The sequence below is a fragment of the Cyanobium sp. ATX 6F1 genome (genome assembly GCF_024346315.1).
Classification (GTDB): domain Bacteria; phylum Cyanobacteriota; class Cyanobacteriia; order PCC-6307; family Cyanobiaceae; genus ATX-6F1.
Map to the genome: position 1 here is coordinate 219555 of NZ_JAGQCS010000003.1, position 55499 is coordinate 275053.

At 65.7% G+C, this 55499-nt stretch carries 56 protein-coding genes, 1 tRNA gene and 1 riboswitch (1 of these 58 only partly in view); of the genes, 29 read left to right on the top strand and 28 right to left on the bottom strand.

Features of this window, described 5'->3' with window-relative positions; translation table 11 throughout:
- Nucleotides 1–53: 53 nt before the first annotated feature.
- The 5 genes from KBZ13_RS06250 to KBZ13_RS06270 all read left to right on the top strand — a co-directional run bounded on the left by KBZ13_RS06250 (nt 54) and on the right by KBZ13_RS06270 (nt 4177).
- Nucleotides 54–440, top strand: coding sequence for a DUF2237 family protein (locus tag KBZ13_RS06250; RefSeq protein ID WP_255007476.1), 387 nt, complete (start codon nt 54–56; stop codon nt 438–440).
- Between the two features lie 18 nt (nt 441–458).
- A complete protein-coding gene (locus tag KBZ13_RS06255; protein WP_255007478.1) occupies nt 459–1370 on the top strand; it encodes an NAD(P)H-dependent glycerol-3-phosphate dehydrogenase in 912 nt (303 codons plus the stop codon).
- 59 nt (nt 1371–1429) lie between these two features.
- Nucleotides 1430–2494: a SpoIID/LytB domain-containing protein gene (locus KBZ13_RS06260; protein WP_255007480.1), complete on the top strand. Its 1065-nt coding sequence runs from the start codon at nt 1430–1432 to the stop codon at nt 2492–2494.
- A complete protein-coding gene (locus KBZ13_RS06265; protein ID WP_255007481.1) occupies nt 2484–3314 on the top strand; it encodes an ATP adenylyltransferase in 831 nt (276 codons plus the stop codon). The genes KBZ13_RS06260 and KBZ13_RS06265 overlap by 11 nt, the downstream gene beginning before the upstream one ends.
- A 167-nt stretch (nt 3315–3481) precedes the next feature.
- Entirely contained in the window at nt 3482–4177 is a 696-nt protein-coding gene (locus KBZ13_RS06270) for a sigma-70 family RNA polymerase sigma factor (RefSeq protein ID WP_255007483.1), read from the top strand.
- Here KBZ13_RS06270 and KBZ13_RS06275 read toward each other — a convergent pair.
- Nucleotides 4143–4316 carry a sigma factor SigF gene (locus tag KBZ13_RS06275; RefSeq protein ID WP_255007484.1) on the bottom strand — a complete coding sequence of 58 codons (174 nt, stop codon included), beginning with the start codon at nt 4314–4316 and terminating at the stop codon, nt 4143–4145. The two genes, KBZ13_RS06270 and KBZ13_RS06275, sit on opposite strands and share 35 nt — an antisense overlap.
- A gap of 260 nt (nt 4317–4576) precedes the next feature.
- Here KBZ13_RS06275 and KBZ13_RS06280 point away from each other — a divergent pair, with 260 nt between their 5' ends.
- Together KBZ13_RS06280 and KBZ13_RS06285 are read left to right on the top strand one after the other, a co-directional pair.
- On the top strand, nt 4577–6157 hold the full coding sequence (locus tag KBZ13_RS06280; RefSeq protein WP_255007486.1) for a DUF3370 family protein: 1581 nt from the start codon (nt 4577–4579) through the stop codon (nt 6155–6157).
- Between the two features lie 78 nt (nt 6158–6235).
- Nucleotides 6236–7198, top strand: a complete 963-nt coding sequence (locus KBZ13_RS06285) for a J domain-containing protein (protein ID WP_255007488.1) — start codon at nt 6236–6238, stop codon at nt 7196–7198.
- A 2081-nt stretch (nt 7199–9279) separates the two neighbouring features.
- On the opposite strand, the gene KBZ13_RS06290 is transcribed toward KBZ13_RS06285, so the two are convergent.
- Complete coding sequence (locus tag KBZ13_RS06290; RefSeq protein ID WP_255007491.1) at nt 9280–9774, bottom strand: allophycocyanin subunit alpha-B; 495 nt, start codon at nt 9772–9774, stop codon at nt 9280–9282.
- A 154-nt stretch (nt 9775–9928) separates the two neighbouring features.
- Here KBZ13_RS06290 and rlmD point away from each other — a divergent pair, with 154 nt between their 5' ends.
- On the top strand, nt 9929–11290 hold the full coding sequence (rlmD, locus tag KBZ13_RS06295; protein WP_255007493.1) for a 23S rRNA (uracil(1939)-C(5))-methyltransferase RlmD: 1362 nt from the start codon (nt 9929–9931) through the stop codon (nt 11288–11290).
- On the opposite strand, the gene pheT is transcribed toward rlmD, so the two are convergent.
- Entirely contained in the window at nt 11278–13725 is a 2448-nt protein-coding gene (gene pheT, locus KBZ13_RS06300) for a phenylalanine--tRNA ligase subunit beta (RefSeq protein WP_255007495.1), read from the bottom strand. The genes rlmD and pheT overlap by 13 nt on opposite strands.
- A 115-nt stretch (nt 13726–13840) precedes the next feature.
- On the opposite strand from pheT, the gene rpmG reads away from it, so the two are divergent.
- From rpmG to KBZ13_RS06315, 3 genes are read left to right on the top strand one after another with little or no spacing between them, the layout of a single operon-like run.
- Nucleotides 13841–14035: a 50S ribosomal protein L33 gene (gene rpmG / locus KBZ13_RS06305; protein ID WP_255007498.1), complete on the top strand. Its 195-nt coding sequence runs from the start codon at nt 13841–13843 to the stop codon at nt 14033–14035.
- 43 nt (nt 14036–14078) lie between these two features.
- Complete coding sequence (rpsR, locus tag KBZ13_RS06310) at nt 14079–14300, top strand: 30S ribosomal protein S18 (protein WP_255007500.1); 222 nt, start codon at nt 14079–14081, stop codon at nt 14298–14300.
- A 50-nt stretch (nt 14301–14350) separates the two neighbouring features.
- Nucleotides 14351–16387 carry an RNB domain-containing ribonuclease gene (locus KBZ13_RS06315; protein ID WP_255007502.1) on the top strand — a complete coding sequence of 679 codons (2037 nt, stop codon included), beginning with the start codon at nt 14351–14353 and terminating at the stop codon, nt 16385–16387.
- On the opposite strand, the gene KBZ13_RS06320 is transcribed toward KBZ13_RS06315, so the two are convergent.
- Nucleotides 16370–18175 (bottom strand): FAD-dependent oxidoreductase, encoded by a 1806-nt coding sequence (locus KBZ13_RS06320; RefSeq protein WP_255007504.1) that lies wholly within the window; start codon nt 18173–18175, stop codon nt 16370–16372. The genes KBZ13_RS06315 and KBZ13_RS06320 overlap by 18 nt on opposite strands.
- A 131-nt stretch (nt 18176–18306) precedes the next feature.
- On the opposite strand from KBZ13_RS06320, the gene KBZ13_RS06325 reads away from it, so the two are divergent.
- On the top strand, nt 18307–19926 hold the full coding sequence (locus tag KBZ13_RS06325; RefSeq protein ID WP_255007506.1) for a methionine--tRNA ligase: 1620 nt from the start codon (nt 18307–18309) through the stop codon (nt 19924–19926).
- The gene (lptC, locus tag KBZ13_RS06330) at nt 19923–21086 is read left to right on the top strand and encodes an LPS export ABC transporter periplasmic protein LptC (protein WP_255007508.1); all 1164 of its coding nucleotides are present in this window, start codon (nt 19923–19925) and stop codon (nt 21084–21086) included. Before KBZ13_RS06325 ends, lptC begins: the two co-directional genes overlap by 4 nt.
- On the opposite strand, the gene KBZ13_RS06335 is transcribed toward lptC, so the two are convergent.
- Nucleotides 21019–21723, bottom strand: coding sequence for a cofactor assembly of complex C subunit B (locus KBZ13_RS06335; protein ID WP_315859604.1), 705 nt, complete (start codon nt 21721–21723; stop codon nt 21019–21021). The two genes, lptC and KBZ13_RS06335, sit on opposite strands and share 68 nt — an antisense overlap.
- 59 nt (nt 21724–21782) lie before the next feature.
- On the opposite strand from KBZ13_RS06335, the gene psb32 reads away from it, so the two are divergent.
- The 6 genes from psb32 (at nt 21783) to KBZ13_RS06365 (ending at nt 25987) form a co-directional block, all read left to right on the top strand.
- Nucleotides 21783–22490, top strand: coding sequence for a photosystem II repair protein Psb32 (gene psb32 / locus KBZ13_RS06340; protein ID WP_255007510.1), 708 nt, complete (start codon nt 21783–21785; stop codon nt 22488–22490).
- 7 nt (nt 22491–22497) lie between these two features.
- Nucleotides 22498–23640: a proton extrusion protein PcxA gene (gene pxcA / locus KBZ13_RS06345; protein WP_255007512.1), complete on the top strand. Its 1143-nt coding sequence runs from the start codon at nt 22498–22500 to the stop codon at nt 23638–23640.
- Complete coding sequence (locus KBZ13_RS06350) at nt 23630–24175, top strand: bifunctional adenosylcobinamide kinase/adenosylcobinamide-phosphate guanylyltransferase (protein WP_255007514.1); 546 nt, start codon at nt 23630–23632, stop codon at nt 24173–24175. The genes pxcA and KBZ13_RS06350 overlap by 11 nt, the downstream gene beginning before the upstream one ends.
- Before the next feature lie 3 nt (nt 24176–24178).
- Complete coding sequence (locus KBZ13_RS06355) at nt 24179–24655, top strand: tRNA (cytidine(34)-2'-O)-methyltransferase (RefSeq protein WP_255007516.1); 477 nt, start codon at nt 24179–24181, stop codon at nt 24653–24655.
- 178 nt (nt 24656–24833) lie between these two features.
- On the top strand, nt 24834–25856 hold the full coding sequence (locus KBZ13_RS06360) for a peptidoglycan DD-metalloendopeptidase family protein (RefSeq protein WP_255007517.1): 1023 nt from the start codon (nt 24834–24836) through the stop codon (nt 25854–25856).
- Between the two features lie 57 nt (nt 25857–25913).
- Nucleotides 25914–25987 (top strand) — tRNA-Met (locus tag KBZ13_RS06365).
- A 79-nt stretch (nt 25988–26066) separates the two neighbouring features.
- Here KBZ13_RS06365 and KBZ13_RS06370 read toward each other — a convergent pair.
- Nucleotides 26067–26396 carry a hypothetical protein gene (locus KBZ13_RS06370; protein WP_255007518.1) on the bottom strand — a complete coding sequence of 110 codons (330 nt, stop codon included), beginning with the start codon at nt 26394–26396 and terminating at the stop codon, nt 26067–26069.
- Between the two features lie 174 nt (nt 26397–26570).
- On the opposite strand from KBZ13_RS06370, the gene KBZ13_RS06375 reads away from it, so the two are divergent.
- The gene (locus KBZ13_RS06375; protein WP_255007519.1) at nt 26571–27173 is read left to right on the top strand and encodes a peroxiredoxin; all 603 of its coding nucleotides are present in this window, start codon (nt 26571–26573) and stop codon (nt 27171–27173) included.
- 53 nt (nt 27174–27226) lie between these two features.
- Here the strand turns inward: KBZ13_RS06375 and KBZ13_RS06380 are convergent, their stop codons facing one another.
- Genes KBZ13_RS06380 through purS form a run of 3 tightly spaced genes read right to left on the bottom strand, consistent with a single transcriptional unit; the run spans nt 27227 to nt 29129 of the window.
- Nucleotides 27227–28204: an LD-carboxypeptidase gene (locus KBZ13_RS06380; protein WP_255007520.1), complete on the bottom strand. Its 978-nt coding sequence runs from the start codon at nt 28202–28204 to the stop codon at nt 27227–27229.
- Nucleotides 28204–28857 (bottom strand): phosphoribosylformylglycinamidine synthase subunit PurQ, encoded by a 654-nt coding sequence (purQ, locus tag KBZ13_RS06385; protein ID WP_255007521.1) that lies wholly within the window; start codon nt 28855–28857, stop codon nt 28204–28206. Before purQ ends, KBZ13_RS06380 begins: the two co-directional genes overlap by 1 nt.
- Before the next feature lie 14 nt (nt 28858–28871).
- Nucleotides 28872–29129 (bottom strand): phosphoribosylformylglycinamidine synthase subunit PurS, encoded by a 258-nt coding sequence (gene purS, locus KBZ13_RS06390; protein WP_255007522.1) that lies wholly within the window; start codon nt 29127–29129, stop codon nt 28872–28874.
- Nucleotides 29130–29227: 98 nt separating this feature from the next.
- Between purS and KBZ13_RS06395 the strand changes: the two genes are divergently transcribed.
- Nucleotides 29228–29581, top strand: a complete 354-nt coding sequence (locus KBZ13_RS06395) for a hypothetical protein (protein ID WP_255007523.1) — start codon at nt 29228–29230, stop codon at nt 29579–29581.
- Here KBZ13_RS06395 and cobW read toward each other — a convergent pair.
- From cobW to KBZ13_RS06410, 3 genes are all read right to left on the bottom strand, one after another.
- Nucleotides 29527–30636 carry a cobalamin biosynthesis protein CobW gene (cobW, locus tag KBZ13_RS06400; RefSeq protein WP_255007524.1) on the bottom strand — a complete coding sequence of 370 codons (1110 nt, stop codon included), beginning with the start codon at nt 30634–30636 and terminating at the stop codon, nt 29527–29529. The genes KBZ13_RS06395 and cobW overlap by 55 nt on opposite strands.
- A 1-nt stretch (nt 30637) precedes the next feature.
- Entirely contained in the window at nt 30638–31210 is a 573-nt protein-coding gene (locus KBZ13_RS06405) for a HupE/UreJ family protein (RefSeq protein ID WP_255007525.1), read from the bottom strand.
- Nucleotides 31211–31295: 85 nt separating this feature from the next.
- Nucleotides 31296–31468: riboswitch (cobalamin riboswitch) on the bottom strand.
- Nucleotides 31462–31977: a pentapeptide repeat-containing protein gene (locus KBZ13_RS06410; RefSeq protein ID WP_255007527.1), complete on the bottom strand. Its 516-nt coding sequence runs from the start codon at nt 31975–31977 to the stop codon at nt 31462–31464. (Overlaps the previous riboswitch by 7 nt.)
- A 62-nt stretch (nt 31978–32039) precedes the next feature.
- On the opposite strand from KBZ13_RS06410, the gene upp reads away from it, so the two are divergent.
- The 3 genes from upp to ilvD all read left to right on the top strand — a co-directional run bounded on the left by upp (nt 32040) and on the right by ilvD (nt 34816).
- The gene (gene upp, locus KBZ13_RS06415; RefSeq protein WP_255007528.1) at nt 32040–32711 is read left to right on the top strand and encodes a uracil phosphoribosyltransferase; all 672 of its coding nucleotides are present in this window, start codon (nt 32040–32042) and stop codon (nt 32709–32711) included.
- 36 nt (nt 32712–32747) lie between these two features.
- Nucleotides 32748–33050 (top strand): hypothetical protein, encoded by a 303-nt coding sequence (locus KBZ13_RS06420; protein ID WP_255007536.1) that lies wholly within the window; start codon nt 32748–32750, stop codon nt 33048–33050.
- 92 nt (nt 33051–33142) lie between these two features.
- Nucleotides 33143–34816 (top strand): dihydroxy-acid dehydratase, encoded by a 1674-nt coding sequence (gene ilvD / locus KBZ13_RS06425; RefSeq protein ID WP_255007537.1) that lies wholly within the window; start codon nt 33143–33145, stop codon nt 34814–34816.
- A 17-nt stretch (nt 34817–34833) separates the two neighbouring features.
- Here the strand turns inward: ilvD and KBZ13_RS06430 are convergent, their stop codons facing one another.
- The 7 genes from KBZ13_RS06430 to glpX all read right to left on the bottom strand — a co-directional run bounded on the left by KBZ13_RS06430 (nt 34834) and on the right by glpX (nt 41818).
- Complete coding sequence (locus KBZ13_RS06430; protein ID WP_255007538.1) at nt 34834–35214, bottom strand: hypothetical protein; 381 nt, start codon at nt 35212–35214, stop codon at nt 34834–34836.
- The gene (locus tag KBZ13_RS06435) at nt 35211–35786 is read right to left on the bottom strand and encodes a CIA30 family protein (protein ID WP_255007747.1); all 576 of its coding nucleotides are present in this window, start codon (nt 35784–35786) and stop codon (nt 35211–35213) included. Before KBZ13_RS06435 ends, KBZ13_RS06430 begins: the two co-directional genes overlap by 4 nt.
- Nucleotides 35787–35841: 55 nt before the next feature.
- Nucleotides 35842–36585, bottom strand: coding sequence for a 6-phosphogluconolactonase (gene pgl, locus KBZ13_RS06440; protein WP_255007749.1), 744 nt, complete (start codon nt 36583–36585; stop codon nt 35842–35844).
- A complete protein-coding gene (gene gndA, locus KBZ13_RS06445) occupies nt 36582–38000 on the bottom strand; it encodes an NADP-dependent phosphogluconate dehydrogenase (RefSeq protein ID WP_255007549.1) in 1419 nt (472 codons plus the stop codon). Before gndA ends, pgl begins: the two co-directional genes overlap by 4 nt.
- A gap of 114 nt (nt 38001–38114) precedes the next feature.
- Nucleotides 38115–39410, bottom strand: coding sequence for a glucose-1-phosphate adenylyltransferase (locus tag KBZ13_RS06450; RefSeq protein ID WP_255007551.1), 1296 nt, complete (start codon nt 39408–39410; stop codon nt 38115–38117).
- Nucleotides 39411–39468: 58 nt separating this feature from the next.
- On the bottom strand, nt 39469–40779 hold the full coding sequence (locus tag KBZ13_RS06455; RefSeq protein WP_255007553.1) for a glutamyl-tRNA reductase: 1311 nt from the start codon (nt 40777–40779) through the stop codon (nt 39469–39471).
- A 34-nt stretch (nt 40780–40813) separates the two neighbouring features.
- A complete protein-coding gene (gene glpX / locus KBZ13_RS06460; RefSeq protein WP_255007554.1) occupies nt 40814–41818 on the bottom strand; it encodes a class II fructose-bisphosphatase in 1005 nt (334 codons plus the stop codon).
- A 198-nt stretch (nt 41819–42016) separates the two neighbouring features.
- Here glpX and rpe point away from each other — a divergent pair, with 198 nt between their 5' ends.
- The gene (rpe, locus tag KBZ13_RS06465; RefSeq protein ID WP_255007556.1) at nt 42017–42700 is read left to right on the top strand and encodes a ribulose-phosphate 3-epimerase; all 684 of its coding nucleotides are present in this window, start codon (nt 42017–42019) and stop codon (nt 42698–42700) included.
- A gap of 231 nt (nt 42701–42931) precedes the next feature.
- On the opposite strand, the gene ccsB is transcribed toward rpe, so the two are convergent.
- From ccsB to KBZ13_RS06500, 7 genes are all read right to left on the bottom strand, one after another.
- Nucleotides 42932–43843: a c-type cytochrome biogenesis protein CcsB gene (gene ccsB, locus KBZ13_RS06470; protein WP_255007558.1), complete on the bottom strand. Its 912-nt coding sequence runs from the start codon at nt 43841–43843 to the stop codon at nt 42932–42934.
- A gap of 44 nt (nt 43844–43887) precedes the next feature.
- Nucleotides 43888–45009, bottom strand: a complete 1122-nt coding sequence (locus tag KBZ13_RS06475; protein WP_255007750.1) for an LptF/LptG family permease — start codon at nt 45007–45009, stop codon at nt 43888–43890.
- 59 nt (nt 45010–45068) lie between these two features.
- Complete coding sequence (lptB, locus tag KBZ13_RS06480; RefSeq protein WP_255007559.1) at nt 45069–45797, bottom strand: LPS export ABC transporter ATP-binding protein; 729 nt, start codon at nt 45795–45797, stop codon at nt 45069–45071.
- A complete protein-coding gene (locus tag KBZ13_RS06485; RefSeq protein ID WP_255007561.1) occupies nt 45794–46360 on the bottom strand; it encodes an LptA/OstA family protein in 567 nt (188 codons plus the stop codon). Before KBZ13_RS06485 ends, lptB begins: the two co-directional genes overlap by 4 nt.
- Nucleotides 46361–46552: 192 nt before the next feature.
- Nucleotides 46553–46927: a DUF309 domain-containing protein gene (locus KBZ13_RS06490; protein ID WP_255007562.1), complete on the bottom strand. Its 375-nt coding sequence runs from the start codon at nt 46925–46927 to the stop codon at nt 46553–46555.
- Nucleotides 46924–48732, bottom strand: coding sequence for a translational GTPase TypA (gene typA, locus KBZ13_RS06495; protein ID WP_255007564.1), 1809 nt, complete (start codon nt 48730–48732; stop codon nt 46924–46926). Before typA ends, KBZ13_RS06490 begins: the two co-directional genes overlap by 4 nt.
- A 244-nt stretch (nt 48733–48976) precedes the next feature.
- Entirely contained in the window at nt 48977–49699 is a 723-nt protein-coding gene (locus KBZ13_RS06500) for a D-alanyl-D-alanine carboxypeptidase family protein (RefSeq protein WP_255007566.1), read from the bottom strand.
- A 116-nt stretch (nt 49700–49815) separates the two neighbouring features.
- Here KBZ13_RS06500 and chlP point away from each other — a divergent pair, with 116 nt between their 5' ends.
- Complete coding sequence (chlP, locus tag KBZ13_RS06505; RefSeq protein ID WP_255007567.1) at nt 49816–51201, top strand: geranylgeranyl reductase; 1386 nt, start codon at nt 49816–49818, stop codon at nt 51199–51201.
- A 94-nt stretch (nt 51202–51295) separates the two neighbouring features.
- On the opposite strand, the gene KBZ13_RS06510 is transcribed toward chlP, so the two are convergent.
- Entirely contained in the window at nt 51296–51544 is a 249-nt protein-coding gene (locus KBZ13_RS06510) for a hypothetical protein (protein ID WP_255007569.1), read from the bottom strand.
- A gap of 113 nt (nt 51545–51657) precedes the next feature.
- On the opposite strand from KBZ13_RS06510, the gene KBZ13_RS06515 reads away from it, so the two are divergent.
- Genes KBZ13_RS06515 through KBZ13_RS06525 form a run of 3 tightly spaced genes read left to right on the top strand, consistent with a single transcriptional unit; the run spans nt 51658 to nt 54627 of the window.
- Nucleotides 51658–52395 carry a methyltransferase domain-containing protein gene (locus KBZ13_RS06515; protein ID WP_255007570.1) on the top strand — a complete coding sequence of 246 codons (738 nt, stop codon included), beginning with the start codon at nt 51658–51660 and terminating at the stop codon, nt 52393–52395.
- On the top strand, nt 52392–53534 hold the full coding sequence (locus KBZ13_RS06520) for an NAD(P)/FAD-dependent oxidoreductase (protein ID WP_255007572.1): 1143 nt from the start codon (nt 52392–52394) through the stop codon (nt 53532–53534). Before KBZ13_RS06515 ends, KBZ13_RS06520 begins: the two co-directional genes overlap by 4 nt.
- A 4-nt stretch (nt 53535–53538) precedes the next feature.
- Nucleotides 53539–54627: a type III polyketide synthase gene (locus tag KBZ13_RS06525; protein WP_255007574.1), complete on the top strand. Its 1089-nt coding sequence runs from the start codon at nt 53539–53541 to the stop codon at nt 54625–54627.
- A 31-nt stretch (nt 54628–54658) separates the two neighbouring features.
- Here KBZ13_RS06525 and glyS read toward each other — a convergent pair whose 3' ends face one another.
- A protein-coding gene (glyS, locus tag KBZ13_RS06530) for a glycine--tRNA ligase subunit beta (RefSeq protein WP_255007582.1) crosses the window boundary here: on the bottom strand, nt 54659–55499 show its 3' portion. Its footprint extends 1337 nt past the window's final position; the window shows 841 of its 2178 coding nt (coding positions 1338–2178); the start codon falls outside the window, past its right edge; it ends in the stop codon at nt 54659–54661.

Here is a 55499-nt window from a genome sequence, read left to right on the forward strand (position 1 = left end):
TGCCAGTCCTTCGCCAGACTCCTGCCGGCCTCGCCGTCGCACCCCCCCGATCCATGGGCTCTTCCACTCCCCAAACCCAGGCCCTGAACGTGCTCGGCCAGCCCCTGGAGCTCTGCAGTTGTGAGCCTCTGACCGGGTGGACCCGGGACGGCAGTTGCAGCACCGGTCCGGGGGACCACGGCCTGCATACGGTCTGCTGTGTGATCACCGAATCGTTCCTGAGCTACAGCAAGGCCCAGGGCAACGATCTCTCCACCCCGATGCCCGCCTACCGCTTTCCGGGGCTCCAGCCTGGAGATCATTGGTGTGTCTGCGCCGCCCGCTGGCTGGAAGCCCATGAAGACGGCATGGCTCCACCGGTGCTGCTCAAGGCCAGCGAGGCCTCGACCCTGGGTCTGATTCCCCTGAAGCTGCTGGAGGAGAATGCCGCCGACGTGTGAGCGGCACCGACCGCGGCCATGAGTATGCGCGTCTTGGTGCTGGGCAAGGGGGCTTGGGGACGAACCTTGGTGACGCTGCTGGAGCGCCAGGGCCATCGGGTGCAGGCCTGGTCACGCAGCGGTGGTGGGGATCCAGGCCTGCTGTTGGCCCAGCAGGAGCTGGTGCTGGCGGCGGTGGCGATGGCGGGGGTGGGCGATCTGGCCCTGCGGCTGGCCCCCCAATGGCCCCAGGGACTGCCTCTGTTGAGCTGCAGCAAAGGATTGGACCCGGAGCGCCTCAGCACCCCTTCCCAGCTCTGGGAGGACGCGATTGCCGGACTGCCGCTGGTGGTGCTCAGCGGTCCGAATCTGGCCACTGAGCTGGATCAAGGCTTGCCCGCCGCCAGCGTGCTGGCCTCCCGCCATCGGGACCTTGCCACGGCCCTGCAACGGCAATTGAGCGGCGATGGCCTGCGGCTCTACACCAACAACGATCCTCTTGGGACGGAGGTGGCGGGTGCGCTCAAGAACGTGATGGCGGTCGCTGCCGGGGTCTGTGATGGCCTGGGGCTCGGGGCCAATGCCAAGGCCTCCCTGCTGACCCGGGGGCTGGCGGAGATGGGGGTGGTGATCGAAGGCCTGGGGGGACAGATCAGCACCCTCTACGGCCTGGCGGGCCTGGGTGATCTGCTCGCGACGGCCAACAGTCCGCTCAGTCGCAACTACCGCTACGGAGCGCTGCGGGCGGATGGGCTTGCCCACCAGCAGGCCCTGGCCAAGGTGGGAGCCACGGTGGAAGGCGCCGCCACGGCGCTGGCGGTGACCCGCCTGGCCGACCAGCGGCTCTGGCACCTTCCGATTTGTGAGCAGGTGGCGGACCTGGTCCAGGAGCGGGCCAGACCCGAGGAGAGTGTGCGGTCACTGATGGATCGCGCCCTCAAAGGTGAATGAACCCTGATCGGCCAAGGGCCCCGTTTTCCGGCATGATCCGCCTGTTACCAAAGGAACCGTTGGTCTTGCTCAGGAGCCGTCGTCACTGGCTTGCCCTCGGGCGTCGATGGCGCTCCGGTTTTTCGCGCCAGGCGCGGCTGAAAACCATTCTGCTGACGGCACCGGTTGGATTCGGGGCCCTGGGGATCGGCTTCATGGCCCAGGGGCTGGTGCCCAGCACCCCCATGGTCGATGCTCCGTTGATCGACGCCATGCTTCAGGCACCGCCGCCGTCGCCGCCCCGCGCTTCCCCTTCCACTCCCGTCGCCGGGGGCGACCAGCCTGATCCCCTGCGCGGGGTGCAGTCACGCAAAGCCACCGCTGCCGCCGGCGGTTCAGGCCAGCTCAGCCTGGCGGAACCCGAGGCCGGCTCACCACTCGATCTGGAGATCCGGGTGGCGCTGTTGAATCAGCCCGCCAGTTTGCAGCTTGGGGCCCAGGGCCCTTGGCTGCTGCGCGACCGCTCTGGCCAGGTGCTACGTCAGGGAGGGGCCGGCAGTGGCCTGGAGGTGTCTGGGTGGTCTGATCTGCCTGCTGAACTCTGGTTCGAGACCCCTGGCGGCGAACCGGTGAGCGTGCAGGGTCGCCTCTACGACGGTCGCCTGCGCGTGGTTCGTCAAGGTGGGAGCTACACCGTGGTCAATCACCTGTCGCTGGAGCGCTACATCGCCTCGGTGGTGGGCTCGGAAATGCCCAGCTCCTGGAACATCGAGGCGCTTCGGGCCCAGGCGGTCGCCGCCCGTTCCTATGCCCTGGCGCACATGGCCCGCCCCGCCAGTGCCCATTGGCACCTGGGCAACACCACCCGCTGGCAGGCCTACCGCGGTCTGGAATCGGTCAATCAACGCACCCTGCGGGCCGCCGCCAGCACCGCCGGCGTGATCCTGAGTTATCAGGGCGGCATCGTGGAAAGCCTCTATGCGGCCAACCAGCAGATCGTTCTGGAGGCCCACGGGCATCTGGGGGCCAGCATGAGCCAGGAGGGGGCCCAGCAACTCGCCTCCCAGGGCCTTCGCTACAACGCCATCCTCGGCCGTTACTACCAGGGGGCCTCCCTGGCCCGGCTCAGGGCGGGTGCGGGCTGAACGGTTCTGGCGGGCGGCGCTGGAGGTCAGCCGCACGGCCGCCAGCAGCGGTGCCCTGATCCCCCTGAGCACCGAACGGTTGGAGCTTCCCAACTGTGCCCCGTTCATCCTCAGGCGCCTGCAGGGGGCGCCACCGCGCCATCTGCGTGAACCGGGGCCCCGTCCCAATCCCTTCCTCCCCTGGGATCGGCCCCTGGAAGTGGGCCCCCTGGGGCCCGACCACCTGCTGCTGCTCAATAAATATCCTGTCCAGGATGGCCACCTTCTGCTGATCACCCAGCGCTGGCTACCCCAGAGCGGCTGGCTGAGCGTCAGTGACTGGCAGGCGGTGGCTGAGGTGGGGGCCGACACGGGCGGCCTGTGGTTCTTCAACAACTCCCCGACCGCCGGCGCCAGTCAGCCCCATCGCCATCTGCAGTTGCTGCCCCGGGCCAGCGGCGAGCCCAGCTGCCCGCTGGCCGCCGATCTGCTCGCCCAGCTCGACGGGCGAGCCGCGCTCTGGCCATGGGCGTACCGGTTGGATCGGCGCGGCCCCGGCGATGGCAACGATCTGGCGGATCTGTACGCGCACCATTGCGCCAGTCTTGGTCTCGGCCGTCCTGCCCGTGATCCCCAGCCCCTGCACCCCTACAACCTGCTGTTTGACGATGACTGGTTCCTGACGATCCGGCGCAGCCGGGAGCATGGGGCCGGCTTCAGTGTCAATGCTCTGGGATTCGCCGGGTACCTGCTGCTGACCGGTCACTCCGATCTCGACTGGCTGCAGCGCCACGGCCCCCTGCGCCTGCTGCAGGAGGTGGCGGCCCCAGCGGCTGGATGAAGATTCCGTGATTTCACGGTTGTCGGATCAGGGGGAGCCGGGCCTCTGTTGAAAGAAGGGCGCCATCACCAGCCCTGCCTTCGACCAAAGCGACTCGCTCTATGACTTCGATCCGACCCCTTCCCCCCTCACGTTCCCCTGGCAGCGTTCGATCGCTGCCCAAGGCGGTGCGAGAGCGCAACCGCCGCGTGGAGCAGTACCGCGCCGTCGTTCGCCCGATTGCCTTTCACTACGCCGGGATCTGCCGTGAGCAGGCGGAGGATCTGCAACAGGTGGGGCTGCTGGGGCTGATCCGGGCGGCGGAGCTGTACCAGAACGCCCGGGAGATCCCCTTCGAGGCCTTTGCCCGCCACCACATCCGTGGAGCGATCCTTCATTACCTCCGTGATTGCGCCCCCACCGTGCGCTTGCCCCGCCGTCAGCAGGAACTGGCGGACAGGGTGCGGGCCACCAGCCGGCAGCTGAGCCAGGATCTGGGCCGGGCTCCCGCTGATCGCGAGCTGCGCGCTGCCCTTGGCCTCAGCCCTCTGCAATGGCAGCGCTTCGAGCAGGCCAGTCGCTTCAGGCGGATCGAGGCGCTTGAGCACGATCCGGCCATTGCGGTCGAGCCGGAGGCTCCCATCGAGCTGGAGCCGCCGATCGCGGCGTTGGCGGCGATGGCGCAGCTGGAATCCCGCCAGGGTCAGGTGGTGAAGAGGGTGGTGCTCGGTGGCGCCAGCCTGCGTCAGGTGGCCCGGGAGCTCGAGGTGAGCCCGATGACCGCCCACCGCTTGCTGCGCAGGGGTCTAGACAGGATGCGGCAGCTGTTGGGGGCGGAAGCTGCCCCCATCAATCACGGGCGATTTGTTGCTCCAGCGTGCTGATGGCCGCCTGGAGCGCCGCCAGCTGCCGCTCCACCCCATCCCGCCAGAAGCTCAGGGCCTGGAGCTTGCGCTGCAGATGGCGCCGCCGCGCCTCCCGTGCCTCTTCTGGGGTGGAATGACAAGGGAAAGGGGGGAACATGGGAAAATGATGCAACTCAGAACGCTTCTAACGGTTTTCCAACCGAGGATGCGTTCCGATTCCATCGCTGGTGAGATCGGCCCGAGCCGGCCCCAACAGCCATTCCTCCCCTGCCGAGTGACGCCATGGTCAGGGCGATGACTGCGGGCCTCACCAGTAGTTTTTCTTAGATCAGACAAGTTTTGAGAATTGTTGGTCCCACGGGTCTCAGGCGCTGCTTTTTCGTGGTCTTCATCGGCGGGGCCCTTCTGCACGCGCCCATGGCCTGGGCCTATGTGCCCCTGATGGCCGGGCAGTCGGCTCGGCCCTTGCAGGGCAACTTCAACAACGTGCCGGTGTTGCACTCCAATCAGCCCGAGGAGGTCCTCGGAGCTGGAATCCTGGTCAACACGGCCCCAGGCTCGGCGCTGACCGCTGAAACCGGTCAGCCCCTCGCCAATGCCGCCTTCACCTTCAACGGTGATTTCGGGTTGCATGTGCACCACAAATACACCCCCCAGGAGGGAGCCCAGGCCAGTGCCGGGCGTTACCGCGCCGAGCTCACCCTGGCCACGATTCTGATCAACTCCGGCTACGCGCCGGTACGCATCCGCTTTGATCGTGGCGCCGTCAGCAACAGCTTTGAGGCTCCCTACCGCCCCAGCTACCTGATGGGGGTCAAGCCCCTGGGTCCCCGTCCCTGGAACACCGGGCCAGGAGATGCCACGGCGGTGATGATGTTGCGCGGAAAGCTCGACGCCCGTGTTCCGACCGAAGTGGTGGTGCCTGCACGCAGCCGCATGGTGCTGTTCCGCACCCAGTTGCCCGCCCAGGGCATCGCCAACGGTCTGCTCAAGGGCCGCAGCGATGGCCCCTTCCAGATGGCCGTGGTCGCCGCGGAGAATCCCCAGAACGACTACGACATCGTGGCCGTGTTGGACCAGGGGGTGCTGGCACCCGGGCGGATCTACCTGAACCGGCTGGCCGACATCGAAAGCGGGCGGGTCTTCTCCCGGGTTGCCGGCGTGGCCTACGGCGATGCCTACCAGGCTTCGCTGAATTACGACCTGCGCCAGGCCCCCCTGCATGTGCCCTTGACCAGCACCAACCGTCACAACTTCGGCACTGGCGAAGTTCAGGTGAATCCCTTGGCCAGCCGCATGCTGGATTCCTCCCTCGACAACGTCGGCACCTACGGGGTGCGCTACGACGTCCAGCTGAATCTGGTGGGCAATGGCCCCTACGTGCTGGCCTTGAGCCATCCAACCCCTAATGGCCGGAACTTCACGGCCTTTCGAGGCTCGATCGGCATCGAGACCGCAGAGGGCTACCGGGAGGTCCACGTGGGCATGCGTTCCGGCGAAAGCCTTGCCCTGACGACCTTGAACCTGCGACCCGGTGTCATCAACACGGTCAAGGTCAGCCTTGTTTATCCCGCCGACTGCACACCAGGACACCTGCTCAGCGTGGTGCCCGAACTGCAGTTGGCCCAATTGTTCGAGCGGGAGCGCCAGGTGCAACTCGCCCGGGCGGCAGCGGCCCGCCCGGCGGCAGCGGCGCCTGCACCGCCGGAGGTGGCGGCCAATGGCAACCCCGCAGCCAAGACCACCCCCGGCGCCAAGCCCCGAACCCCATCGGCGTCGGCCAATCGACGGCGCACCAACCCGGCGGCCCCATGGAGCAGGCCTGTAGCGCCTCCGCCCTTGATCAACAATTCCCTGATCGGCAACCCCTCCGCCGGTGTGAACCAAATGCCTCCGGCGTTCATTCCACCGGCCCGCATGAGTCAGACCCTGATTGAGCGCTACCAGCAGGCGGTGGACGCCCAACAGCGGATCATCAGGAATCTGATGGGGCGCTGAGCCACCGCCGACCCGCACCCTGTGGCCGACCCCACTGATCAGGACAGACGACGCATTTCGGTCGATCTTCCAATCGAGATGCTTGCCAAACTCGATGCACTCAAAAAGGAGTGGGGTCTGCGCAAGCGCGGTGACCTGTTCGAGCGACTGCTGGAAATGGTGCTTCCAGGCCAGGAAGACCAGGACGTCCTCGAGGAAGATGCGAGCCGCGATGCGCCCTTCCATGAGCGTGGTGCCCTGGTGCTGGTCAGCCGAGAGGCTCAATCTGAGCTGGCGTTGGATTTTGATCCAGAGGACATTGCTGACGGGGAGGCCGATGGATGGGCACAGTCAACCGCCAGCAGAGCGCCGCGATCAGGGTCCGGAGGGATCGATCTGCCTGGTTTTGTGCGCCGTCAGACGAACCAGGTCAGGCGCAGTCTCAACCCTCGGCCGGCGATCAGCAACGGCCAGGAGCCCCTGGCCCTCGTCCAGCCCGGGGAGCTGGAGCGGGCCCTGCGCACAGCCGAGGATCACTGGATCGACGTGTATGGCAAGCCCGCCAACCCTGCGGTGCTGGAGGCTTCCATGGTCTGGCTGGCCCAGGACATCTGGCGTCAATCGGACCAGAGCGAAGGTCGGCCGTTCAGTTGGAGCCTGACCGAGCAGATCATCCAGGGGATTGCTCCCGCCTGGGCCCCCCAGGAGCCATCGTTCGCACGGGTGGTGGTGGCGGCCGGTCTGTTGGAGGATCCCTTCAGTGCCAACACGTTGACCCTGCGCATCCCCACATTGATTCGACGCTTCGTCCACCGCTTCCGACGGCGCCCCAGGGGCACATCGTTCCAGGCCCTGGAAAACACCATGACCCTGCATGGAGCGCTGAAGCTGTTGCAATTGCCGACCACGGCGGGGCACCGGCTCACCCTGGCCGCCATCCGAGAGGCCTACCGGCTGCAGGCCGCGAGCCACCATCCCGATGCCGGTGGCTCGGTGGAGGCGATGCGGCGCTTGAACGAGGCCTATCAGTTGCTGAAGGAGTTGTACCGCCAACCGGCCTGATCACACTGGTCTCGCCTGAGACATAAGATCAGCCAGGGGCCTGGTCCCAAGGGTGCGCCTCAAGCACGATCCATGAACTCAGGAAGGATCCACTGTGTTGCGAATGGGTCTAGTGTCTTGACTCATCATGCGTCTCAAATAGATAAACTGAGAAATGAGTGAGTACCGCCTTGGACTCTCTCGGCCGGGCGAATGGCCAGGGAGTGAGACTCGTCTATTTTGACGCGACTAAGAATTGAGTCTAGACCTGCTAAGCGTCGTAGTTGGGATCATTGGGAATGGTGCGACCATGTTCCCGTCGAGCGTTGGCGGCGAGGTCCCGGCGCATCGATCATGGTCTTTATCAGTTTGTCTTAGGTCGATGATCAACATCAGCCATCAACTCCGAGGAGTTGCGGTAGGCGTTGTTCAACACACTGAATGATTCTTTTCGGCAATCTGCATTCATTCCACAGATCAATGATAAAAACCGCTCAAGGAAGCAGGCTCTGATGAGCGAAAGCAACTGTTGTGCTCGTGAACAGTCTTCAAGCGGAAATGACTGCGATTCCGCATTGCCTGAAGCTGAACAGTTAGCTGTCAAGAATTGTTTTTGACGTGATTCTGGCCGTCGCCATGCTTGCGGCCCTGTGCTGGGAGTGGCGCGGTTTGCGTGACCCTGTGTGCCGATCCCATCAAGTTCTCCTTGCGATGGGACGACGATGTTGATCTCTCATGGGCCAGGCCTCCATGGACCCCATCGGGCCAGGGTGCTCAGCTCGACGGGCTTGATCCTTAGAGCGGAAGGCCGTGACCAATTCCTGATCGGGGCCTCCTTGAACGGTGCAGGAGCTGTCCAGTCCATGGGGTCGCGGTTGTCCAAGGCTTAATGGATGCCCAAGAAGCATTGCCACAGCTGTGTTTTTGAGCTTGCGTACCTGTGTCAAACACAGGTACGCAAGAGTGGGATCCTCCAAAGGGGGCAATCGGTCGACGTCGCGCTCAGCTCGAGACTTCCCATGGCTACAGCGCCCATGGGCCACAGGAAAGTATCGCAAGTCGCACTTGCGAGGCATTCCTAGATTAGTAAATGGACTAGTATGAGAGCACTGAGACAAATCGATTGGTCCATGGTCTCAGGATCGATGGAGAGCCAGGGAACTCCTTGGTTCGCGTCTGCATGGCAGGCGCCCATCGATGTTCGTTTCCACCGCAGTTGTGAACCATCTGACGACAGATTCCTTCGCGGTGTTGGGTGACCCATCGGCCGACGTTCAAGGGTGCTGTGCTGCGAAATGCGCTCACATCACCAGGTCAGGCCTGGGTGAAACGCGCACTGGCGACGATGGCGGGACCTTCATAATGCGTGATCCATAAGTCTTGGATTTGACTTAATTCAAGACTTATTATGGATCCCGTATGGGATGCTCTGGATCGACCGGTATCGAGCCCTTGGCCTTTCCCCGGACCCCGCCCTTGTCCCTGCCCGGTGGCCCATCGCTCCAGGGGCGAAGACCCTGACCGGATGAACGCCTTCATGTGAGCCACCAATTACGTTGATGTCTGTCTTTGGGGCAGGGTTCTGCTGGCGCCACCGCGGAGGGCCCTGGGCCAAGTGGTGCCGTCGATCTCATTTGGTACTTGCTTCGCGCCTTGTGGCCTGAATCAAGTGAGACCAATGCGACAATCCGTTCGTCGGATGGGGAAGGTCATCCCGCCGCTGCCAAGCGACATTGATCCAACCGTCTCATCTGGGTTGAATGCAAGGACTTGATCTGGGAATCAAGTGATCCACTTGTGACGGTTGTCGCCGAACAGGCGATCGATCGCGTCATCAGCGTTTTGGCTCTGATTTCAGCCCAGGCGGCATGGCCATGGTGGTGGTGCCGCCTGGGCGACTCATGTATTCCCTTAGGGCCGCCAAGATTGATTCTGCCTAATTCTGTTCCTGCAATTCTCGCCTGAGACTACTACCTGGTCTTGCAGCGATCCTTGAATGAGACGATTGAAGCGGCCTTGTCAACGTTGCCCGTGCGCATGGTCGCTTCCCATCGCCACAGCCATCGTTCGACTGGTTTGTGGATGGGTTCGTGACCCTGGGCTCAGTTGGGGGTCTGGAGGCTCTTGATCAGGAAGTCAAAGTAGGGGCCTGCCAGCTCGGCTTCGTCCGTGGAGAGCAGAACGAGGGAAGCCTCCTTGAGGGCGCGCATCGATTCGACCATGCCCGGAAGGGGCACACCCAGGCTGTTGTACATCTCGCGGGCCCCTTCGACGCCGATCTTCTGGATCAGCTCCGTGCTGCCGGCCAGAACCCCGTAGGTCACCAAGCGGAGGTACCAGCTGAAGTCGCGCAGGCACTGGGCCCGTTGTTTCTGTCCGTAGGCATTGCCGCCGGGGGCCACATAGTCGGGCTTACGGGTAAAGAGCTGTCGGGCGGCTTCGTCGACGATCTTCTTTTCGTTGTCCGTGAGCGAGCGCACAACCTGCAAGCGCGTTGATCCGCCCGAGAGAAAGTCAACGATCGAGCGCAGCTCACCGCCACTGGGGTACCGCAACTCGTCGTCTGCTTGGAGGATCAGATCCCGAACGACGCTCATCTACGGCACCATGAACTTTGGAACTTTATCCAGTGTGCCCCTCGCCTGAAACGGTTTTCCGATGAGGTGTAACGCCCCTTCGCATCCAATCGCTCCCTGGGTCCGCCTGCGTCACCGATAGGGTCGAGGTCCGAGAGCGCGGCTCAGACCCTTCATGGATTCTCCAGCCCCCAGCCCCGGAACGCGCCTCATTGTGAGGATCACTGGTCTCAACCATCAGGGTCAGGGCGTCGGCCGCAGCGCTGATCAGGTGGTGTTCGTCGATGGGGCCCTCCCCGGTGAAACCGTGGACGTGATCGTGCGCCACCGTGCCAAGCGCCATCTGCTGGCGGAGCACCGCTCCACGTTGCTGCTCAGCCCCGATCGGCGGCGGCCCCCCTGCATCCTGGCCGACCGCTGCGGCGGATGCTCGGTGCAGCATCTCGAGGATGGCGCCCAGGCTCGCTGGAAAGAAGACATGGTGCAGCAGGCGCTGCGACGGATCGGCGGCTTCGAACTGAACGTTGCGCCGATCCTGTCGTCTGAGGCGTTCCTTGGTTACCGCAACCGTGCCGTGATCCCCCTCGAGCGCACAGAAGATGGCACGTTGCGGGCTGGCTTCTACCGCAGTGGCAGTCACCGCATCGTGAACATGAACCGTTGTCCGGTGCTGGATCCTCGGCTGGATCGCTTGATCGCCCCGATCAAGCTCGACCTGGAGCAGAGCGACTGGCCCGTGGATGCGGATCTCAGCGCTGAGGGGGGCCTGCGGCACCTGGCCCTGCGCCTTGGCCACCACACCGGTGAGCTGCTGATCACCTTGATCAGCAGCCACCGCCACCTGCCCGATCTGCCTGTCCTCGCGGCGGCCTGGATGGAGCGCTGGCCGGAGTTGGTGGGGGTGTGCCTGAACCTTCAGCCCACAGCGTCCAACACCCTCTTCGGGGCCGAAACCGAAACCGTGGCGGGTCGCCCTTGGTTGCTGGAGCGTTTTGCAGGCCAGGACCTGCGCATCGCTGCCGACACTTTTTTTCAGGTGAACACGGCCCAGGCAGAGCGTCTGGTGCCGTCGCTGATCGAGGCACTGGCCGTGCGGGCTGGGACTCGCCTGGTGGATGCCTACTGCGGGATCGGTACCTTCAGCCTGCCTCTGGCGGCGGCGGGAGCCTCGGTCCTGGGGCTGGAGCAGCACCCAGGATCGGTGGAACAGGCTCGTGCCAATGCCGAGCGCAATGGTCTGGAGCGTTGCCAATTTGAGGCCACCGACGTGGAGACCTCCCTGGCCGAGGCCCTCGATGGGGCCGACGCCCTGCTGCTGGATCCGCCGCGCAAGGGACTTTCCCCTGGCGTCTGCGCGACCATCGCCGCCTCAGCGCCGGAGCGGGTGGCCTACCTGAGCTGCAACCCCGCCACCCTGGCCCGTGACCTGGCGATGCTCTGCGCCGAGGGGCGCCTAACGCTCACCAGCGTGCAACCGGTGGATTTCTTCCCCCAGACCAGTCACGTGGAAAGCCTCGCCATCCTTCAGCGCAACTGAGCGTCGAACTGCGTTTCCAGGGCTTCGCGGATGCGGCCATGGACCGCCTCGACCTCCGCATCGGTGAGGGTGCGGCTCGCATCGCGGTAGCGAAGCCGGAAGGCCTGGCTGCAGCGACCGGCGGCCAGTTGCTCACCCTCGTAGCGATCCACCAGCTCCACATGCTCCAGCAGGGGTTTGCCGGCCTTTCGGATCGCCTGAATCAGACGAGAAGCGATCAACTCGCGCGGCACCACCAGGGCCAGATCGCGCTCCGCGGCGGGAACGGTGGCGTAGGGGCTGTAACTGGGTGTCCAGCGGTTCCGGCGGGTGGCGGCCGTCAGCAGGGGAGTCAGATCCAGCTGGAAGAGATGGGTGGCTTCGGGAACGTCCAGGGCTTCGGCCTGGGCGGGATGGAGCTGGCCGAACCAGCCGGCCCCGCGCCCCTCGATCACCAGCTCGGCAGCTCGGCCCGGATGGAGCCGGGGGTGATTGGCAAGAGGGCGATCCTCGCTCTCGACCCCCAGGCTGGCCAGGGCCCGCTCCAGGGCACCACGTGCTTCGAAGTAACTGGGGCTGATGGCCTTGCCGCCGCTTGACCAGAGCTCGGCGCTGCGTCGGCCGGTGATCACGCCTGCCAGCTGCAGCCTCTGGAGCTCCCCCTTGGGGGGGGTGCTCCCAGCGAGCTGGCTGAACACATGGCCGATTTCGAAAGCCCAGAAACCGGGTGCTCCCGTCTGGAGATTGCGGCGGGCGCCCTGGAGCAATTCATCGACCAGGTTGTCGCGCAGGTGGCCGTAGTCGGCCAGCAACGGGTTGGCCAGGGGAATGCGCCCGGGGCCCGCCTCCACCAGCGATAGGGAGCAGGTTTCCTGCAGACCGGCCTGGCAGAGGGCCCGCCGGAGACGACGTTCCACCTCCTGCTCGGGGCGCAGGCCACCGGGGCTGAGCGGATCGGGCAGGTGGGCGGCAAAGCGGTCGTAGCCGACCAACCGCGCCACCTCCTCGATCAGATCCACCTCGCGAACCAGATCCAGGGCCCGCGACGGAGGCACGTTGACACTCCAGCCTCCGTTGATCGGCTCCAGAACGCAGCCGAGGGACTGAAGCGTTTGCTCGATGGCACCATCGGGCAGGTCATCGCTGACGCCGTCATCCACCACCGGGCCCAGCAGCTGGTGCAGGGCATCACGGCGCAGGCACAGCGGTTCCCGCGGCCGCTCCGGCAACTGGTGCAGCCAGCGGCCCACAGGTTCGGCACCGGCCAGTTCGACCAACCACTGCACGGCCCGGTTCGCAGCCAGGAGGGTCACCTCCCTGGGCAGGCCTTTTTCAAAGCGGGCGCAGGCCTCGGATCGCAGGCCTGCGCTTCGGGCGCTGCGGCGCACCTGCTGGGGCGCGAACACCGCCGCCTCCAGCCAGAGGTTGGTGGTGCCGTCATGCACGGAGCTGGACGCTCCCCCGATCACTCCGGCCAGGGCGATCGGCTGGTTCGCATAGGTGACCACCAGGGCTTCTTCATCCAGGCTCAGCTGACTGCCATCGAGGGCCTCGAAACCTTCACCCTTCTCCCCCTGGCGCAAACCGAGAGCCTCCAACCGCAAGGTGTCACCGCCCAAGTCCGCCAGGCGGTCGCTGTCATAGGCGTGGAGGGGCTGGCCCGTTTCGAGCATCACCAGGTTGGTGATGTCCACCACGTTGTTGATCGGGCGTAAACCTGCCCGCTCCAGGCGTTGTTGCAACCATCGCGGTGATGGCCCGACACGCACTCCCTTCAGGGCCGAGACGCTGAACAGTCCCCCCAGCTCGATCGCCCGTTGGACCGCAGGGCTCACGGGCAGGGGTTCGCCGGCCAAGGTTGGTGCCGCCGGGGCCAGGGTCAGGGGGGAAGCGGTGAGGGCGGCCACCTCCCGGGCGATCCCGAGCATCGAGAGGCCATCGGGTCGGTTGGCCGTGATCGCCAGCTCCAGCACCTGATCGTCGAGGCCAAGGCTGGGACCCACTGGTGAGCCCAAAGCAGGAACCTCTTCCAGCAGTTCATCGAGTACGGCAATGCCATCGGAGCCATCGACCAGCCCCAGTTCCCGCAGGGAGCAGATCATGCCGCTGCTGGCCACTCCGCGCAGCTCGGCGGGTTTGATGGTGAGCTCCACCGCCGGCAGATGGGCGCCCACCAGGGCGACAGGGACGTGGAGGCCCGCCCGCACGTTGGCAGCCCCACAGACGATCTGCAGGGGCTGCTCGGACCCGACGTTGACGCTGCAGACACTGAGTTTGTCGGCGTTGGGGTGGGGATCCCGCCGTTCGACGAGGCCCACCACCACCCCGGCGGCTTGGGCGGCCAGATCCTCGATCGCTTCGACCTCGAAGCCCGCCAACGAGAGCCGCTCGGCCAGCTCGTCCACCGGGGTGTCGCAGGCCACAAGCTCCCTGAGCCACCGGAGCGAGACCCGCATCGAACCCTGATCGCAGAAGGGGTGATCCTAAGGAACGGACCTTGGGCGCTCGGGTGGGTTGGTATGGTGGTCCACTGTCAACATCGCTACGCATCAGCGGCGCAACGTCCTTCCTATGGCCAAGAACAAGGGCGTCCGGATCGTGATCACTCTCGAGTGCACCGAATGCCGGTCCAACCCCGCCAAACGGTCCCCCGGGGTGTCCCGTTACACCACCGAGAAGAACCGCAGGAACACCACCGAACGGATCGAACTCAAGAAGTTCTGCCCTCACTGCAACAAGCCCACGATCCACAAAGAGATCAAGTGAGGCCCAGCTCCTTGTTCCGTTCCCCGTTCCGCTCTCTTCTCCCATGACCAGCTCCTTCTTCAAGAAGCGCCTTTCGCCGATCAAGCCCGGCGATCCGATCGACTACAAGGATGTCGATCTGCTCAAGAAGTTCATCACCGAACGCGGCAAGATCCTCCCCCGCCGGCTCACTGGCCTCACCGCCCAGCAGCAGCGCGACCTCACCAACGCGGTCAAGCGCGCCCGCATCGTGGCCCTGCTGCCCTTTGTGAACCCCGAGGGTTGAGCCCACGCCGGCAGGGTGAACCTGCCCAGCACCCTTCCCCCTGAACCCGCGTGCAAACCGGTGATCTGGTGGGGCTGAGCGACCGACACGGTCCCAGGCTCGCCCTGATCAGTTCCCTACACGGCAGCCGCGCCGAGGTGCTGGTGGGTCCTGAGGGCAAGGTTCAGCAGCTCCCCCTCAGGCAGCTGGATCTGATTCAGGCTTTGCCCCAGGGCCTTGAACCCGTCCGCCGCCTGGGCTCAGCCCCCTGGGAGATCAGCGAAGCGGCGTTGTTGACGGCCCAACCCCTCGCCCGAGACTGGGGGGCAGCCTGGCTTCTGCTGGCCTCCGATGGCTCCACCCTGCCCTTCGCCGAATTCGTGGCTCTGGTGGCGGGTCACAGCAGCCCCGTGGCCAGCGCCGCCTGCTGGCTGGAGTTGCAACGCCCGGGCCAGGATCTGTTCCGATGGCGTCAGGGGGACGTCCAAGCGCGACCGCTCGCGGACCTTCGCGCCCTGCGCCATGGCCGGCGTCGCCAGCAGCTGCTCGCCCAGCGCCAAGAGCTTTGGCATCAGAGCCTGCGCCGCCGCAGGCCGATCGATCCGGCGCAGTTGCTGCCGGCCCAACGCCAGGAACTGGAGCAGTTGCTGGCCTGGGGCTCCGGTGAGCAGGATCAACCCCTGGGCGCTGAGCTGCTCAAAGCTCTCCAGCAGGCCAAGGTGGCCCCGGAACCGGGAGCCCTGCGCCATCTGCTGGTGGACCTGGGCCAGTGGCAACCCCATAGCCTGCCCTCCCTGCGCCGGAGCGTCTGGTCGGATGGCTTTTCGCCTGAGTTGATCGCCCAGGCCCGGGAGCTGGCCCAACGCAGCGTCGAGCCCCAGCCCGGTGACAGTCAGCGGCTGGATCTCACGGGCCTGCGCACCTTCACCATCGACGATCCGCTCACCAGAGAGATCGATGACGGTCTCGCCCTCGAGCGCTTGGCGAATGGCCGCGGGCGCCTGTGGGTGCACATCGCCGATCCGTCGCGGCTTGTGACGGCCGGCAGTCCGCTCGATCTGGAAGCCCGGCGCCGGGCCACGAGCCTCTACCTGGCGGAGGGCAGTGTGCCGATGTTTCCGCTGGAGCTGGCGGCGGGCCCGTTCAGCCTGCGCCAGGGGGAGCGCTGCGCCGCCTGGAGCTACGGCATCGACCTCGATGACGACGGCAGCGTCGCGGGCTATGAGCTCCGCCGCAGCTGGGTGCGGCCCACCTACCGGCTGAGCTACGAAGACGGGGATGAGCTGATCGATCTCGCGCCCCCGGAGGATCCCGATCTGGCCGAGATTCACACCCTGCTGGAGAACCGTCGCCGCTGGCGCCTGCGCCAGGGGGCCCTGCTGCTGGACCAGAGCGAAGGGCGCATCTGCCGGGAGGGTGAGGAAGCGGTGCTGGAGGTGGTGGAGCCCTCGCCGGCGCGGCTGTTGGTGGCTGAGGCGATGATCCTGGCCGGCGCGGTGGTGGCCGACTACGGCTCCCGTGAAGGCCTCGCCCTGCCCTACCGCAGCCAACCGGTCAGCCCGCTTCCATCGGCTGCCGAACTGGAGCACCTGGAATCAGCTCCGGTGCGCCATGCGCTGCTGCGTCGGGGGCTCTCCCGTGGCCTCACCGGCACCCAGCCAGCTCCCCATTTCAGTCTGGGGTTGCCGGCCTACGTCCAGGCCACCTCTCCGATCCGCCGCTATGGCGACCTGATCGTCCAACGCCAACTTCAAGCTCAGCAGGCGGGGGAGGCGAGCCTCGATCAAGCGACCCTTGGGTCGTTGCTCGATCAACTCGATCCAGTCCTGCGCCAGACGGTCCAGATTGCCCGCGACGACCAGCGCCACTGGCAGCAGGTGTGGTTCGAGCGCCATCCCGGCCGCTCCTGGTCTGCCCTTTTTCTGCGCTGGCTGCGCCAGCAGGACTGCCTCGCCCTGGTGCATCTCGACGAACTTGCCATGGATCTGGCGGCGACGGTGCCGGAGGGTTGCGAGCCCGGTGATTCGCTTGAGGTGCGCGTGGGTGAGGTGGATTCCCTGGCAGATCGGCTGCGCCTCCAGGCCGTTCGCTCAGGCGGCCAGGGCTGAGGCCCGCAACCAGGGGCCCCAGGGGTTGGCGGTGGCGATCAGCGCCACTTGGCTGGGGCGTTCCAGCTGCTGCAGCCAGTGGTGGAGGTCCGGCTCCAGGGTGATCACGGGCCAGTCGGCCGATGCGGTTTCCAGGCGGTAGCGGCCTTGGCCATCGGGAATCAGGGTGCCTGCCCACAGCGTTTCGCCGCGCTCGGCCGGTGGCCGCTGCATCGGCGTTCCAGGTCCACCGGGCCAGAGCCCGTTGGAACCCAGACGCTCGGGGTGCTCCAGCAGCGCCCGCTGCCGCGCGGCCCAGGCGGGGTGGTGCCAGGGGGTGTCCCAGAGGGGCAAGGGGCCCGCGGGGGCCTGGGCATCGCCAATCAGTTGCTCCTGCAGCTCGCGCACCGGCAGCTCCGCCGGCAGGAGACCCCGCCGCACGCACAGGGCTGCCGCCAGGCCCGCCGCCTGGCCGACATTGAGCACCAGGGGCTGCAGACGGGTGGCTCCATTGGCCATGTGGCTGGTGCCGATCGCCTTGTCGGCGGCCAGCAGGTTCTCCAGCTCGGCGCTGACCAGGGCTCCGTAGGGAATCGTGAAGGGGGTGCCGCTCCAGCGCCCGCCCCAGGGGCAGGACTTGGGGGCCAGGGGCCAGTCAGGGCCTGGGTAGTGGTGGTCGTTGACGTAGTTACCGACGGCGATCGATTGCACCCTGCCCTGTTGATCGATGGGCAGAGGAGCGATCGAGGCGCCTGGCCCCAAGGGCAGCAGGTCCTGTTCCCTCACCAACGCACGGGCCACGAGCCGGCGGCCTTCCCGCCAGTAGGGCATCAGGGCCAGGCTCTGGTCACCCAACAGATCGTCTCGATCTCCCGGTGGCTGGTTGTTGGCTGGAAACGCCTGGCCGGGTCGCAACCAGCCCCCGCTGGCTTCCTCGAGGGCGCTCAGGAAACGCAGGCTGTGCGAGCGCATCTCCATGGCCAGGGCGGCCTCCTGGGCCGGATCACCGCTGAAGGCCCGCCCCAGGTCCCCGTGCCAGTCGTTGCCATGGAGGGGCCAGTTCAGCATCACCAGTCCCCCGGGCAGGCGCCCGTAGGTCAAGGTGCGCTCGAGGCCGAAGGCTTCGGTGGCTGGCTCGAACGGAGCCGCCAGGGGGCCGGGGTGGTCTGGGGGATCGCCCGTTCCCAACTGACCCATCACCACCCAGGTGGGCGACTGCACGGGCTGCTGCTGGAAGAAGGGCTCGCTCTCCAGGCGCGCTCGGGCGGGGGCGCTGGGCTCCTGCCACTGCTCCTGGGGTTCCCAGCCCAGGCGGAAGGGGGCCAGGGCCAGGGGCAGCAGATCGCCGCGGTCGCTGCCATCAACCACCAGCTCCAGGCCCACGCGCCGGGGACCATCGGGGGTATCCAGCTCCAGAGCCGTGATCCGCGCTCCCTGGCGTTGCACAGCCCTCAGCCCGCAGCCAGGCCACCAGCGCAGCTGCGGTTCGGCCGCCACCCAGCGCTGGATCACCCTTTCGGCAGTGGCTGGCCTGTAGCCGAAACAACTCACCCAGTTGTGGTCGAGGCCCTCGGGCTCCTCCTGCTGGAGGGCCCGCAGCAGCGCCCCCCACAGACCCGTCTGCCAGGGACTCAGTTCATTGCCGTCGGGGGCACAGACCCCAGCGGCGCTGACCATGCCCCCGAGCCAGGATCCGGGGGTGAGCAGCAAGGTGTCGGCGCCGCTGCGGGCCGCCTGCAGGGCCGCCGCCACCCCACCGCTGCCGCCACCCCAGACCACCACGGCGGCCCGATCTTGCTCAAACCCCATCAACCCACCTCCGGCAAGGTGGTCCGGTGGCCGGGTTGATCGCCCATCGCTTCAGGGGTCTGCGTTTGGGGCATGATGCCTCCTCGGCACGGGACCGCCTTGGCGGCGCAGCGGCCCCCCCTTGAGCGCCGATGACCTTCACCCTCACGACACCGCTCTATTACGTCAACGACAAGCCCCACCTCGGCAGCGCCTACACCACCCTGGCCTGTGATGCGGTGGCCCGTCATCGGCGGCTCAAAGGCGAGCAGGTGCTGTTCATCACCGGTTGTGATGAGCACGGCCAGAAGATCCAGCGCACGGCTGAGGCGGCGGGGCTCAGTACCCAGGCCCATTGCGATGCCGTCAGTTCCCAGTACCGGGAGCTCTGGGAGCGTTGGCAGATCAGCAACGACCGGCTGATCCGCACCACCGATCCACGTCACCGTCGCCTCGTCGAGCAGTTCTTCGCCCGGGTGGAGGCCAATGGCGACATCGTTGAGGGACGCCAGCAGGGTTGGTACTGCGTGGCTTGCGAAGAGTTCAAGGACGACCCCCACGAGGCTCAGGACCCGGAGTGCGCCACCCATCGGCGGCCCCTGGAGTGGCGTGATGAATTCAATCTGTTCTTTCGCCTCTCGAGGTACCAGGCCCCGGTCGAGGCGCTCGTCGCCCGGGAGGGTTTCATCCAGCCACCCAGCCGGCGACGGGAGGTGGAGAACTTCGTGGGCCAGGGCCTGCGCGACTTTTCGATTTCCAGGGTCAATCTGCCCTGGGGCATCCCCGTGCCCGGCCACGAGGGCCACACCTTCTACGTCTGGTTCGATGCCCTGCTGGGGTACCTGACGGCCTTGCTGGAGCCAGGCGATGAGCCGGATCTGGAGATCGCCCTGGCCCGTGGCTGGCCCGCCAGCCTGCACGTGATCGGCAAGGACATCCTGCGCTTCCACGCCGTCTACTGGCCAGCGATGCTGCTCTCGGCGGGCCTGGAGCCCCCGAAGCAAGTGTTCGGCCACGGCTTCCTCACCCGTGAGGGCCAGAAGATGGGCAAATCCTTGGGCAACGTGCTCGATCCGGCGGTGCTGCTCGAGCGCTGCGGCCGCGATGCCGTGCGCTGGTACCTCCTTCGCGACATCGCCTTCGGCGATGACGGTGACTTCCAGCAGCAGCGCTTCGTCGACCTGGTCAACAATGATCTGGCCAACACGGTCGGGAATCTGCTCAACCGCACCTCTTCGATGGCACGTCGCTGGTTCGATGGCGCCGTGCCTCCCCCCGGCGCCGCCGCCTTGAGCGACCATCCCCTCGCCCAGGCCGCTGGGCGGGCCGGTCCTGTGGTGATCGAGGCCATGGATCGTCTTGATTTCCAGGCGGCCGCCGAGGCGGCCCTGCACCTGGCGATCAGCGCCAACGGCTTCCTCAACGAACGGGCTCCCTGGAGCCGCATCAAACAAGAGGGTCAGCTCGCGGTGGTGGGGGAGGACCTCTACGCCGTGCTGGAGTCGGCCCGGCTGGTGGCCCTGTTGATCGCTGCACTGGTGCCGGAGCTTTCGGAGCGGATGCTGGCCCAGCTGGGTCAACCGCCGGCGGCCAGTGGCACGCCGAGCGTGATCGAGGGCCCAGGAACCGTTGGAGCCCCGCCAGAAATTGCTGGCATTCCGAGCCCTTCCCCCTGGCTGGAGCGCCTGCGTTGGGGTGGCCTTCAGCCCGCCCTGCCCCTTCCGGAGCCCCAGCCTGTGATGGCTCGGCTCGAGCTGGACGGTCCGCTGTGAAACGCCACCATCTGCTCAGCTTGGCCCTGCTGCTGCCCCTGGCGGGCTGCTGGTCGGCGCCGGTGGTCCAGGAGAAGCCCCTGCCGTTCGTGTTCCGCAGCCTCAACCTGCGGCAGCAGGATTCCAAGGGACGACCCGCCTGGGAATTGCGCAGCCCCGAGGCCCGTTACGACATGACCGCTCGCCTGGCCTTCGCGCGGGAGCCGCAAGGGGTGATCTATGCCAATGGGCAGGCTCGGTATCGCGTGCAGGCGGCTAAAGGCACCGTTTTCAATGATGGTGAGCAGATCACCCTTGAGCAGGGCGTGCGCATCGAGGTGATCAGCAACCGGCCCGTGCTGATCACCGGCGATCGGGTGCGCTGGATTCCACGCCAGAAGCTGATGGAGATCGACCGCCGACCGGTGGCCTTCGACCAGCAGTCGCGACTCAGTGCCACCAACGCCCGTTTTCGCCTGGACCTTGATCGCATTGAACTGCGGGGCCAGCCTCGTCTGGAGCGCTGGGAAGGAACGTCCAAGCCCCAGGGCCAGCGTCAGGGTCCACCCCAAACCGTGCTCAAGCTGACCAAGGCCGATTGGAACCCCGGCAGCGGCAACCTCCAGGGCAGCGGCCCGGTGCGGGGTGAGCGGCAGGGAAGGAAAGGCAGCTCTCAGGTGCTCACCGCCTCCGCTCTGGTGGGCAACACCCGCCAGCAGTGGCTCGATTTCCAGAAGCCCGTCAGGCTCACCGACAGGGCCCAGAAGGCCGCACTTGAGGCCGGTCCCAGCCGCTGGGAGTTCGGCAGCCAGCGGATTAGCAGCACGGTGCCCTTCACGGCCGTGATCGGCCAACTCCACATCCGGGGAGCCGCCTTCGAGATTCTCCAGAAGGAGCAGATCGTGCACGTCCCGCAGGCCTGCGACCTGCGTCAGCCGGGGGAGTGGCTCCAGGCCCAGGTCTGTCGCTGGAACTGGACCACCCAGGCCTTCAACGCGAGCGGGCGCGTCGTGATGCGGCGCACTGCCAACAGGCAGCTGACCCGCTCGAGCGAAGTGAACGGCAGCCTGGGCGAAAAAGGTCTGGCGGTGTTCACCACCCCGGGGGGTCGGGTCAGCTCCCGCCTGGAGCTGCCACCGAAGGCTCCCCAGCAGCGTCCCAGCGCTCCAGTGACGTTCTGAGCCGCTGGGACCAGCCCTTCAGCCAGGTTTCATCGCTGCGACTGAAGCAGCGCGCCGACCAGCCCCCCAGCAGCACCCAGCCCTGGGGGCCCATGGGCTGGATCAGCACCGCCGGAACGCCCTCGGGAAGGCCTTTGAATTCATCGCGGCCTGGGTAGAGGGCCAGGTTGACCAGTGAGATGGCCCGATCGGTGGAGGCGGCACGCGCGCAGATCGCCCCGGGGTTGAAGGAGGCCTGAGCCAGCACCCCACGGCGCAGCAGCGTGCGTCCCTGCCAATGGACCAACACCGAGGCCGCCGGCGTCGCGGTGAGCAGCATCTGGCTGCCCCAGCCCAGTTCCTCGGCGATGGTCTGAGGTAAATCTCCGACCAGATCGAGGCCCTGATCGCCTGGGAGCTCCACCCGCTCCGGCGCCTCCGGAACCGCCCTGGTCCAGAGCAGGGCCACGAGCATCAGACCCACCGAGAGCAGACCGGCGAGCACGCCTGATCGCTGCAGGGCAGGGCTGAGTTCCGCCGTCGTCCATTGGTTGCTCAGGCAGAGGGACAGCCCCAGCACCCCCGCCGCCAGCGTCACCCTTGCGGGGAGGGGCATCCCCATGGCCTCCACAGCCGGCACCGCCTCCAACGCTGGCACAGGGAGGGCCCTCCGCTGGCTTCATCCCCGCGACAGGTCGTGCCCCTGACGGCAAACTGGTGCAACGTTTTCACCGCAGGCCTGTGGTCCGCGCCCTTCGACGCCTTCTCCTGGCCTTGCCGGCTCTGCTGCTGGGTCTGCTGCTGGGCCTGCTGCCGGCCCCCGCCGCCTGGGCGATGGCTCTGGATGATTTTCCGCCCAGCCCCCCTGCCGAGCGGGTGCTGGACACGTCCGACGTGCTCAGCCGTGCCGCGATTGCCGATCTGGATCGTCGCCTGAAGCAACTCTCGGCTGATCACATCGACGCCCACCTGTTGACCGTGGGCCGCCTGGATTACGGCCTTTCCCTCCCTGAACTGACCGAGCAGCTGGTGGGGCGATGGAGCGATGCGGAACCCGATGACGCCACGCTGCTGCTGCTGATCGAGACCCAGAACAACTCCGCCGCCATCGGCGCCTCACCCGAGCTGCTCGAGCAGCTTCCTCCGGCGTTGTTGGAGAGCACGGCGGCCGCCACGATGGGACAGCCCCTGCGGGACGGTTCCCGTTATCGCCAGGCCTCGATCGATGCGCTCCAGCGCCTGCAGGTGGTGCTCTCCGGTGGGGAGGACCCCGGTCCGCCCGTGCAGCAACTTATAGAAATCATCGAATCCAACATCCCCACCGCGGATGAGACCGCGTCCAGCCATGCCTTCACCTGGGTGATTGTTTTGCTCATCGTTGGCACAATCGTGCCGATGCTGACCTGGTGGGTGTTCTCCCGTTGATCAATTCATGGGGTTGACCGATTGGATGGGAACGTTCGGCAAGGCCCAGGCCCAGGACCTGAGCAACGATCTGGAGCGGGCCTATGAGGCGGCGCTGCTGATCCAGAGCCTCGAGCTGGAGTACTACAACGACAGGCCCGTACGCCCGGAGCTGGAACTCAGCATTCCGCGCTCCACCAAGGCCCAGATGCTGCGTCGGTTCCGCGCCGCCCTTGTGGTCTGTCGCCAGGCGCTCGATGAGCTTGAGCCGAAGCGAGCGGAGTTCGACGGCCAGGAACTGCGCCAGCTGCAGCTGATCGAGTCGGTCACGGCCCGTTACCTGGGCCGCAGCCCGCTGCCCAGCCTCAGCCGCTCGCCCGAGATGTTGCCGCGCAGCCTGCTGGGGGCGTTTGATCGGGTCAGGCGTCAGCTGGACCCGGAGGCGGAGGCCACGGTGGTGGCCGGTTTCCGCCGCCGGCGCGACTCCACCCTGGTGTCGCTGCGCATTCTGCTGCTGTTGATCCTGGTGCCGGTGCTGGTTCAGCAGTTAAGCCGCACCTACGTGATCGCGCCGGTTATGGACAAGCTGGCGATCAGCCAGTCATTCCTGAGTCAGCCACGGCCCCACATGGCCGAAGAAGCGGCCGAGAGGCTGCGCGCCTATCGCTCTCAGCTGGAGTTTGAGGCTCTGTTGACGGGTCTGCCCTTGCCAACACCCGTGGAGCTGAGGGAGAAGCTGGCCACCAGGGCGATTGCGCTCAACGAAGAGGCCGTGGGGGAGAGCAGTCAGGCGCTCAAGAACGTCATCGCCGATGGCTTTGGCCTGATCGGTTTTCTGCTGGTCTGCCTGTTCGGACGCCAGGAATTGCGCGTGCTGCGGGGCTTCCTCGACGAGGTGATCTACGGCCTCAGCGACAGCGCCAAGGCCTTCGCGATCATCCTGTTCACCGACATTTTCGTTGGTTTTCACAGCCCTGAGGGCTGGACCGTGCTTCTCGGCGGTATCGCCAGCCATTTTGGACTGCCGGAGCAGGAGAATTTCGTGTTGCTCTTCATCGCCACCTTCCCCGTGATCCTGGCGACAGTTTTCAAGTACTGGATCTTCCGCTACCTCAACCGCGTCTCGCCCTCCTCGGTCGCCACCCTGCGCAACATGAACGGTGGGGGCTGAACTCACCCTCATCACCGGCCCGAGCCGTGGCGCCAAAAGCCGTTGGGCCGAACACCTCGCCCAGCAGCAGGATTCCACGGTGCTGTACCTGGCCACGGGTCCCGAGTTACCGGGCGACGAAGAGTGGCAGCTCCGCCTGGGACTGCACCGCAGCCGCAGGTCCGCGGCCTGGGTCACCCACGAAGTGGGGGCGGACCTGCCGGAATTCCTGTTGATGGCGCCGAAGCGTCACCTCCTGTTGATCGATTCCCTGGGCTCCTGGTTGGCCCATCACCTTGATCTCGGCCATGGGGAGTGGGAGCTTCGGCAAGAGGCGTTGCTGAGCGCCGTGGGCTCCTGCGCTGCGCCGATGCTGCTGGTGGCCGAGGAATGCGGCTGGGGCGTGGTGCCGGCCACCGCCGTGGGTGGTCGCTTCCGGGATCGCCTCGGCCGCCTGGAGCAGTTGCTGATGGACCGTGCGGGGGCCGCCTGGCTGGTGCTCCATGGCCGGGCCATTGATCTGTTGGCCTGCAGCGTTCCTGTGCCCGAGGGCTGATCCATGCCCCAGGTCGTGCTCTACCAGCCCCAGATCCCTCCGAACACCGGCAATGTGGCCCGCACCTGCGCCGCCACGGGCACACCACTGCACCTGATCGAACCGCTGGGGTTCACGATCGATGACCGTCAGCTCAAGCGCGCCGGGCTTGACTACTGGCCCTGGGTTTCGCTGGAGCGCCACAGCGACCTGGAGCAGTTCGAGCGGCAGCGATTGGCCCAGGGGGGCCGCCTGGTGGCCCTCAGCAGCCAGGGCAGCGCCCAGCACCACCGTTTCTCCTTCCGCCCTGACGACTGGCTCCTGTTCGGTCGCGAGACGGATGGCTTGCCGGCACCTCTGCTTGAGCAGGCCGATGCCTGCCTGACGATCCCGATGCCCCGGGGCACCAGGGCTGGCGGGGGAGTGCGCAGTCTCAACCTCTCGGTGGCGGTGGGGGTGGTGCTGTTCGAAGCCCTTCGCCAGCTGGAAGCCCTGTCCTGACTGGGTTCTTCCACTTTTCGCGCGCTGAACTCCCCACGAAAACTTGCCGAGAATGGTTCAACCCGCTACTCTCTGGCCGACCCGGGGATAGTGGCTTCTCCGACGGGTCTTGTCCGATGGGGAAATTTGCATGAAGCCTTCGAAAAACCTGATACGCCATCCATTGACACGGCTGTCGATGGCGGGCCTACCCTTCCTGGGAATCACCGGCCTCCTGGCCGTTGGTGCCATACCAGGAATTGCTGATTCCAAGCCCGAGCGTTTCGAGCTCGGTGCCCTCGAGGTTCCCCCTCCGATTGAACTGGCTGCGCTTCCCAGAGCCGAGAAGCTGTGGGTGAAGGTTCGTTCCGAGGTTTCGGTCGAAGAGCTGTCCCAGCAGCTGGAGCTCAACGAAACCAGGCTGGCCAAGCTCAACGAGGTTGATGAAGACCACCGGTTCAACCCCGGTGATTGGTTGGTGCTTCCCTCTCAGCAGACGCGTAAGGCCAAGCTTCTCGCCTCTTTGGACACCTCGGACCTACGTCGTAACCCACCGATACAGACCCCCCCTCCCATTGAGGCGTCGGCCTCGCCTCGCTTCAGCGACAGCCTGCTCAAGACCGCCCAGCGCTACGGGCTGACCCCCCAGGAGATCCTGCGTTTCAACCCCGGTCTGGAAGCCGCCCGTTGGGCCGTGGGCACCCAGATTCGTCTGGCCCAGTCCGCTCCAGGGCGCAGCCGCATGGTGCTTGGCCTCAACCCCGTCGGCAGTGGCGGTCTCAGCTGGCCAGAGATGCCCCGCTTTGGTCAACCCCAACAGACCGATCCCTCCTTCAGCGGCAATGGCTGGATCTGGCCCACCCAGGGTGTGTTTTCCTCCGGCTACGGCTGGCGTTGGGGGCGCATGCACAAGGGCATTGATGTGGCCAACAATGTCGGAACTCCGATTGTGGCGGCCAAAGCCGGTCGGGTGACCGCCGCCGGTTGGAGCAACGGCGGCTACGGCTACGTCGTCGACATCCTCCATGGGGACGGCAGCCTGTCGCGCTACGGCCACAACAGCCGTGTGATGGTCTCCGTCGGGGATGAGGTGGCCCAGGGATCCGTGATTGCGCTCATGGGCAGCACCGGCAACAGCACTGGCCCCCATTTGCATTTTGAGATCCATGCGCCCGGCCAGGGCGCCATGAACCCCCTGCAGTTCCTTCCCGGTAAGGCCTGATCCCAGCGGGTTTGAGCCCCTTTCCCCTCCCCCGATCAACTAGAGTCCGATCACCGCGGCTCGGTAGCTCAGCTGGTTAGAGCGTGGGATTCATAACCCCAAGGTCGGGAGTTCAAGTCTCCCCCGAGCCATCCTGTTGACCAGGGAATCTGCCAATGGAAGACCAAGGTCCGAAGACGTTGGTCTTTTTTCATGGCGCTCTGGCCAGGCTCAGCGCATGTCGATGGCGTTGAGCCGATCGCGGAAACTGGAGGCCGAAAGGGTGTCATCAGCGTCAAAGCCGCTGGAATCGGAGATCGGTTGAGGTCTGATCTCTGCCGGTGCCGACCCCTGGCCCTGGGAGCGCCGGAAGCGGCCTCCGCCCTGACCCTGGGAACGTGGCTCAAGGCCGCGAACCCTGCGGCTCGGGCGCACCCCAGCAGCCAGGTCATCGGCGGCCCGGGTGAGGGGATGGGCTTTGAGTTCGCTGCGCAGTTGGTTCAAGAGCCGAAAGTGGCCCGTGGCGTTGAATTTGCGAAGCAGGGCCGGATCCCAAGCCATCGGGGCACCAAAGCGGTGAGGTCAGGCCACCAGCCTATGGCGGCAGCCACCCCAGGATCCGTGATAAATTGTTGCCTGACAAGCAGTAGTCGTACCGACTTCGCTTTTATCTCCCGCAGCCCGGCCGTTTCCGTCGCGGGGGCAGCCAAACCAAACCTTCAACATCCACACTTCATGACGACCACCGGAGCCCTCCGGGTGGGCCAGCCCGCCCCCGATTTCACCGCCACCGCCGTGGTCGATCAGGAATTCAAGGAGGTGACCCTGTCCCAGTACAGGGGCAAGTACGTCGTGCTGTTCTTCTATCCCCTCGATTTCACCTTCGTCTGTCCCACTGAGATCATTGCCTTCAGTGAGCGCTATGGCGATTTCACCAGCCGCAACACCGAAGTTCTGGGGATCTCGGTGGACAGCCAGTTCAGCCACCTGGCCTGGGTGCAGACCGATCGCAAACAGGGTGGTCTTGGCGACATCGCCTATCCCCTGGTGTCCGACCTGAAAAAGGAGATTGCCCGGGCCTACAACGTTCTCGATGAGGAGGCTGGTGTGGCCCTGCGGGGGCTGTTCATCATCGATCCCGATGGCGTGATCAACCATTCCACGATCAACAACCTGCCCGTGGGCCGCAGTGTCGATGAGACCCTGCGGGTGCTTCAGGCGTTCCAGTACGTGCTGTCTCACCCCGATGAGGTCTGCCCCGCCAACTGGACCCCTGGCGAGAAGACGATGAATCCTGATCCCATCAAGAGCAAGGAGTTCTTCGCCGCGGTCAACTGAGCCTCCGGGCCCAGATACATCCCGCTCGCTGCCCGATGCTGACGGGGCCCTGATCAGAGCAGGCTGAGCGTGCCGGCCCCCCCATCCAGGCGGGCCGTTCGTCCCATGGGCAGTGCGGCATTGGGCTGGCCGTGGCCCACGGGAAGATCAAGAACCAGGGGAATGCCTAGGTCCCCGAGCCGATCGAGCAACACTTCTTCCATGCTCAGATCCCCGGGCTGGACGTCTTCAGGTGTCCAGCTGAAACGCCCCAGGGCGACGCCGGCCAGCCCCCGCAATCGCCCACTGGCACGCCATTGGGTCAGTAGACGATCCACCCGGTAAGGAGCTTCGCCCACATCCTCCAGCACCAGCACCGCGCCCGTGAGGTCCGGCAGCCAGGGGGTGCCGATCAGATGGGTCGCCACAGTGAGGTTGGTCACCACCAGGGGCCCCTCCGCGCGGCCGGTGCGGCCGGCTCGACCCTGCAGGGGAGCTACCGGGCGGCCGGCCAGCAGGGACATCAGCCGTTGCCCGTCTGCGGCCGATCCCCCCAGGCCAGCGTGAACGCCGCCACCGAGGCCAGCCGCCCATTGCGCCAGCAACAGGGCACTGGCATCGGAGAAACCCACATTCCAGAGCGGCCGCCGGGGAACACTCCAACCGGCTTCCAGCAGCCTGGAGCTACCCCAGCCTCCCCCAACCTGCAGGATGCCCAGAACCTGAGGATCGCTCCAGAGGCTCATCAGGTCACGGCTGCGGCGCTCGTCGGTCTGTGAAAACCAGCGCCAGTGGCCGAACACCTGCTCGGGCACCAGCAGCTGCCAGCCCTCTGCCTCGATCCGCAGACGCAGACGATCGAGCCAGGGGGCTGGGCGCTCCAGCCGACTGGCGGGGTTGAACGCCACCAGGTGGCTGCCGGGCCCCAAAGGTGGCGGAAAGGCCAGGCCGCCGGAGCCATGGGCAGCACGACTTCCGCCGAGTGCGCGTGCACCACTGGCCAGCAGAGATGTCGCGCCAGCCAACAAGAGCCCACGGCGCCCGAGGGCCATCAGCCGAGCAGGCTCTCAAGCAGCCGGCGGCCATCCACCCCACCGGTCAGCGGGTCACAGGCACGCTCCGGGTGGGGCATCAGACCGAGCACATTGCCGGCCCCATTGCTCAGTCCCGCCACATCGCCCACCGAACCGTTGGGATTGGCGGCATAGCGCAGCACGATCGAGCCCTGGTCTTCCAGGGACTTGAGTTGTTCGGGATCCACCTGGTATCGCCCTTCGCCGTGGGCGATCGGCAAGGTGATCGTTTCGCCGCTGGCGTAACCGCTCAGCCAGCGGCAAGGACCCGGCTCCACCCTCAGGCGGGCCGGCTCACAGAGGAAGTGGAGATTTCGGTTGCGCGTCAGCACCCCAGGCAGCAGACCCAGCTCGGTGAGCACCTGGAAGCCATTGCAGATCCCCAGCACCGCTCCACCCCGCTCGGCGAAGACCTTCACCTCCTCCAGCACCGGGGCGAAGCGGGCAATGGCGCCGCAGCGCAGGTAATCGCCATAGCTGAAACCGCCGGGCAGCACGATCGCCTCCAGTCCGGAGAGATCCCGCTCCTCGTGCCAGAGGAAGCGGGTGGGAATGCCCAGGCATCCCTCCGCCGCCCAGCGAACGTCCCGGTCGCAGTTCGAACCGGGGAACACCACCACACCAAGGGTCATTTCGGTCGCCGGTCTCAGGAGGGCTGCTGGAGATCCAGCGTCCAGTTCTCGATGACCGGATTGGCCAGGAGACGGTCGCTCAGGAGTTCGAGCTGGGCTTGGGCGCTGGCGGAATCGGCAGCCTCCAGCTCCACTTCCACCGCCTTGCCGATGCGCAGGCTTCTGAGGCCATCGACCCCCAGGCGGGCGGCCGCCGCCCGGGTGGCCTCCCCAGCTGGATCGAGAACCGATGGCCTCAGGGAGACCAGGACGCGGGCGGTGAAGAGGGGCACCAGAGCTGGGGTTGGTTTGTTAAATCTTCGCAGCCTGCCGCCCTCCAGGGGCCGCTGGTCTTCAGCTTGAAGACAGACCTTCCCCCGGAGACCTGGGGATGACCGGATCACAGCAGGGAAGCCAACGGGTCTGCCATCTGGCCTGTCAACTGCTGGCGGGAGCCCTGGTGCTGGTTGCCGCCGCGGCGAAGGGAGCGGCGGAACCGATCCCACTCAACTGCCGCATCGCCCAGGGGCCCTGGCGCGCCTGTGTGATGACCGTTGCCTCTCCGGGCCAGCAATGGCGCCTTCAGGTTGGATCCAAACGCTTTGACTTCCGCCACGACGGCAGCGGTCAGGTGATCCTGAAGCGCCCCGGGGCCCCGCTTCAGGTGGTGAGCAGCCGCTGGATCGCCGCTCAGACCCTCTGCTGGGATGGGGTCTGCGCCAGGGGGGAACTGCCCCTTGATTGAAAGATGGCGGCCTCCAGCTGGCCGGCGTCGAGGTCGAGGCCCAACACCACCAATTCAAGGGTTTCGCGGCTGGCGTTGGCCGAGGGGCCGGGGGCGGCGTCGTACCAGCACTCCAGGCGAGGACCGACGGCCTGGATCTGCAGCGGCCGAGGTTTTCCGGCCTGCCAGAGCCGTCCCTTGAGGCGCAGGATCGTCTGCTGGCGAATCTGATCGAGCAGGATGGTCTCCAGCCGGCTGCGTTCGAAGGGACCCTCAAGGGTCAGCGCCACCGACTGCATCGGCACGTGGACGTGGTCATGGCCGTGGTCATGATCGTGGTCCTGGTGCGGGAGGTTGTGGGCATCGCTGCCACCCTCCCGCAGCTCCACCCCGAGCAGCAGCTGGGGATCCACCACCCCCCGCTCCATGGTGAGCACCCGCGCCCCGGGGCGCAGCCCTGCCGCCAACCTGCGCCTGACCACGGCCAGCTGGTCGGGATCGAGACGATCGCCGCGGCTCACCAGCACCAGATCCGCCGCCTCCAGCTGTTCATCGAAAAGGGTTTCCAGATCGTCCTGGTGATCGAGGCTGGGGTCGGCGCGCCGCTGGGCCTCGAGGGCTGCCGGATCGCCCACCACACTTCCCTGGGCCAGGGCCTCACCGTCAACGACGGCGACCACGCCATTCACCCGCGTGCGGGTGCGAATCTCGGGCCATTGGAAGGCCTGCACCAGGGGCTCCGGCAGGGCCAGACCACTGGTTTCGACAACGATGCCATCGAGGCGGTCGGCCTGCAGCAGCAGGGTCTGCATCGTGGGCAGGAACTCGTCCTGGACAGTGCAGCAGAGGCAGCCGTTGGCCAGCTCAACCAGTCGTCCGCCCAGTTCCTCCTCCGGGCAGAAGCCGCAACTGCGCAACAGGTCGCCATCGATGCCCACCTCGCCGAATTCGTTGACCACAACGGCCAGGCGCTTGCCGCTGTGGAGGAGCAGGTGCCGCAGCAGGGTGGTCTTGCCGGCGCCGAGAAAGCCTGTCACCACAGTGACCGGTAAGCGCCTGGTTGGGGTGGCGACCATCTCAGGGCACCAGGCTGGTCCAGGCCAGGCTGGCGCCGATGCCGATCAGAACCCCGGAGGCGAGCTTGAGATCGGAGGGGCTCAGCTGGCTGCCCCAGCGGCGCACCAGGGTGATGGCGGCGGTCAGCAAGAGCGCCTGGCTGATCAGAAGGCCCAGCAGGTAGAAGGCGATCGGTGTGGGTTCCCAGCCCAGTACCGCGGCGCTGAGCACGTAGCCGTGAAGCGCAAAAGCCGGCAGCAGGATCCAGCGGGGCAGGCGGCCTGTGAGCACCAGGCCCACCGCCACCAGTGAGAGGGCCACGAGCAGCTCTGCGCCAGGGAGACCCGGCAGCCAGAGGCCCAGCCCTGAGGCCGCCAGACCCGTGGCGAGCAGGCCCAGGATCCAGCGACGGGGCTGCTGCAGACCCACCAGCCCCAAGGAGAGCAGGAACAGCAGATGATCAGGACCGAGCACGGGATGCCCCAGGCCGCTGAGAATTCCCGCCGCAGGCCCTGGCTTGAGCTGGAACAAGCCCATCAGGTGATGGGCCGAGGCGGGCGCTTCGCCCAGGAGCACCAGCAGGAGCAGTGCCACGGCCAAGCCTGAAGTTGCGCGCCAGATCGAGAGGCGCAAGGGCGCCTCAACAGGAATGTTCATGGTGGAGCCCGGTCCGCGCCGGAATGGAAGGGTCGAATCCGGCGGGCGTTCTGACTAGACCGGCAGGGGCCCCGATGGGCTCCAGGGTCTTCACAGCTGCGGGACAGTGCCGGACTCGGAGCGAACTCCCCACCGGTCTTTCCCCGTTTCCTCCGCAGGCTGATCACCAACGGAACCGGATGACGAATCTACCGGCACTCCAGGCTGTCCTTGGTATCCACGCCGGTTCGCGGGTTGACCCCTTCCGCCCGCTTGCACAGGGCGCGCCGCTGGCTCAGATCCAGCACCGCATCGGTGAAATCGGCCCCTTCGATCGACGCCCCCAAGAACTTGCTCTGCATGAGCATCGCGTCGCGCAACACGGCACCGCGCAGGTCGGCGCGATCGAAGCGGCTGGCGAAGGCCACCACGTCCTGGAGGTCCGCCCCGCGCAGGTCACTGCCCTGGAGATCGCTGCTGTTGAACACGGCACCGCGGAGGTCGGCGCCACTGAGATCGAAGCCGCTCAGCGATGCCTTCAGGAATTCCTGGAGGTGCAGATCTCGGCCGTGGCTGTCGGGGCTGAGGTCCTGAGCGTTGTTTTTACTGCGCACTTCGGGGGCGGTGATCGCCCAGGCCGGTGCCACCAAGGCCGGTGCCACCAAGCCCCCTGCCACGCCCAGAAGCAGTACCAGCAGGGTGATGACGCTGAATAGAGCTTGCATCAGCGCAGCTTTACCGTGGATCCTCAAGTTATGGCAGGCCTGCGCAGCACCGTGACCCTTCGATGAGCATGTCCCTGCGGGTCGTGGTGCCGCCCCACCCCTTGATCGGTCACTGGTTGACCTTGCTGCGCGACAGGACCACCCCGCCGGCCCTGTTCGCCACGGCGATGGCTGAGCTGGGGCGCTGGCTCACCTACGAGGCCCTGCGGGATTGGCTGCCCCACCGGTCCGTAAGGGTCCAAACCCCCCGGGCCGAAACCGATGGTCAGGTGGTGGATGGGGCGGTGCCTCTCCTGGTGGTGCCGATCCTGCGGGCCGGCCTGGGCCTCTGGCAGGGGGCCCAGGCGGTGCTGCCCACGGCACGGGTGGCCCACGTGGGTCTGCGCCGCGATGAGCGCAGCGGTGAAGCCTCCTGGTACCTCGACCAGTTGCCCGAAACGATCGGCGAGCGCGTAGGGGTACTGGTGTTCGATCCGATGGTGGCCACGGCCGGAAGCCTCAGCCAGGTGCTCGAACGCCTCGAGCACAAGGGGGTTTCTGGAAAGCGGCTGCGGGTGATCTCCGCCCTGGCGGCGGCTCCAGGTTTGAAGCGGCTGGGGGAACGTTTTCCCGACCTCACCCTCTACACGGCCTGCATCGATGCCGAATTGGATTCGACCTTCAAGATCGTGCCGGGGCTGGGGGATGCGGGCGATCGGCTCTATGGAACTGATACCCCTCACTACCTAGGCTGAGGGGATCCAGACACATTCCAGAGGCAGCGATCTCCCATGGCCAGGAACGCCCAAGTCAACGACAGCAGCAGCGGCGTTCTGCTCGGCGCCGTGGCCGGGGCCGTCCTCGGGGCCACGGCTCTGGCCTGGTGGTTGCTCTCAGAGGCGGAGCGGCGCCAACAGCGGCGGCGCCAGCGGCGGGGGCTTGAGCTCTCGCGGTTGCAGAACGGCTCTGAGGAACCCGTGGTGCTGGGACGCCAACCCGTACTGGACCATGAGCTCCAGAACAAGGTGCAGAAGCTCAACCGAGCCATCGAAGACGTGCGCCGCCAGCTCGAAAGCCTGACCCCCAAGGCCTGAGCTGGCGCTGGGTCTGCGCTGGGCCCAGCCCCCTGCCTGAACCGGGTGGGATGCATCGATCAGTAGGTTTCTTTCAGTGAACCGCTGCTCTCATGCTTCGCTCCGCCGCCATCACCCAAGGGGTCCAGCGCTCGCCGAATCGGGCCATGCTGCGGGCGGTGGGCTTCGGCGACGGTGATTTCAACAAGCCGATCATCGGCATCGCCAATGGCTACAGCACGATCACACCCTGCAATCTGGGATTGAACGAGCTCACGGAGCGGGCCGTGCTGGCGGCCCACGCCGCCGGGGCCATGCCCCAGACCTTCGGCACCATCACCGTGAGCGATGGCATCTCCATGGGCACAGAAGGGATGAAGTATTCCCTGGTGAGCCGTGAGGTGATCGCCGATTCGATCGAAACCGCCTGCAATGCCCAGAGCATGGACGGTCTGCTGGCGATCGGCGGCTGCGATAAGAACATGCCCGGCGCCATGCTCGCCATGGCGCGGATGAACATTCCGGCGATCTTCGTGTACGGCGGCACCATCAAGCCGGGCAAACTCGGCCCCTGCGACCTCACCGTGGTGAGCGCCTTCGAGGCGGTGGGTCAGTACGCAGGCGGCAGGATTGATGCGGAAGAGCTCACGGCGATCGAGAAGAACGCCTGTCCTGGTGCGGGCAGCTGCGGGGGCATGTTCACCGCCAACACGATGAGTTCCGCTTTTGAGGCGATGGGCCTGAGCCTGCCCGGCAGTTCGACCATGGCCGCCGAGGATCCCGAGAAGGCTCACAGCGCCGCCCGTTCGGCGGAGGTGCTGGTTGAGGCGATCGCCGCAGGCATCCGCCCCCGCGACCTGATCACCCGCGAAGCGATCGAGAACGCCATTTCCGTGATCATGGCCGTGGGTGGCTCCACCAATTCGGTGTTGCATCTGCTCGCGATCGCCCGCACCGCCGGGGTGCCGCTGGAGATCGGGGATTTCGAGACGATCCGCCAGCGGGTGCCCGTGATCTGCGACCTCAAGCCCAGTGGTCGCTTCGTGACCGTGGATCTGCATCAGGCCGGCGGCATTCCCCAGGTGATGAAGCTCCTGCTGGAGGCCGGTCTGTTGCACGGCGACTGCCGCACGATCGAGGGCCGAACCCTGCATGAGGTGCTGGCGGATGTGCCATCTGTGCCCCCATCCGGTCAGGACGTGATTCGGCCCCTGTCGAATCCCCTCTATGCCCAGGGCCATCTGGCCATCCTCACGGGCAACCTGGCCAGCGAGGGGGCCGTGGCCAAGATCAGCGGCATCAAGACACCCGTGCTCACCGGCCCGGCCAGGGTGTTCGAAAGTGAGGAGGACGCCCTGGCGGCGATTCTTGCCGGTGAGGTCAAGGCCGGTGACGTGGTGGTGGTGCGCAATGAGGGTCCCGTGGGCGGCCCCGGCATGCGCGAGATGCTCTCGCCCACGGCTGCGATCGTTGGGCAGGGCCTGGGGGAGTCGGTGGCGCTGATCACCGATGGGCGTTTCAGTGGCGGCTCCTACGGTCTGGTGGTGGGCCATGTCGCCCCCGAGGCCGCCGTGGGTGGCACCATCGCCCTGGTGCAGGAGGGTGACAGCATCACCGTGGATGCCAGGCAGTTGCTGATTCAGCTCAATGTGGACGAGGCCGAGCTCGACCGGCGCCGGTCGGCCTGGGTCAAGCCGGAGCCCCGCTACACCACGGGTGTGCTCGGCAAGTACGCACGCCTGGTGAGCAGTAGCAGCCAAGGAGCTGTCACCGACATCGTGTTTTAGGCCACGCTCTGATCAGCTCAGAGCAGGGCGTGGAGACGGCGGGCGAGGGCTTCGAGGGCCTCGCCGTCGGGTGGGCGTTCACAGCGCTGGCCGTTGGCCCCATCCATCCAGACGGGGTGGCCGCCATGCCAGAGCAGCGGCTGATCTTCGGGCACAGCCCGGCAGAGCATCAGGTTGTGGCGCGTGCCACTGCGATAAATCTCCAGCTCGATGTCGTGATCGGGCCGCCGCCGGCCTTCCCCATCCCTGGCCTGCAGGCGCAGCGCCCAGTCTTGATCCCCGGCGAGGTCGGGCGAACCAGCCGCCTCTTGATCCTCCGGGACCTGGGGAACGACCGCATGGCGCAGGGGCTTGAGGCAGAGGTCAGCCGCGGCGGCCACAAGTTGGAGCGGAATCACGGCACGGCGCGGATCGCCTCCAGGCCCAGGTGCAGGTCGCCGGGCCTGAATCCACTGTTGAGACCGCCATCGTCACTGAACTTGGAGTGCAGCAGCTGCAGTCGGGTGATGCGGCAGGCATCGAAGGACCAGGGTCGCTGCTTGGGCCTGGCCCGGACGCTGGCTTTGAGGCTGGCGAAGGGAATGGTCACCTGGGTGAGGCCGCTGGATTCGGTGGCGAATTCAGCCACCCAGCGCAGGCCGCCGGGGATCAGCTCGGTCAGTCCACCCAGGCCATCTGCGCAGGCCAGGGCCAACTTGTAGCGGCGCCCATCGGCCCGCAGGTCGATCTGCAGACCGCTGTAGGCCGAGAGATCCAGGGGAGGCGAGAACTTGGGAGACCGGCAACTGACGAAGCCGCCGCCTGCCTCGATCACCTCAGCGTCCATCACCAGTCCCTTGTTGCTGATGCTGCAGCCCCCGCTGCTCTGGCCACCCATGACGGTGTCATTGAGGGCATGCCAGCCAGCAAAGCCGTCACCGGCAACGATCACCAGCGGCTTGATCGGCAGGCTGCTCGGATGCTCAACCATCGCCGAAACCATCATGGGAAGGGGCAGCACCACGACCGGGTCCGCTCCCTTCAGCCTAGGGAGCGGAGCGTTCGGCCCGATCCTGATCCTGCAGCTCACCAGCGGCGTCCCGATCCGCCAGCACCAGCACAGGATCCCGGGGTTGCACCAGCCGGGCCGGGGTGCGCTCGGCGGGTTCATCGGGATCCAGGAGCCTGGCCAGGGCCTGACGCTTGCTGATCCCTGACACCAGGAACACCACCTGGCGGGCGGCGCTGAGCACCGGGGCGGTGAGGCTGATGCGCTCCAGGCCCTTGCCGATCCCAACCGTCACCGAGAGGCCGCGATCATCGGTGGCGGCGGTATGGGGAAAGAGGGAGGCCGTGTGGCCGTCATCCCCCAGACCGAGCAGGATCAGATCAAACACCGGCGGATCCCCGGGGCAGAGCTGCCGCAGCAGATGGGCGAAGGCGGCGGCCCCCAGCTCGGGCGTGGTCTCCCCGGTGGGGACCGGATGGAAGCGGGCGCCCTGGCCAGGAGCCTGGACCAGCAGGGTCTCCTGCAACAGCCGGGCGTTGCTGGCCGGGTCATCCGCCGGCACCCAGCGCTCATCGCCGAGCAGCACATCCACCCGCCCCCAGGCCAGATGCTGGCGCCCCAACAGCCGGTAGGTCTCGGCGGGGGTGCTGCCGCCGGAGAGGGCGATCTGGGCCCGATCCCGTTCGGCCAGTGCCAGATCGATTCGAGCGGCGATCGTGGAACAGGCCTGGTGGGCCAGAGCGGTGGCGTCGTCGCTGATCCGCAGGCGGTAGGTGGTCAAGGCTGCCACTCGGAGTGGAAGCTGCCGGGGCGATCGACCCGCTCGTAGGTGTGCGCCCCGAAGCAGTCACGCATGGCCTGGAGCAGGTTCTGGGGCAGCCGCGCCGTGCGGTAGCTGTCGATGTAATCGAGGGTGCTGCTCAGGCAGGGCACGGGGATGCCGGCCAGGGCCGCCCCTGCCACCACGTGACGCAGGCCGGGGAGTCGCGCATTCACCTGTTCGGCGAACCAGGGGTCGACCATCAGGTTGGTCAGTGCCGGGTTGGCGTCGTAGGCGTTCTGGATGCGCTGCAGCAGCTTGGCGCGGATGATGCAGCCCCCCTTCCAGATCTGGGCGATGGCGGAGAGGTTGAGGTTGTACTCGTGCAGGGCGGAGGCTTCCACCATCAGGGCCATGCCCTGGGCATAGCTGGCGATGCAGGCGAGAGTGATGGCATCGCGCAGGGCTGGCATGCCCTCGGAGGGTTCACCCAGGTCGATCGTCGCCGGCTCCGGTGCGGCGATCACGGTCGCCGCCGCCTGGCGTTCGGCGTGCAGGGAGCTCATCACCCGGCCATTGAGCGCCGCATAGATGGTGGGCACGGGCACCCCCATCTCCAGGGCGCTGACCACGGTCCAGAGTCCGGTGCCCTTCTGACCGGCCACATCGAGAATCTTCTCGACCAGATCCCCACCATCCTCGGGATCCCGGGTGCGCAAGCACACCTCGGTGATTTCCACCAGGTACGAGGAGAGCTCCTCCAGCTGGTTCCAGCCGTCGAACACCTCGGCCATCGCCAGGCCATCCATGCCGGCGCAGCGCTTCATCAGGTCGTAGGCCTCGACCAGGATCTGCTCGATCCCGTACTCGATGCCGTTGTGCACGGTCTTGACGAAATGGCCCGCACCGCCGGGGCCGATGTAGGTGACGCAGGGGCCGTCGTCCACCTGGGCGGCCATCTTGCGCACCAGGCTCTCGATCGCGTCGTAGGCGCTTCGGGTGCCGCCGGGCATCATGCTCGGCCCCTCCAGGGCCCCTTTGGCGCCACCGGACACCCCCATGCCGATGTAGCCGAAGCTGCGGCTTTCCAGCTCCTTCACCCGCCGCTCGGTGTCGGTGTAGAGGGAGTTGCCGCCGTCGATCAGTAAGTCCCCCTCCTCCAGGTAGGGGGCAATGGCGGCGATGGTGGCGTCGATTGGAGGACCGGCCTTGATCATCATCAAGATTCGCCGGGGACGTTCCAGTTTGGCGACGAAATCCTCAAGGGAGTCAGCGCCAATGATCTGCTTACCGGCGCCACGGCCATGGAGGAACTCCTCGGTCTTGGCGTAGGTGCGGTTGTAAACGACGCTCGAGAAGCCGTTGCGCTCGGCGTTGAGCACCAGGTTCTCCCCCATCACCCCCAGCCCGATCAGACCAAAGTGAGCCTTTGTCATGCGTGGGCAATTCCGTGGTGTTCGCGGACCAGTGTGGCCAGAGGAACGGCCGATGGACATGCCCCGGGGTTGCTTGTCAGCAACAGATCACGGGAGGGTGAAGCCAGGGCCCCGTCAGATCACGGTGCCGTCGGCGATTGAGCCGTTCTTGACCACCACCACCACGCCGTTGCGGATGTAGAACCCCAGCTCCGGTCGATCGGCTTCCTCCACGTGGTCCTTGTTGACGATCGTGACATTGCGGCCGATGCGAACGTTTTTGTCGAGGATCGCCTTGCGCACCGTGGTGCCGCGGCCCACCCCAATGGGGATGCTGCCCCGTTCACGCAGCACGGCGCGCTCCTCGCTGGATTCAAAAAAATCGGCTCCCATCACCAGGGTGTCCTGCAGAACAACCTCGCTTTCGACGCGGGTTCGCACCCCCAGCACGCAGTGGTGAATGCTGCAGGCTTTGAGCATTGATCCCTCGCCGATGATCGATTGGGTCACCTGAGCATCGAGGAGTTTGCTCGGAGGCAAATGGCGGGGTCTGGTGTAAATCGGAAACTTTTCGTCGTAGAAGGAGAAGGCCGGATCCGGTTGAACGGTGAGCGCCAGGTTGGCTTCGTAGAAGGCACCGATCGTACCGATGTCTTCCCAGTAGTCGTTGAAAACGTAGCTCTGCAGATTATTGCCTGACTCAAGGGCGGCCGGAATGATTTCGTTGCCGAAATCGGTGGAGCCTGGGTGGGCCTCCAGGAGATCGAACAGGGTGCTCCGGTTGAACACGTAGATCCCCATGGAGGCCAGGAAGGGCTTCTTCTCGGCGTCTTCAGCCGTCAGCCCAAAACGGGAGGTGTCGACACGCATGGCCTCCAGGGCCTCTCCCTTGGGCTTCTCACGAAATTCGCGGATACGCCCCTCGGATTCGGTGCGCATCAGACCGAATCCCTCCGCCTGGGCGGCATCCACCGGCAGGGCCGCCACGGTGAGATCAGCGCCGGTGGCGATGTGGTGCTTCACGAACAGGCTGTAGTCCATCCGGTAGAGCTGGTCGCCGGAAAGGATCAGGTACTGATCCACATCCCATTCCTGGAGCAGCCACTGGTATTTGCGAACCGCATCGGCGGTGCCTTCAAACCAGCTGGGGCTTTCAGGGGTCTGTTGGGCGGCCAGCACCTCGACAAAACCCTGGCCGAAGCCGGCGGAGAGGTTGTAGGTCTGACTGAGGTGACGATTCAGGGAGGCACTGTTGAACTGAGTCAACACGTACATCTTGTTGATACCGGAGTTGATGCAGTTGCTGATCGGTATGTCGATCAGCCTGTACTTGCCGGCGAGGGGTACGGCGGGCTTGGCGCGTCTCTTGGTGAGGGGGTAAAGCCGCTTGCCGGCTCCTCCGCCGAGAATGATGGCCAGGACACGCTTCATAAATGATTGACCCCAGAGGGTGTCAGGGTCCCAGCACCGTACTGGAGCGGCTGCCTCTTCAGAGGTCGTTCAGGGGTTCGTGCAACTCAAAAAGATCCTGCAAAACCTTCATGGCCACATGGCGTTGCTGGCGCGCCTGGGGCGCACGCAGGTTGGTGACGGGGGTGTGGAGAATCTTGTTGATGATGCCCTTGCTCAGCGCCTCCACCACCTTGCGCTCCCGGGCGGAGAGATCGGGGCCCATGCGGCTGAGGGCCTTCTGCAGCTCCTGCTCGCGGATGTCCTCCAGCTGCAGGCGCAGACGGTTGACCACCGGCACGGCCTCAAGTCCATCCCACCATTCCAGGAACAGGCGGCTCTCCTCCTGCAACATCCCCTCGGCCTCCGCCGCCATCTCCCTGCGGGCCTCCTGGTTGCGGGCCACCACCTCCTGGAGGTCATCGACGTCGTAGGACTCAACGCCGGGGAGAGCCTGGACATCGGAGCCGATGTTGCGGGGCACGCCGATGTCGATGAGCATCAGCGAGGAGCGGCGATTGAGCAGCGAGAGCCGCGCTGCGTCAATGATCGGCTGGTCGGCGGCGGTGCTGGTGAACACCAGCGAGCAGGTGCTCAGGCAATGGTCGAGATCCTCAAGTGGCCGGCATTGCACCGGGAAGTCAGGGAAATCGGCGGCCAGGGCCTCGGCCCGCTCGACGGTCCGGTTCAGCAGCACCACCGCCCTGCAGCCCTTGGATTGAAGGTGTTGCAACAACAGCCGGGCCATGCGCCCGGCACCGACCACTGCCACCTGCTCCTGGTCCAGGCTCACCAGTTCGTCGAGACCGCGGGTCTGCCCGACCTTGAGCTGGGCCAGTTCCACCGCCGCCGAGCTGATCGAGACGGCGCCGGTTCCCAGGTTGGTCTCGGTGCGCACGCGTTTGCCGGTGCTCACCGCCTGGTTGAGCAGGCGGTTGAGGATCGGACCGATGGAGCGGTGCTCCTGGCCCAACCGGACCATCTTCTTGACCTGGGAAAGGATCTGACCTTCCCCGAGCACCAGGCTGTCGAGGCCTGCGGTCACCCGCATCAGGTGGGCCACCGCCTCCTCGTGGTGGTAGGTGAACAGGTGCGGGGTGAGTTCGTTGAACGCCAGGCCGGAGTGCTCGCTCAAAAAAGAGCCCACAGCCGAGATGCCCTGCTCCGGGTGGCGCAGCAGGGCATAGATCTCGAGGCGGTTGCAGGTGCTGAGGATCGACGCCTCAAGCACCTGGTCCGCCGATCCGAGCTTCAGGAGCGAATCCTCGAGTTTTTGTTCGGGGATGCTCAGCCGCTCCCTGATCTCCACCGGTGCCGTGCGATGGCTCAGACCGATGACGGCGATGTGCATGGAGGCAGACCTCGTGGGCGCTGAGGGAACCGGATCAGCGCAGAGCGATGCTCTGGGCACCTGGCTTGATGTGGATGGTGTTGGTGAAGCGGGCTGAGTTGTCGAGGGTGCTGATGATCAGGCTGCTGGTGCGGACGCAGTCTTTTTCGAACTTCACCCCATCGAAGAGCAACCCATCGGTGATGCCGCTGCCGGCGAAGACCACATTCTCACCGGAGGCCAGCTCCTCAGCTTCGTAAACCTTATCGATGTCGGTGATTCCCATTTCATTGAGCCGGGCGATGTTGCCCTCCACGGTGTAGTCGGCCCATTCGGAGGTCTGGGCGATGGCGGGGTCATACACCAGCTGACCCTGGAAGTGGCCCCCCAGGGCCCGCAGGGCAGCGGCGGAAATCACCCCCTCGGGGGCAGCGCCGATGCCCATCAGGGCATGGGTGCCGGTGCCGGCGAAGCCACAGGCGATCGCGGCCTGCACATCACCATCGGAAATCGGCTGCACGCGGGCACCGGTGGAGCGGATCTCGGCAATCAGATCCTTGTGGCGGGCACGGTCCATCACCACGATCACCAGTTCGCCCTTGGCCAGGCCGAGCACCTGGCTGAGGATCTCGATGTTCTCGGTGGCGGACTTGCGGATGTCCACCTTGCCCTTGGCGGCGGGGGGGGCGGCCAGCTTCTTCATGTAGAAGTCAGGGGCGTTGAACAGCCCACCGCGATCGGAGGCGGCCAGCACGGCCATGGAGCCACGCTGGTTATTGGCGCAGAGGTTGGTGCCCTCGCAGGGGTCCACGGCGAAATCCACCCCCGGGCCGGTGCCGCTGCCCACATCCTCGCCGATGTAGAGCATCGGGGCCTCGTCGCGCTCCCCTTCGCCGATCACGATGCGTCCCTGCATCTGGATCTGGCCCATGCGCTTGCGCATGGCCTCCACGGCGGCGGCGTCGGCTTCGTCTTTCATTCCCAGGCCCGTCAACTCGGCCGAGGCGATGGCGGCCTGTTCAACGACTTCGAGAATTTCCTGGATGAGGGTGCGATCCACGGCAGTCCGGCAGGGTGGGGGAGAAAGGGGCGTCAACGAGAAGAGCAGCGACCCAGCCAGGCCCTGTCGAGTCCGCTGGCGGAATCGTCAGGATCCTGGCGTGGCAATGCTTCTCAAGCTTGAAGCGGGGCTCACTGTATCAGTGGCGACGACCGCTCCATACAATCAGTGGGCTCCCTCGCCCCGGTGGCACCTTCGATGAGCACCAAGCCCCTGGTGATCGCCCCGTCGATCCTCTCCGCAGATTTTTCCCGCCTCGGTGACGATGTGCGTGCCGTCGACGAGGCCGGTGCCGACTGGATCCACGTGGATGTGATGGACGGCCGCTTCGTTCCCAACATCACGATCGGCCCCTTGATCGTTGAAGCGCTTCGGCCGGTCACCGCCAAGCCCCTGGACGTGCATCTGATGATCGTCGAGCCGGAGCGCTATGTGGCCGACTTCGCGAAGGCCGGCGCTGATTTCATCTCCGTCCAGGTGGAAGCCTGCCCGCATCTGCACCGCAACCTCAGCCAGATCAAGGACCTGGGCAAACAGGCCGGCGCCGTGCTCAACCCCGGCACCCCCCTCGACACCCTCCAGTACTGCCTGGAGCTGTGCGATCTGGTGCTGATCATGAGCGTCAACCCTGGATTCGGTGGACAGAGCTTCATCCCCTCGGCGGTGGAGAAGGTGCGCAGCCTGCGCCGGATGTGCGATGAGAAGGGGCTTGATCCCTGGATCGAGGTGGATGGTGGCCTCAAGGGCAGCAATGCCTGGCAGGTGATCGAAGCGGGCGCCAATGCGATCGTGTCGGGCTCGGGTGTGTTCAACCAGCCCAGCTATGCCGAGGCGATTGCAGGCATCCGCAACAGCCGCCGTCCCCAGGCGGTTCACGCCTGAACCAAGGCCCAGAGACAACACAGATCATTCCGGTGATCCGGGAGCTGCTCCTGGGTCACCTGTTCGTTCAATTCTTGAAGACCTGCTGCCTGATTTCCAGCCACAGGTCTGCCACCACCTGCCATCAGCTGAAGGCCCAAGGGCCTGTTGTCCGCTTTGCTGCCGGTGCTTCGCCCAATCCTGCGGGGTTCCTGAACCAAGCCGCCCTGCGGCTGCGGCTGCGGCTTCGCCTCAGGCGCTCAGGAACCAGCCGTAGCTGTGCAGGCCGATGCCCAGCAGGTTGACGCCGATGTAGCAGACGACGATCACCACCAGACCGGCCACGGCCACCAGGGCGGGCCGGCGTCCCTGCCAGCCGCGGCTCAGGCGGGTGTGCAGATAGGCCGCGTAGACCAGCCAGCAGATCAGGGCCCAGGTTTCCTTCGGATCCCAGCTCCACCAGCTGCCCCAGGCCTCGTTGGCCCAGACCGCGCCACTCACCAGGCCGACGGTCAACAACAGGAAGCCCACGGTGATCGTGCGGTAGCTGAGGCTGTCCAGTTGTTCGCTGACGCTGATGGCCACGCTCGAGAGCTCAAGGCCTGCCCCCTCAGCCGTGGCCAGCTGGGCCTGGCGGTAGCCGCCGCTTCCGATCGAGCTGCTGCGCAACTCCAGCTGCTGGCCACGACCGGTGAACAGTACGGCGAGCGAGAGCAGGGAGCCCACCAGCAGAGCCGCGTAGCTGACCATGATCACGCTCACGTGCATGATCAACCAGCTGGAGCGCAGCGCTGGCACCAGGGGTGAGGCCTGCTGGAGGGTGTCCGGCAGCGCAAAGCTGGCGAAGGCCACGCAACCCAGACCCATCGGGGTGGAGGCGGCCGCCACCAGCGGCGAAGGCCAGGAACGCTGAACCAGTAGTTGGGTGAGGGTGCAGGCCCAGGCCAGAAAACAAAGCGATTCGTAGAGGTTGCTGATCGGGAAGTGGCCGGAGTCCCACCAGCGCAGCACGAGCTGGGCGGTGAGGGCCAGATTCGCCGAGGCCACCATGAGGCGCACGGCAGGGCCGCTGCGGCCTGTGCTCACATCCCAGAAGGCCAGGGGCAGGGCCAACAGCAGCAGGCCGAAGGCTGTCAGACCGAGGGCGATGACGGGATCGTTCACGAAACGCGATAGGAGTTCAGCAATTCTGGCGCGGTGCCTACCGATCAGCGGCTGGCCTGACGCAAGAGCAACAAGCCGCACCCTAGTCCGATGAGCACGGGGAGCCAGGCTCCCAAGATCGGGGAAAGTGTTCCCTTCACACCGAGGGAGCTGAAAATGAACGACATGAGGTAGTAGGAGAAAATCAACACAACGCTGATCCCGAAGCCCTGGCTACGACTGGTCCGGGCATCCGGTCGAACCCCCAGACTGCTGCCGATCAGACCGAACACCAGGCAGATGGCGGGAAAGGCGAATTTTTCCTGGATACGGAGGCGCAAGCGCCGCGCTTCCTTCTGATCCCCTGCATCGCTGACCAGGCGCTCGGCCCTCATGGCTTCAGCGACGGTCATGCTGGCCGCGTCCTTGGGCAGATCCGCCAGCTTGAGTGGACCTTGATCAAGCGGATAGAGATAGCGGTTGAACCGGGCCGAGGTGGTGGTGTCGGAGTTGGCATCAATCACAACCACACGGCCATTGCGGAATTCCCACATACCCTTGGCTTCGTTCCAGAGGCCTCGTTCGGCTGTGAGAATCTGCGTGTTGTTCTCACGTGTGAAATCAAGAATAGTTACCTCCTTCATCTCTCCCTTTTCAAATTGACCTGCATAGAAAAGTTGAGAGAGATACTTCCTCGAACCAGTTTCATTTTCTTTGTCCAGTCGACGACTGAAGCGCGAATAGATGATGTTGCTCCCCTTCTCGCCTGCGATGGCCTTTCCAAGTGCCAGATTGAGCGTGTCGCTCGCCTGCAGGTTGGCCTTGGGCACGATCAAGTCATTGAACATGAATGTGATCATGCTCATCAAGATGGAGACGACCAGAGCAGCCACCACCATCCTTGTGGTGCTCACCCCCACGCTGCGCAGGGCCGTCAGCTCACTGTTCGCCGACAGGCGGCTGTAGGCCAGCAGGGTGGCCATCAATGTGGCCATCGGAAAGGAGAGCACCAGAAATCCAGGCAACCGCAGACCGAGAACCTGGATCGCGGCCAGCAGCGGCAGGCCTGATTCGGCCACGCGACGAACCAGATCGAACACCACACCCACAGAAAGCGAGACAGCGGTGAAGGCTGCGATCCCGAACAGCAAGGGTCCAAGGAGCTCAAATGCCAACCAGCGGTCCATCAGCGGAAGGCGATGCCAGGACCGACGGGCGAGTTTGTTCAAGTCGTAGTGAAAAGGCTTCAAAGCTCGAACCTCTCGCCCAAGTAGTGGCGCTTCACGAGCGGATCGGCCGCCACCACGGCCGATGGACCCGAGGCCAGCAGTTGACCCTCGGTGAGGATGTAGGCCCGATCCGTGATGCTGAGGGTCTCGCGCACGTTGTGGTCGGTGATCAGCAGCCCCATGCCCCGTTCCTTGAGCCGACCGATGAGTTCCTGCAGATCGGCCACCGCCAAGGGGTCCACACCGGCGAAGGGCTCGTCCAGCAAGAGGTAGCGAGGGCCGCTGCTGCCCACGGCCAGGGCTCGGGCCACCTCGCAGCGGCGGCGTTCGCCGCCGGACAGCTGATAGCCGAGCCGGTGCTGGAACGCCCCCAGGTGGAATTCAGCGATCAGATCATTGAGCCTTGCGCGGCGACCGGAGCGGGCCGTACCGCTCTGTTGCAGGGCGAGCAGCAGGTTGTCGCGGACGGAGAGCTGGCGGAAGACGCTGGCCTCCTGGGGCAGGTAGCCGATGCCCAGGCGAGCCCGTTTGGGCATCGGCAGGTGTTGAACTTCCTCGCCGTCGAGGCGCACGACCCCATGGTCGGGACGCAACTGTCCGGTGACGAGGTTGAAGGTGGTGGTCTTTCCGGCTCCGTTGGGGCCAAGCAGACCAACCACCTCTCCGGCGTGCAGCACCAGGCTCAGGTCCTGGACCAGGGGCCTGCCGCCAATGGAGAGAGCTACCTTCTCCAGGGCCAGACTCATGGGGTTACCGGAGCCACGGGGGCTGAAGGGGGCGGGAGGCTCGGTTTTGCCGGCGCCGCCGGAACGGCAGCCTTCTGCTGAATCACCATCTTGCTGAACACCTGTTGGCCGGGGGCTGGTTCGGCCATGACTCGATCGGCCTTGATCAGGTAGATCACGCGCTCGGCCCGCAGGTGGTTCCCCCCCTCCTGGATTACGTCCACATCACCGCTGAGCACCACGCGATCTTCCTTGGTGAAGTACTGGGCCTGGCGCGCCGTCGCCACCACCCGTTGATCGGGGTAGAGGATGCGCACGTTGCCGGTGGCGGTGATGATGCCGGTGGCCTGGTCGGCCTGCTGGAGATCGGAATCGATCGTGACCTGGCCGCTGGGGCGGGGGGCGGTGGCTGTCGGAGTGGTGCCCTCAGCCGCAGGGGTCGCTGGTCCTGCGGGAGCGGTCGGTGAAACGAGCGTCGTTGCGGGTGCGCCGGCGGGCGCGCCTGGGGTGGCATCGATGCGCTGGGAGTTCGGCCGCAGCGGGGCCAGGGAAGGTTGAACCGGCGCTGAGGAATCCATCGGCATGGGAATGGCCGGCGCCGCAGGGGCAACTTGGCTCGAATAGGGCCCCTGGGCCCAGGCATCCCCCAACAGGCCGCCGGTCCCCATCCATGCCGTCAGGGTGAACGACCCCACCACCAGCATTCGGCAGTTTCGAAGCCAGGACAGCAACCGCAACCGACCCTTCACTTCAAACCGCTCAATCTACAGAGCCCATCAGGCCAGCTTCTCCAGTGGGGGCAGTGCGTCGGCCGCTCCAACCTCGCCCCGTTGCAGGGCTTGGAGACGGGCTGTCAAAACTTTTATGAAGGGCTGGAGATCGAGGCCAAGGGCGTGATCGCCATAGGGCGCCAAACGGCCGAGGCCCTCACCGATCAGGAGCGTGGCGCCATTGCTGTTGCCCCGTTCGAGGTGCAGGTGGGCCACGGCGATCTGCAGAAGCCCCTGCAGCGCGGAGCGGTCCGGGCCAACGGTTTCGTGCCATAGCTCCTCGAAAAGATCGTGGCATCGATACCAGTCAGCGGAATTGAACCATTCCAGGCCTTCCTGGAATCGCGGATCTCGCTCCGGGCCTTCCGCAGCCGGGTTCAACGCTTGGCGGGCTTTTTCACCGCCAGCTTGCGCAGCCGGATCGACTCGGGGGTGACCTCAAGCATTTCGTCGGGGCCGATGTATTCCAGGGCCCGCTCGAGGGTCATCTGGATCGGTGTCTGCAGGGTGTCGAGCACCTCGGCGCCGGCTGAACGGATGTTGGTGACCTGTTTGGCCTTGCAGACGTTGAGTTCCAGGTCAGGGGGGCGGTTGTTTTCGCCCACGATCATCCCCTTGTAGACCTTGGTGCCGGGGGTGATGAAGAACTGACCGCGGTCTTCGGCGCCCTTGAGGGCGTAGAAGGTGGCGGTGCCCTCCTCGAAGGCCACCAGCACGCCATTGCGGCGGCTCTCGAACTCCCCGTGCATCGGGCGGTATTCGAAGAAGGAGTGGCTCATGATCCCTTCGCCGCGGGTGGCGCGCACGAATTCTCCGCGGAAACCGATGAGGCCGCGGGCAGGCACCACGAACTCCAACTGGGTGCGGCCATCGGAACCTGTTTCCATGTTCTGCATCTCGCCCTTGCGCAGACCGAGCTTTTCGATGCAGGAGCCCACCGATTCTTCGGGCACATCCATCACCAGGGTTTCGTAGGGCTCACTGGGGGAGCCATCGATGGTGCGGAAGATCACCTTGGGCTGGGAGACCTGGAACTCGTAACCCTCCCGGCGCATCGTTTCGATCAGGATGCCCAGGTGCAATTCACCCCGGCCGCTGACGGCGAAGCGATCGGGAGAGTCGGTGTCTTCGACCCGCAGGGCAACGTTGGTGAGCAGTTCCTTCTGCAGGCGCTCCCGCAGCTGGCGGCTGGTGACGAACTTGCCCTCCTTACCCGCGAAGGGGGAATCGTTGACGACGAACGTCATCTGAAGGGTGGGTTCATCCACCCGGATCAAAGGCAACGCTTCGGGATGGTCAGGGCAAGCGATCGTCTCGCCGATGTTCACCTCATCGAAGCCGGCCACGGCAACCAGATCGCCGGCGCGGGCCTCTTCGATGTCGACGCGTGAGAGACCCACGAAGCCAAGGAGTTTGCTGATGCGGCCCCGCTTGATCGTGCCATCGTCGCGGATCAGGGCGGCGGTCTGACCGGCCTTGATCGTGCCGTTGTGCACCCGGCCGATCATGATCCGACCGAGGAAATCGCTGTAGTCGAGTGTGGTGACCTGCATCTGCAGGGGCTTTTCCGGATCACCGACCGGGGGTGGCACGTGGCGCAGGATGGCATCGAAAAGCGGCTTCATGTTCTCGCTTTCCGTGGCCATGTCGGGCTTGGCATAGCCGGCCATGCCGCTGCCGAACAGATAGGGGAAGTCACACTGATCGTCGTCGGCCCCCAGTTCGAGGAACAGGTCGAGCACTTTGTCGACGGCCTGCTCGGGGTCAACCCGGGCACGGTCGATCTTGTTGACGAAAACGATCGGGCGCAGACCCTTTTCCAGGGCCTTTTTGAGCACGAAACGCGTCTGGGGCATGGGGCCCTCGTTGGCGTCGACGATCAGCAGGGCGCCATCGACCATGCCGAGGACGCGCTCCACCTCTCCACCGAAGTCGGAGTGACCGGGAGTGTCAACGATGTTGATGCGGATGCCGTTGTAGTTGACGGCAGCATTTTTGGAGAGAATCGTGATGCCGCGTTCCCGTTCCAGATCGTTTGAATCGAGCACACAGGTGGGCACGGCCTCGCCATCACGGAAAATGCCCGACTGACTCAACAGCGCATCCACCAGGGTTGTTTTGCCGTGGTCGACGTGGGCGATGATCGCAATGTTGCGGATCGGGGCGCTCTTGTGCTCGCCGCTCATGGATGGTTTCTCGGTAATGCTTGTCAGGGAGGGAATTTGGGTCTGCGCTGCTGGGACTGCTCAGCGCTGACATCCTGCTGGAAAGCTGAAGCAACACTTTATCTCAGCGACCTCTGTGGCTGGGAACTCAGCATCGGCAGCCCGGCTCAACCTTGGTGGATCATCGAGTCCGTGGCGGTTTGACCACCACCCCCACAAAGCCTGAGGCGGGGGGGCCACTGATTCCATCGGGGTCGCCCGCTGATCAACGGTTGAAGCGCTGGGCGGCCTCAAATTGCTTGAGGGCTTCGGCCGAGCCCGCGAAGCGCCAGTGCCAGGGCTCATAGCTCACCCCCTGGCGGTTCTGACGTGGGAAGGAAAGCTGGAAGTGGTGGCGGTTGGCGTTCTTCACCAGCCAGGCGAACGCCCTGGTTTGGTCGAAGCTCTCGGAGAGGTTGGTCTGGGGCCGGCTGCCATCGCCCAGATCGACGGCATAGCCGGTGCTGTGTTCGGAGAAGCCAGGCGGTGCGCTCACCTGGGCTCGCTCCTCGGCGCTCTGGTTGCGCTCAGCCTTCACATCGAAAAACAGGTGCTGTTGAAGCGCAACCGAGCGGAAGGCACTGAGCAGCCGCAGATCAATGCCCGAGGCGGCCGCCTCCTGAAGCAGTTCCCTCAGGGCGACCGCAGCCTCGCGGCGCAGGGTCAGTCCGGGCGCCACCTCGATCAGATCAGCGGCCTTGGCCTCGGGATAGGGGAAGTGACCTAACAGGCGACCGTCGAGCCCCTGACGGACCGCCAACCCCTTCACCGGTGGCGGCCCAAGCAACCGCCTCAGCGGTTCAGGGAACACCACCACCATCACGGCCCCAAAGACCACAAGCACGACAGCGGTGCTGATCGCCCGTCGCCAGCCCCCCCGACGGCGCAGCGCCGGGCTGACCTTGCGCCGTGCCACGGGGATGTCATCGCGCGAGGCCGGTCGGGCCACGGCCCTCGTTTCAAGCTTTGAGGCGATCGTAAGGGTGAGTGACCAAACGCCCAGCAGCGGGGCCAGGAACGGTGTTAGCTTCCGGTCAACATCGTTCCAGCAGAGCAGGTTTCAAGATGTTGCGAGTGGCGGTGGTTGGTGGTGGCCCCAGCGGTTCATGTGCTGCGGAGGTGCTGGCCAAGGCTGGTATCAAAACCTGGCTGTTCGAGCGCAAGCTCGACAACGCCAAACCCTGTGGCGGCGCCATTCCGCTCTGCATGGTCTCGGAGTTCGACCTGCCTGAATCGATCATCGACCGCAAGGTCCGCCACATGAAGATGATTTCCCCCTCCAACCGCGAGGTGGACATCCATCTGGAGAACCAGGGCGAATACATCGGCATGTGCCGCCGGGAGGTGCTGGATGCCTTCCTGCGCAACCGTGCCGCCGACCTGGGGGCCCAGCTGGTGAACGGCCTGGTGCAATCGATCGACACCGGCAAGAACCGCCAGGGTCCCTACACCCTTCGCTATGCCGACTATTCAGCTGGCGGCGCCACAGGAGAGATCAAGACCCTTGAGGTGGATCTGATTGTCGGCGCCGATGGGGCCAACAGCCGCGTCGCCAAGGCCATGGATGCCGGCGACTACAACATGGCCATTGCCTTCCAGGAGCGCATTCGCCTGCCGAAGGAGGAAATGGCTCACTATGAAGATCTGGCCGAGATGTACGTCGGTACCGATGTGTCGCCTGATTTCTATGCCTGGGTGTTCCCCAAGTACGACCATGTGGCCGTGGGCACCGGGACCATGCAAAAAAATCAGTCCCTGATCAAGAGTCTGCAGAAGGGGATCCGCCAGCGGGCCAGCCGACGGCTGCTCAATGGTGAGGTGATCAAGGTGGAGGCCCATCCGATTCCCGAGCATCCCCGTCCCCGTCGTGTGGTGGGCCGCATGGCTCTGGTGGGTGATGCGGCGGGCTATGTGACCAAGAGTTCGGGCGAGGGTATTTATTTCGCCGCCAAGAGTGGCCGCATGTGCGCCGAGGAGATCGTGGCCGCCAGTGCCCAGGGCACGCGCATCCCCACGGATAAGGATCTCAAGGTCTACATCAAGAAGTGGGACAAGGCCTACGGCGCCACCTACAAGGTGCTGGAGATCCTCCAGAACGTTTTTTACAGCAACGATCCGGCTCGGGAAGCCTTTGTCGAGATGTGTGATGACAAGGACGTGCAGCGGCTCACCTTCGACAGCTACCTGTATAAGCGCGTGGTGCCCGTCAATCCCTGGCAGACGCTCAAGCTGACCCTGCTGACCATCGGCGCCTACCTGCGGGGCCAGGCCTTTGCGCCGGAGGGTTACAAGCCCGTGGCCAGCGCCGTGCGCTCCTCGGAGGAGGCCGAAGCGATCATGGTCTCCATGGCTGAAGCATCGAAGCCCGTCGTCAAGACGCCGGCCCCTTCGATGTCGTCGCCTGACGCGGAGTCCAAGGAGGAACGGGAGCCGGTTCTCGCTGCCAAGTGAGACTGAATCCCCTCCTTATGGTGGGGCTTTCTGAGGTCTGAACGCCTTTGATGAGAACTCATCAGTTCCCCAGACTGACGATCACAAGACTGCGTCAGCAGACTGTGAGAGCTTTTCTGTGACGGCTCACGAGGCTATAGACGAATGCCTTGAGCGTCAGCGTGAGGCCAAGAACCATGTCATCAGCTTGATGCATGCTCTGCCTGATGTTTTCGATGGATGCCATCCTCGATGAGGGAACAATGGTTCTGTCTGATTCTTTAGACTTTTCCAATGCCTTTTTGAGAGCTTGACGATGACGACCGCGGTGCTGTTCACGCTCATGCAGCCAGGCTTCTAGCATGGCTGTATTCAGATGTTTCCACAATTTTGATCCTATTCCTTGGATTCTGCAGGGCAAGTCTGCGCCAGAATCCTTGGCTACCTTCGTCGCCAGGTTTTCTTCAAGGCATTTGAATGGCTGTCATGGTCAACCTCAAGGAACGAAACCTGCAGCCCGAGTGGATGGATGATCCAGGAATCGATCCACTGGATCACGCCGAAGCCCTGCGGGGTCTCCAGCGCATCAATGGCCTCAGCCGTGCCGCCAGCAGTCTGTTCGCTCCGATTCGCGCCCTTGCCCGCCGCTTGCCCGATCGGCCACTGAGGGTTCTTGATCTTGCCTGCGGCGGTGGCGACAACACCCTGGCCCTCGCTGAGCTGGCCCGCCGTGAGGGGCTGAACATCCGTTTCGACGGCTGCGATCTCAGTGTGCAGGCCGTGGCGGTCGCCACAGGAAACGCCGTTGCCAGGGGACTGGAGGCGAATTTTTTCAAGGCCGACGCCCTCAGCGATCCGCTGCCAGGCGGCTACGACGTCCTGCTCTGCTCGCTGTTCCTCCACCATCTCGAGACCGACGACGCCGTAGGCCTGCTTCGGCGCATGGCCGCGGCAACCAGGCACCTGGTGCTCGTCAACGATCTGATCCGCAGTCCGCTGGGGTATGTGCTGGCCTGGTCGGCCTGTCGCCTGCTGAGCCGCTCCGCCATCGTCCATTACGACGGTCCTGTGTCGGTGCAGGGAGCGTTCCAAACCCAGGAGGTATCCGCCATGGCAATCCAGGCTGGCCTTGAGGGCGCCCTGGTGCGCCGCTGCTGGCCGGAGCGCTACCTGTTGCAGTGGAGCCAAAGCGATGCACCAGGACCGCAAGGATGAGTCGGCCCGACTGGGACGTGATCGTGCTCGGGGCCGGGCCCGCCGGTGCCCTCGCGGCCCGTCAGCTGGCGGCCCAGCGGCTGAGGGTGCTCCTGGTGGAGAAGCAGGCCTTTCCCCGCTGGAAGGTCTGCGGAACCTGCCTCAATGGCCACGCCCTCAAGACCCTTGAGAGCGCAGGGCTGGGCGATCTTCCCGCTCAACTGGGGGGCGTCAGGCTTGCGCGTCTGCGGCTCGCCCTGGGGGGGCGCAGCGCCGACCTCCCTTTGAGCGAGGGCCGTTCGCTTTCCCGCAGCCGTCTGGATCAGGCCCTGGTGGAGGAAGCCCAGGCCACGGGAGCCCAGCTGCTGCCTCAAACGGAGGCACTCGTGGCTGCTGCGTCTCCGGGCGCCCGCTCGGTGCAGCTGCGCTCCGCCCAGGGCCAGCGCAGCGTCACGGCTCGGGTGGTTCTCGTTGCAACGGGTCTGGCTGACCGTTGCCTTCAGCCGCCTGCTCCGATCCGCTCCCGGGTGAGCCCCAGCTCGAGGATCGGTGCTGGATGTGTGCTTGAGGCCGCCCCAAGCTCCTACACATCAGGCACGATCCATATGGCCGTGGGTCGCCATGGCTATGTCGGCGTGGTGCGCACGGAGAGCGGCCAGGTCAATCTGGCCGCTGCCTTCGAGAGAACTCACCTGAAAACCTGTGGTGGTCCAGCCGCCGCGGCCCGGCAGGTGCTGGAGGAGGCCGGATTCGAGCCCCTGCCCCTCGGCAGTGGTGGTCCCTGGCGCGTCACGGCAGCCCTGACCCGCAGCAGCACCCCCCTGGCGGCCGATCGCCTCATGGTTCTCGGCGACGCGGCGGGCTATGTCGAACCTTTCACTGGTGAAGGCATCGGCTGGGCGCTCAGCAGCGCCTTGGCGGTGGTGCCGCTGGTGCTTCAGGGTTTGAGCGACTGGGATCCCCGCCTCGAGCGCGACTGGGCCCATCGGCACGCGACCCTGATCGGACGAAGGCAGCGGCTCTGCCACACCCTCGCGTTTGCGCTGCGTCGTCCCCGGATCAGCCACGCCCTGCTGTTGGCCGCGACCCATCTGCCCATCCTGGTGACACCGGCCCTGAACCACCTCAATGGATCCTTCCACCGTCACGCGATCCCCTGAGCCCATGGCCCTGATGATTCGCGGACTCGGCACCGCACTGCCAGCCCATCACATCGCCCAGAGCGAGGCCTGCCGGATCGCCCAGACCGTCGCCACACCGGACCGTCCCGCCGCTCCCAGTGAGCTGAGGTTGCTGGAGGCGATTCATCGGCGTTCCGGCGTCGGCAGGAGGCACAGCGTGCTGCTCGAACCCGGCGAGGACGGCAGCGTCAGCCAGCAGTCGTTCTTTGGATCCACCAGCCCGAGCACAGGCGAGCGCATGGAGCGCTACGGGCGCGAGAGCGAGCCCCTGGCCCTGGCGGCGGTGCGCCGCTGCCTGGAGCAGGCCGAACTCCCATCCACGGGGATCACCCACCTGGTCACCGTGTCCTGCACCGGTTTCCAGGCGCCCGGCTTTGATCTGGCCCTGATGCGGGAGCTGCCACTGGCCCCTGAGGTGGCCCGCACCCATGTGGGCTTCATGGGTTGCCACGGCACGCTCAACGCCCTGAGGGTCGCGGCTGGATTCATCGGCGCTGATCCTGGGGCCTGCGCGCTGATCTGTGCCGTCGAACTGTGCACCTTGCACCTCCAGTACGGCTGGCATCCCGAGCGGATCGTCGCCAATGCCCTGTTCGCCGACGGCGCCGCGGCCCTGATTGCCACGGGCGCCAAGGAAATGCCCACAGGGTTCCAGCGTCTGATCGCCAGTGGTTCGCTGCTCATTCCCGATAGCCAGGGGGCGATGTCCTGGAGCATCGAGGATCACGGCTTTGTGATGACGCTTTCCGCCAAGGTGCCGGCCCTGATCGCTGAACATCTGCGGCCCTGGCTGCAGGACTGGCTCTCCCGCCAGGGGCAGAGCCTCGAAACGATTGGTTCCTGGGCGGTGCACCCCGGTGGGCCGCGCATCCTCTCGGCGGTGACGGAGGCCCTGGATCTCGCTCCCAAGCTGATCGAGCCCTCCAGATCCGTGCTGAAGAGCTGCGGCAACATGTCTTCGGCCACCATCCTGTTCATCCTCGAGCGCCTGCGGCAGGAGCAGGCCCCCGGCCCTTGCCTGGCCATGGCCTTCGGCCCGGGCCTGTGCGTGGAGGTGGCCCTGCTCAGCTGAGCGCCCCCGCAACGACCCAGACGGGCCAGGTTCAGCCCGCCAGACGGCTGAAGTCCGCGAGCACGGAGGCCTGGTTGCGCAGCACCGCCAACAGGTTCAGGCGGTTGGTGCGCACGGCGGGATCGTCGCTCATCACCATCACGCTGGTGTCGCCATCGAAGAAGGCCGCCAGGGCCGCCGCCCCATCGGCCAGATTAGCCGCCAGCTGCCGGTAGCGGTCGCTGCCCATGGCGCGGCCCGAAGGGGCGGCCGTGGGCTGAAGTCCCACCAGCACATCCAGCACGCCCTGCTCGCTGACGGATTCGAACAGGGCGGGATCCACCACACCCTCGGGGCTGAGCACATCGCTGGCCAGGCTGGCCTTCTCCGCCAGCCGCGAGGCCCGCTGCACCACGGCCTGCACCGCCGCCAGCCGTCCCTCCAGCCGCAGTTCCGCCAGCAGGCGGACGCGGCCGAGGGCATCGCTCGGGTTGGTGAGGAGCCGATTCAGCGGCACGGTCTCCCCCGCCACCGCCTGCACCAGATCGGGGGCGAAGCCCTGCTCCTCCAGCAGGCTCAGGAGCCGCTGACGCAGGAATCGGCTCAGCTCGCCGCTGAGGGCCCCCGCCTCCACAGCAAAGGCCGGGAAGAGGTCGTGCCAGTGGGCGCAGGCGCGACGGAGCATGGCACCCAGATCCAAAGCCCAGCCTCGCTCCCAAAGAATCTGCAGCAGCCCGTTGCCGGCACGTCGCAGGGCATAGGGATCGGAGGAACCCGTGGGCCGCTCCCCCTTGGCGTAGATGCTCAGCAGCAGCTCCAGGCGCTCGGCCATGGCCACCACCGCCCCAGCGGCCGAGCTCGGCAGGTCATCGCCGGCACCCCGTGGCAGGTAA

Excerpts from the sequence above, each read along its gene's own strand:
- KBZ13_RS06250 (WP_255007476.1), top strand. The coding sequence starts at position 54 with ATGGGCTCTTCCACTCCCCAAACCCAGGCCCTGAACGTGCTCGGCCAG.
- KBZ13_RS06255 (WP_255007478.1), top strand. The coding sequence starts at position 459 with ATGAGTATGCGCGTCTTGGTGCTGGGCAAGGGGGCTTGGGGACGAACC.
- KBZ13_RS06275 (WP_255007484.1), bottom strand. The coding sequence starts at position 4,316 with ATGTTCCCCCCTTTCCCTTGTCATTCCACCCCAGAAGAGGCACGGGAG.
- KBZ13_RS06280 (WP_255007486.1), top strand. The coding sequence starts at position 4,577 with ATGGCCTGGGCCTATGTGCCCCTGATGGCCGGGCAGTCGGCTCGGCCC.
- KBZ13_RS06285 (WP_255007488.1), top strand. The coding sequence starts at position 6,236 with ATGCTTGCCAAACTCGATGCACTCAAAAAGGAGTGGGGTCTGCGCAAG.
- KBZ13_RS06290 (WP_255007491.1), bottom strand. The coding sequence starts at position 9,774 with ATGAGCGTCGTTCGGGATCTGATCCTCCAAGCAGACGACGAGTTGCGG.
- rlmD (WP_255007493.1), top strand. The coding sequence starts at position 9,929 with ATGGATTCTCCAGCCCCCAGCCCCGGAACGCGCCTCATTGTGAGGATC.
- pheT (WP_255007495.1), bottom strand. The coding sequence starts at position 13,725 with ATGCGGGTCTCGCTCCGGTGGCTCAGGGAGCTTGTGGCCTGCGACACC.
- rpmG (WP_255007498.1), top strand. The coding sequence starts at position 13,841 with ATGGCCAAGAACAAGGGCGTCCGGATCGTGATCACTCTCGAGTGCACC.
- rpsR (WP_255007500.1), top strand. The coding sequence starts at position 14,079 with ATGACCAGCTCCTTCTTCAAGAAGCGCCTTTCGCCGATCAAGCCCGGC.
- KBZ13_RS06320 (WP_255007504.1), bottom strand. The coding sequence starts at position 18,175 with ATGGGGTTTGAGCAAGATCGGGCCGCCGTGGTGGTCTGGGGTGGCGGC.
- KBZ13_RS06325 (WP_255007506.1), top strand. The coding sequence starts at position 18,307 with ATGACCTTCACCCTCACGACACCGCTCTATTACGTCAACGACAAGCCC.
- pxcA (WP_255007512.1), top strand. The coding sequence starts at position 22,498 with ATGGGGTTGACCGATTGGATGGGAACGTTCGGCAAGGCCCAGGCCCAG.
- KBZ13_RS06355 (WP_255007516.1), top strand. The coding sequence starts at position 24,179 with ATGCCCCAGGTCGTGCTCTACCAGCCCCAGATCCCTCCGAACACCGGC.
- KBZ13_RS06360 (WP_255007517.1), top strand. The coding sequence starts at position 24,834 with ATGGCGGGCCTACCCTTCCTGGGAATCACCGGCCTCCTGGCCGTTGGT.
- KBZ13_RS06370 (WP_255007518.1), bottom strand. The coding sequence starts at position 26,396 with ATGGCTTGGGATCCGGCCCTGCTTCGCAAATTCAACGCCACGGGCCAC.
- KBZ13_RS06375 (WP_255007519.1), top strand. The coding sequence starts at position 26,571 with ATGACGACCACCGGAGCCCTCCGGGTGGGCCAGCCCGCCCCCGATTTC.
- KBZ13_RS06380 (WP_255007520.1), bottom strand. The coding sequence starts at position 28,204 with ATGGCCCTCGGGCGCCGTGGGCTCTTGTTGGCTGGCGCGACATCTCTG.
- purQ (WP_255007521.1), bottom strand. The coding sequence starts at position 28,857 with ATGACCCTTGGTGTGGTGGTGTTCCCCGGTTCGAACTGCGACCGGGAC.
- KBZ13_RS06395 (WP_255007523.1), top strand. The coding sequence starts at position 29,228 with ATGACCGGATCACAGCAGGGAAGCCAACGGGTCTGCCATCTGGCCTGT.
- cobW (WP_255007524.1), bottom strand. The coding sequence starts at position 30,636 with ATGGTCGCCACCCCAACCAGGCGCTTACCGGTCACTGTGGTGACAGGC.
- KBZ13_RS06410 (WP_255007527.1), bottom strand. The coding sequence starts at position 31,977 with ATGCAAGCTCTATTCAGCGTCATCACCCTGCTGGTACTGCTTCTGGGC.
- upp (WP_255007528.1), top strand. The coding sequence starts at position 32,040 with ATGAGCATGTCCCTGCGGGTCGTGGTGCCGCCCCACCCCTTGATCGGT.
- KBZ13_RS06420 (WP_255007536.1), top strand. The coding sequence starts at position 32,748 with ATGGCCAGGAACGCCCAAGTCAACGACAGCAGCAGCGGCGTTCTGCTC.
- ilvD (WP_255007537.1), top strand. The coding sequence starts at position 33,143 with ATGCTTCGCTCCGCCGCCATCACCCAAGGGGTCCAGCGCTCGCCGAAT.
- KBZ13_RS06435 (WP_255007747.1), bottom strand. The coding sequence starts at position 35,786 with ATGGTTGAGCATCCGAGCAGCCTGCCGATCAAGCCGCTGGTGATCGTT.
- gndA (WP_255007549.1), bottom strand. The coding sequence starts at position 38,000 with ATGACAAAGGCTCACTTTGGTCTGATCGGGCTGGGGGTGATGGGGGAG.
- KBZ13_RS06450 (WP_255007551.1), bottom strand. The coding sequence starts at position 39,410 with ATGAAGCGTGTCCTGGCCATCATTCTCGGCGGAGGAGCCGGCAAGCGG.
- KBZ13_RS06455 (WP_255007553.1), bottom strand. The coding sequence starts at position 40,779 with ATGCACATCGCCGTCATCGGTCTGAGCCATCGCACGGCACCGGTGGAG.
- rpe (WP_255007556.1), top strand. The coding sequence starts at position 42,017 with ATGAGCACCAAGCCCCTGGTGATCGCCCCGTCGATCCTCTCCGCAGAT.
- KBZ13_RS06475 (WP_255007750.1), bottom strand. The coding sequence starts at position 45,009 with ATGGACCGCTGGTTGGCATTTGAGCTCCTTGGACCCTTGCTGTTCGGG.
- lptB (WP_255007559.1), bottom strand. The coding sequence starts at position 45,797 with ATGAGTCTGGCCCTGGAGAAGGTAGCTCTCTCCATTGGCGGCAGGCCC.
- KBZ13_RS06485 (WP_255007561.1), bottom strand. The coding sequence starts at position 46,360 with ATGCCGATGGATTCCTCAGCGCCGGTTCAACCTTCCCTGGCCCCGCTG.
- typA (WP_255007564.1), bottom strand. The coding sequence starts at position 48,732 with ATGAGCGGCGAGCACAAGAGCGCCCCGATCCGCAACATTGCGATCATC.
- chlP (WP_255007567.1), top strand. The coding sequence starts at position 49,816 with ATGTTGCGAGTGGCGGTGGTTGGTGGTGGCCCCAGCGGTTCATGTGCT.
- KBZ13_RS06510 (WP_255007569.1), bottom strand. The coding sequence starts at position 51,544 with ATGCTAGAAGCCTGGCTGCATGAGCGTGAACAGCACCGCGGTCGTCAT.
- KBZ13_RS06515 (WP_255007570.1), top strand. The coding sequence starts at position 51,658 with ATGGCTGTCATGGTCAACCTCAAGGAACGAAACCTGCAGCCCGAGTGG.
- KBZ13_RS06520 (WP_255007572.1), top strand. The coding sequence starts at position 52,392 with ATGAGTCGGCCCGACTGGGACGTGATCGTGCTCGGGGCCGGGCCCGCC.
- KBZ13_RS06525 (WP_255007574.1), top strand. The coding sequence starts at position 53,539 with ATGGCCCTGATGATTCGCGGACTCGGCACCGCACTGCCAGCCCATCAC.